This is a genomic window from Caulobacter sp. FG7 (assembly GCF_057808875.1).
The window spans coordinates 109900-161070 of sequence record NZ_JBMDIW010000012.1; the positions used below are offsets into that span (position 1 = coordinate 109900).

38 protein-coding genes, 1 tRNA gene, 1 pseudogene and 2 riboswitches (1 of these 42 only partly in view) are annotated in these 51171 nt (G+C 69.7%); of the genes and pseudogenes, 18 read left to right on the forward strand and 22 right to left on the reverse strand.

Translation table 11 applies throughout. The features are described 5' to 3' along the window. Positions 1–458, reverse strand: partial view of a putative bifunctional diguanylate cyclase/phosphodiesterase gene (locus tag ACODR1_RS11990; protein WP_488880653.1) — the 5' portion only. The gene continues 1621 nt to the left of window position 1, outside the view; the window shows 458 of its 2079 coding nt (coding positions 1–458); the start codon lies at positions 456–458; the stop codon falls past the left edge of the window. Positions 459–729: 271 nt separating this feature from the next. On the opposite strand from ACODR1_RS11990, the gene fdxA reads away from it, so the two are divergent. Together fdxA and ACODR1_RS12000 are read left to right on the forward strand one after the other, a co-directional pair. Then, a complete protein-coding gene (gene fdxA, locus ACODR1_RS11995; RefSeq protein WP_058349269.1) occupies positions 730–1071 on the forward strand; it encodes a ferredoxin FdxA in 342 nt (113 codons plus the stop codon). Positions 1072–1387: 316 nt separating this feature from the next. After that, entirely contained in the window at positions 1388–1894 is a 507-nt protein-coding gene (locus ACODR1_RS12000; protein ID WP_058349270.1) for a CarD family transcriptional regulator, read from the forward strand. A 121-nt stretch (positions 1895–2015) separates the two neighbouring features. Here ACODR1_RS12000 and ACODR1_RS12005 read toward each other — a convergent pair whose 3' ends face one another. Then, on the reverse strand, positions 2016–3086 hold the full coding sequence (locus tag ACODR1_RS12005; protein WP_488880654.1) for an AraC-like ligand-binding domain-containing protein: 1071 nt from the start codon (positions 3084–3086) through the stop codon (positions 2016–2018). A gap of 153 nt (positions 3087–3239) precedes the next feature. Between ACODR1_RS12005 and ACODR1_RS12010 the strand changes: the two genes are divergently transcribed. After that, entirely contained in the window at positions 3240–3656 is a 417-nt protein-coding gene (locus ACODR1_RS12010; RefSeq protein ID WP_488880655.1) for a DUF1801 domain-containing protein, read from the forward strand. Between the two features lie 4 nt (positions 3657–3660). Here ACODR1_RS12010 and ACODR1_RS12015 read toward each other — a convergent pair whose 3' ends face one another. The 6 genes from ACODR1_RS12015 to ACODR1_RS12040 form a co-directional block, all read right to left on the reverse strand. Beyond that, positions 3661–4983 carry a PepSY-associated TM helix domain-containing protein gene (locus ACODR1_RS12015; protein WP_488880656.1) on the reverse strand — a complete coding sequence of 441 codons (1323 nt, stop codon included), beginning with the start codon at positions 4981–4983 and terminating at the stop codon, positions 3661–3663. Positions 4984–5068: 85 nt separating this feature from the next. Continuing rightward, positions 5069–7189 (reverse strand): TonB-dependent siderophore receptor, encoded by a 2121-nt coding sequence (locus tag ACODR1_RS12020; protein WP_488880657.1) that lies wholly within the window; start codon positions 7187–7189, stop codon positions 5069–5071. Positions 7190–7615: 426 nt separating this feature from the next. Continuing rightward, entirely contained in the window at positions 7616–7978 is a 363-nt protein-coding gene (locus tag ACODR1_RS12025) for a DoxX family protein (protein ID WP_488880658.1), read from the reverse strand. 104 nt (positions 7979–8082) lie between these two features. Further along, positions 8083–9006: an alpha/beta hydrolase gene (locus ACODR1_RS12030; protein WP_488880659.1), complete on the reverse strand. Its 924-nt coding sequence runs from the start codon at positions 9004–9006 to the stop codon at positions 8083–8085. A 67-nt stretch (positions 9007–9073) separates the two neighbouring features. Continuing rightward, on the reverse strand, positions 9074–9433 hold the full coding sequence (locus tag ACODR1_RS12035) for a response regulator (RefSeq protein ID WP_116487773.1): 360 nt from the start codon (positions 9431–9433) through the stop codon (positions 9074–9076). Then, positions 9430–10572, reverse strand: a complete 1143-nt coding sequence (locus ACODR1_RS12040; RefSeq protein ID WP_488880660.1) for a sensor histidine kinase — start codon at positions 10570–10572, stop codon at positions 9430–9432. Before ACODR1_RS12040 ends, ACODR1_RS12035 begins: the two co-directional genes overlap by 4 nt. Positions 10573–10855: 283 nt before the next feature. Here ACODR1_RS12040 and ACODR1_RS12045 point away from each other — a divergent pair. Further along, positions 10856–10932 (forward strand) — tRNA-Arg (locus tag ACODR1_RS12045). A 77-nt stretch (positions 10933–11009) separates the two neighbouring features. Here the strand turns inward: ACODR1_RS12045 and ACODR1_RS12050 are convergent. The 3 genes from ACODR1_RS12050 to ACODR1_RS12060 form a co-directional block, all read right to left on the reverse strand. Next, positions 11010–12959: a S9 family peptidase gene (locus ACODR1_RS12050; RefSeq protein ID WP_488880661.1), complete on the reverse strand. Its 1950-nt coding sequence runs from the start codon at positions 12957–12959 to the stop codon at positions 11010–11012. Between the two features lie 161 nt (positions 12960–13120). Then, the gene (locus tag ACODR1_RS12055; protein ID WP_488880662.1) at positions 13121–15826 is read right to left on the reverse strand and encodes a TonB-dependent receptor domain-containing protein; all 2706 of its coding nucleotides are present in this window, start codon (positions 15824–15826) and stop codon (positions 13121–13123) included. Positions 15827–15963: 137 nt separating this feature from the next. Beyond that, positions 15964–16056, reverse strand: a riboswitch (glycine riboswitch). Between the two features lie 3 nt (positions 16057–16059). Then, a riboswitch (glycine riboswitch) is annotated at positions 16060–16148 on the reverse strand. A 266-nt stretch (positions 16149–16414) separates the two neighbouring features. Then, positions 16415–17461 carry an ABC transporter substrate-binding protein gene (locus ACODR1_RS12060; protein ID WP_488880663.1) on the reverse strand — a complete coding sequence of 349 codons (1047 nt, stop codon included), beginning with the start codon at positions 17459–17461 and terminating at the stop codon, positions 16415–16417. Between the two features lie 87 nt (positions 17462–17548). Between ACODR1_RS12060 and ACODR1_RS12065 the strand changes: the two genes are divergently transcribed. Beyond that, positions 17549–18211 (forward strand): response regulator transcription factor, encoded by a 663-nt coding sequence (locus ACODR1_RS12065; protein ID WP_488880664.1) that lies wholly within the window; start codon positions 17549–17551, stop codon positions 18209–18211. Further along, on the forward strand, positions 18208–19572 hold the full coding sequence (locus ACODR1_RS12070) for a sensor histidine kinase (RefSeq protein WP_488880665.1): 1365 nt from the start codon (positions 18208–18210) through the stop codon (positions 19570–19572). The genes ACODR1_RS12065 and ACODR1_RS12070 overlap by 4 nt, the downstream gene beginning before the upstream one ends. On the opposite strand, the gene ACODR1_RS12075 is transcribed toward ACODR1_RS12070, so the two are convergent. Genes ACODR1_RS12075 through bcsA form a run of 5 tightly spaced genes read right to left on the reverse strand, consistent with a single transcriptional unit; the run spans position 19569 to position 29745 of the window. After that, entirely contained in the window at positions 19569–19895 is a 327-nt protein-coding gene (locus ACODR1_RS12075) for a hypothetical protein (RefSeq protein WP_488880666.1), read from the reverse strand. The two genes, ACODR1_RS12070 and ACODR1_RS12075, sit on opposite strands and share 4 nt — an antisense overlap. A gap of 32 nt (positions 19896–19927) precedes the next feature. After that, positions 19928–20926 carry a family 8 glycosyl hydrolase gene (locus ACODR1_RS12080; RefSeq protein ID WP_488880667.1) on the reverse strand — a complete coding sequence of 333 codons (999 nt, stop codon included), beginning with the start codon at positions 20924–20926 and terminating at the stop codon, positions 19928–19930. Between the two features lie 10 nt (positions 20927–20936). Further along, a complete protein-coding gene (gene bcsD / locus ACODR1_RS12085) occupies positions 20937–21410 on the reverse strand; it encodes a cellulose biosynthesis protein BcsD (protein ID WP_488880668.1) in 474 nt (157 codons plus the stop codon). Then, positions 21407–25360 carry a cellulose synthase subunit BcsC-related outer membrane protein gene (locus ACODR1_RS12090; protein ID WP_488880669.1) on the reverse strand — a complete coding sequence of 1318 codons (3954 nt, stop codon included), beginning with the start codon at positions 25358–25360 and terminating at the stop codon, positions 21407–21409. Before ACODR1_RS12090 ends, bcsD begins: the two co-directional genes overlap by 4 nt. A gap of 14 nt (positions 25361–25374) precedes the next feature. Next, positions 25375–29745 (reverse strand): UDP-forming cellulose synthase catalytic subunit, encoded by a 4371-nt coding sequence (gene bcsA, locus ACODR1_RS12095; protein WP_488880670.1) that lies wholly within the window; start codon positions 29743–29745, stop codon positions 25375–25377. 497 nt (positions 29746–30242) lie between these two features. Between bcsA and kdgD the strand changes: the two genes are divergently transcribed. The 3 genes from kdgD to ACODR1_RS12110 all read left to right on the forward strand — a co-directional run bounded on the left by kdgD (position 30243) and on the right by ACODR1_RS12110 (position 33835). Then, the gene (gene kdgD / locus ACODR1_RS12100; RefSeq protein ID WP_116487741.1) at positions 30243–31160 is read left to right on the forward strand and encodes a 5-dehydro-4-deoxyglucarate dehydratase; all 918 of its coding nucleotides are present in this window, start codon (positions 30243–30245) and stop codon (positions 31158–31160) included. 143 nt (positions 31161–31303) lie between these two features. Continuing rightward, positions 31304–32212: a LysR substrate-binding domain-containing protein gene (locus tag ACODR1_RS12105; RefSeq protein WP_488880671.1), complete on the forward strand. Its 909-nt coding sequence runs from the start codon at positions 31304–31306 to the stop codon at positions 32210–32212. A 57-nt stretch (positions 32213–32269) separates the two neighbouring features. Continuing rightward, entirely contained in the window at positions 32270–33835 is a 1566-nt protein-coding gene (locus tag ACODR1_RS12110) for a carboxylesterase/lipase family protein (RefSeq protein WP_488880672.1), read from the forward strand. A 213-nt stretch (positions 33836–34048) separates the two neighbouring features. Here the strand turns inward: ACODR1_RS12110 and ACODR1_RS12115 are convergent, their stop codons facing one another. From ACODR1_RS12115 to ACODR1_RS12125, 3 genes are all read right to left on the reverse strand, one after another. Then, a complete protein-coding gene (locus ACODR1_RS12115) occupies positions 34049–35563 on the reverse strand; it encodes a right-handed parallel beta-helix repeat-containing protein (protein ID WP_488880673.1) in 1515 nt (504 codons plus the stop codon). Between the two features lie 121 nt (positions 35564–35684). After that, the gene (locus ACODR1_RS12120) at positions 35685–37529 is read right to left on the reverse strand and encodes a DUF8034 domain-containing protein (protein WP_488880674.1); all 1845 of its coding nucleotides are present in this window, start codon (positions 37527–37529) and stop codon (positions 35685–35687) included. Beyond that, positions 37529–38845: an MFS transporter gene (locus ACODR1_RS12125; protein ID WP_101718382.1), complete on the reverse strand. Its 1317-nt coding sequence runs from the start codon at positions 38843–38845 to the stop codon at positions 37529–37531. The genes ACODR1_RS12120 and ACODR1_RS12125 overlap by 1 nt, the downstream gene beginning before the upstream one ends. A gap of 340 nt (positions 38846–39185) precedes the next feature. Here ACODR1_RS12125 and ACODR1_RS12130 point away from each other — a divergent pair, with 340 nt between their 5' ends. Both ACODR1_RS12130 and ACODR1_RS12135 read left to right on the forward strand, forming a co-directional pair. Beyond that, the gene (locus ACODR1_RS12130) at positions 39186–41972 is read left to right on the forward strand and encodes a TonB-dependent receptor (RefSeq protein ID WP_488880675.1); all 2787 of its coding nucleotides are present in this window, start codon (positions 39186–39188) and stop codon (positions 41970–41972) included. A gap of 75 nt (positions 41973–42047) precedes the next feature. Continuing rightward, positions 42048–42163 (forward strand): annotated as a pseudogene (locus ACODR1_RS12135) (hypothetical protein); the annotation flags it as partial. A gap of 7 nt (positions 42164–42170) precedes the next feature. On the opposite strand, the gene ACODR1_RS12140 reads toward ACODR1_RS12135, so the two are convergent. The 3 genes from ACODR1_RS12140 to ACODR1_RS12150 all read right to left on the reverse strand — a co-directional run bounded on the left by ACODR1_RS12140 (position 42171) and on the right by ACODR1_RS12150 (position 44173). Next, complete coding sequence (locus ACODR1_RS12140) at positions 42171–42728, reverse strand: hypothetical protein (protein ID WP_488880676.1); 558 nt, start codon at positions 42726–42728, stop codon at positions 42171–42173. A gap of 178 nt (positions 42729–42906) precedes the next feature. Further along, the gene (locus ACODR1_RS12145; protein WP_488880677.1) at positions 42907–43815 is read right to left on the reverse strand and encodes a M56 family metallopeptidase; all 909 of its coding nucleotides are present in this window, start codon (positions 43813–43815) and stop codon (positions 42907–42909) included. Then, on the reverse strand, positions 43805–44173 hold the full coding sequence (locus ACODR1_RS12150; RefSeq protein WP_058349304.1) for a BlaI/MecI/CopY family transcriptional regulator: 369 nt from the start codon (positions 44171–44173) through the stop codon (positions 43805–43807). Before ACODR1_RS12150 ends, ACODR1_RS12145 begins: the two co-directional genes overlap by 11 nt. Before the next feature lie 99 nt (positions 44174–44272). On the opposite strand from ACODR1_RS12150, the gene ACODR1_RS12155 reads away from it, so the two are divergent. The 7 genes from ACODR1_RS12155 (at position 44273) to msrQ (ending at position 51056) form a co-directional block, all read left to right on the forward strand. After that, positions 44273–47149, forward strand: a complete 2877-nt coding sequence (locus ACODR1_RS12155) for a bifunctional [glutamine synthetase] adenylyltransferase/[glutamine synthetase]-adenylyl-L-tyrosine phosphorylase (RefSeq protein ID WP_488880678.1) — start codon at positions 44273–44275, stop codon at positions 47147–47149. 250 nt (positions 47150–47399) lie between these two features. Continuing rightward, positions 47400–47792: an EF-hand domain-containing protein gene (locus tag ACODR1_RS12160; RefSeq protein WP_488880679.1), complete on the forward strand. Its 393-nt coding sequence runs from the start codon at positions 47400–47402 to the stop codon at positions 47790–47792. Positions 47793–47826: 34 nt separating this feature from the next. Continuing rightward, positions 47827–48387 carry an RNA polymerase sigma factor gene (locus ACODR1_RS12165; protein ID WP_488880680.1) on the forward strand — a complete coding sequence of 187 codons (561 nt, stop codon included), beginning with the start codon at positions 47827–47829 and terminating at the stop codon, positions 48385–48387. Positions 48388–48409: 22 nt separating this feature from the next. Next, on the forward strand, positions 48410–48853 hold the full coding sequence (locus ACODR1_RS12170; protein ID WP_488880681.1) for a hypothetical protein: 444 nt from the start codon (positions 48410–48412) through the stop codon (positions 48851–48853). Continuing rightward, positions 48850–49368 (forward strand): periplasmic heavy metal sensor, encoded by a 519-nt coding sequence (locus ACODR1_RS12175; RefSeq protein ID WP_488880682.1) that lies wholly within the window; start codon positions 48850–48852, stop codon positions 49366–49368. The genes ACODR1_RS12170 and ACODR1_RS12175 overlap by 4 nt, the downstream gene beginning before the upstream one ends. A 21-nt stretch (positions 49369–49389) precedes the next feature. Then, a complete protein-coding gene (msrP, locus tag ACODR1_RS12180) occupies positions 49390–50340 on the forward strand; it encodes a protein-methionine-sulfoxide reductase catalytic subunit MsrP (RefSeq protein WP_488880685.1) in 951 nt (316 codons plus the stop codon). Then, positions 50340–51056, forward strand: a complete 717-nt coding sequence (gene msrQ, locus ACODR1_RS12185) for a protein-methionine-sulfoxide reductase heme-binding subunit MsrQ (RefSeq protein ID WP_488880683.1) — start codon at positions 50340–50342, stop codon at positions 51054–51056. The genes msrP and msrQ overlap by 1 nt, the downstream gene beginning before the upstream one ends. The last annotated feature ends 115 nt before the right edge of the window (positions 51057–51171 follow it).

The following is a 51171-nucleotide window of genomic DNA, read 5'->3' on the forward strand; positions in this document are numbered from 1 at the left end:
AGCGCCAGCTTCAGGCGCTGCTCGTTGCGCTCGGCCCGCAGGGCCGTCTGGGCGTAACCGGTGACGTCGCGGGCGGTGACGATGACGGCGAAGATCACGCCCTCGTCGCTGCGACAGGCGGCGAACTCGCTGCGCCAGATGCGCTGGCCGTCGTGGCCGGCCTGGGCGCGATAGCGCGAGAACGGCTCGCCCGTCGCCAGGCAGCGCTCCAGGCTCTCGATGTCCTCCAGGTTCATCAGGCAGCGGGCGAACGGCTCGCCGGGATGCAGGTTCGGGGTCAGGTCCTCGTCGCGCCACTCGGGGCTGACGGCGACCAGCCGGCCGCTGCGGTCGATCAGCGCCGCGGCGAACGGGGCGTGCGTAACGAAGGCCTCGAACGAGGCCATTCGAAGCCGCAGTTGCGCGTGGATGTCATCGGCCGCCATGGACGGCGCGGGCTTCAGGGCCATGGAGAGCATTCTGCTGTCGGCTTCCCGACGTTGTTCTTGGACGCGTCCTCAACCGCACACTGAAACGCTCTTCCATAAGAAAAGGTATCTTTCGACGAACGCCGTTGTGCATCGTCGGAAAGCCGACGCTGCGCCGATCGGCGACGATTTTGCCTGTCGTCCTGCGGGCGCCATGAGAAATCCTGCGGGTCTTGGGCGCCGCGCCGCATTGACATTCGGCGCCGTCGCTCCGAAAACGCGGCCGCGTTACGTCCGTCCCAAGAAAGCCGCCCGAGTTCCGATGACCTACATCGTCACCGACGCCTGCATCCGCTGCAAGTTCATGGACTGCGTCGAGGTGTGCCCGGTGGATTGCTTCTACGAGGGCGAGAACACCCTCGTGATCAATCCGGACGAATGCATCGACTGCGGCGTCTGCGAGCCGGAATGCCCGGTCGACGCCATCAAGCCGGACACCGAGGACGACGCCGACGGCAAGTGGCTGCGGATCAACTCCGAATACGCCAAGGTCTGGCCGAACATCACCGTGAAGGGCGAGCCGCCGGCCGACCGCGCCGACTTCGAGCGCGAGACCGGCAAGTTCGAGAAGTATTTCAGCGAAAAGCCCGGCAAGGGCTCCTGATCCCCGCAAAATCCGGCGTTTAGCGGCTCGATTCGAGCCGCAATACCCCAGCTTGGGGTCGCAAGCCTTTCATGAGGCTGATTTTTATGCTATTGTCGCCCTCGACGTGACGGGTGCGGCCTCGCACCTGCATGTCTCGTGGAAGACGACAGCCGTTCCAACGGCTCGCCCGATCGAAGGCGAAGGGTGACTTAAGAGACACTCCAAATCCTGATCCGACTTGGCCCCGCCTCTCCGACGGTCGGGTTGCTATCGCCTTTTGGAATGTTTGGAAACGGCGTTTTGGGCGCAAGCCCAATTTTATGAGGACGAACGAATGAGCAAGAGCGGTCTGGAATTCTCGGTCGGCGATCACGTCGTCTATCCCGCCCACGGCGTGGGGACGATCCAGGGCATCGAGACCCAGGAAGTGGCCGGGATGTCGCTCGAGGTTTACGTCATCACCTTCGACCACGAAAAGATGACCCTGCGCGTTCCGACCAAGAAGGCCAAGGTCGCCGGCCTGCGTCCGCTGGCCGAAGGCGACGTCGTCAGCCAGGCCCTCACCACCCTGAAGGGCCGCGCCCGCGTGAAGCGCACCATGTGGTCGCGTCGCGCCCAGGAATACGAAGCCAAGATCAACTCGGGCGATCTCGTCTCGATCGCCGAAGTGGTCCGCGACCTGCACCGCGCCGAGAACCAGCCGGAACAGTCCTATTCGGAGCGCCAGCTCTATGAATCGGCCCTGGACCGCATGGCCCGCGAAGTCGCCGCCATCGAGCGCATCGACCGCGAAGCCGCCATCGGCATCCTGACCAAGTCGCTGGTCAAGACCGCCGCCTAAGGCCTCCTACGCTACGACGTTTTCGAAGACGCCCCCGGTTCCGCCGGGGGCGTTTTTCGTTGGAGAGCGCCCCTCCCCTCCGCGATCGGTCATTGGAAATACATCGCCGCCGGCGGGCCTTTCATCCGTTCGACGCCACGCCGCCCTGGAACGCCCTGATGTTCGCCGGCATCTCCGATGGAATATCGAAAGCCGCCGGGCCGCCGGTCGTCGCCTGCCCGGCCAGGGCATGGGATCGGCAGCCGGAGGGCGTCATGCCGAACGCGGCGCGAAAGGCGCGTCCTGCGGCCGTGTGGTTCTCGAGACCCCAGCGACGCAGGATCGCGGCGATCGGCTCGCGCACCAGGGATGGATCCGACAGGTCGCGGAACACGCCGGTCAGACGACGTCCGAGAATGTACCTGCCGACGCCGCCATGGGGCTCGAACATCCGGTAGAGGGTCGGGCGCGTCACATAGAACTGGTGGGTAAGCACGGCCTGGCCAAGGTCAGGGTCGCCGATATCCCGGTCTATGCGCCGGCAGATGGCGCGGAACTGGCTCCTGCGCAGTTCCGCGCGAGTCGCGGCCCGACTCTGGGTGTTGGCCCGCACGACGCCGGCCAGCAGGGCCGCGGTCGAGCGGCTCCAAGCCAGCCCCTGCTCCACCGTCAGTTCGGGCGCGCGCAGCCACATCTCTTCCAGATGCTCGCGAACGGCGACGCCGGCCTCGCTGTCGCGGCGCAGCACCAGCCCGTGAACGTCGCCGACATCCGCCAGCAGCGGCGAAAGCAGATCGCGCGAGACGATGGCGGACAGGTTGTCGATCCCGTCCGTACGCAGGGAGGCGGGGCGGGACAGGTCCAGCATGCAGATGTCGCCTGGCCGAACCTCCTGGGCCGCGCCATCCAGGGTCAGGACGAAGCCGTGCCGTCGATAATACTGGACGTGGAACTGGTCGACGCCCGTCCGCGCGATGAGTTGGGGGCCGCGGACCATGATCGACGCCGGTCCCTGCGACATGCCCAGCTTGATCGGGCCGTAGTCGTAGAGGGCGAAGTCCATGGCATAGCCGGCCCGCCCGTCCGGCGACGACGCGTCCAGTTCGAACATCAGCGCCAGCAGTTCGCGGCAAGCGGCGAAACTGTCGGCGTAGTCGGCGCCGATATTGGCGGCCAGGTACGGCAGACGATCAGGCTGGACGTCGTGCGGCATGCTCCGCCCCCCCGTGGCCAAGCTGTGGGTCCGAACCTTCTAGCGCAATCCGCCCCCGGGAACTTTCGACCAGGCGTCTCAAACCGCATCGGCCGGGACCTTGGCAAGGCGCGCCATCCCGCCCACTCTCGCCCGATCGCCCGGAGCCCCGCCATGGCCGCAGAGCCCAAGACCCGCCCTACCGACGCCAGCGTCGACGAGTTCCTGGCCGCCTCGCCGAGCGTCCGCCAGGCCGACGCCGCGGTCGTCCGCGACCTGCTGGCCGAAATCGCCGGCGCGCCCGCGGTGATGTGGGGCCCCTCGATCGTCGGCTTCGGATCCTATTCGACCGGCGGCCCCAAGCCGATGGACTGGCCCCTGCTCGGCTTCTCGCCGCGCAAGACCGAGCTGGTGCTCTACTTCGCCTCCGACTTCCCCGAGCGCGAAGAGCTGCTGGCCCGGCTGGGCAAGCACCGCTCGGCCGTGTCCTGCGTCTACGTCAAGCGCCTGGCCGACATCGACCTGGCCGTCCTGCGCCAGCTCGCGCAGGCCTCGGCCGCCTGGACCCGCAGCGGCCACACCAGCTGCTGAGCCCCTAGGCCGGCTTTCTCCGCAGCACGCGGGCCCGGCGCTTCTTCAGCCAGATGACCACGCCGGTGACGCTGAGCGCGGCGACCACCAGGCCCGTCAGCGAGATCAGGATGCGGCCCGGGATCCCCAGGATCCGGCCCGAGTGCAGCGGGAACTGGGCCTGGACGAAGATGTCGGCCGCCGTGCCCTTCCACGGCAGGCGCTCGCCCAGGTAACGGCCGTCGGCGCCGTCGTAATAGAGATAGGGCGGACCCACGCCGCCGGCCCCGTGGTCGTCGCCCACCTTGTGGAAGGCCACGCCGTAGATGCCGTAGTGGGCCGAATAGAAGGCCCCGCCCACCGGGGCGGTGAAGCCGCGCGCCTGCGCGTCCGCCTTGGCCTTGGCGATGATCGTCTCATAGGTCTGCCTGGGCAGGATCGGGTTGTCGTGGCTGGTCGGCGTGCGGGTGTCGAACGGCGTCGGCGAGACCTTCGAGATCTTCGACATCACCGGATAGAACACCTCGCTGTAGAGGTTCAGCGAGAAGGCCGTGAAGGCCACCACGAACAGTACGCCCCACAGCCACAGGCCAAACGCCCGGTGGATGTCGAAATTGATCCGGTAGGCGCTGGCCTTGGTCTTGATCTGCCAGGCCGGCTTCCAGCGGCTCCAGAAGCTCTTGGCCGGCTTGCGACCGTTGGCGCTGCCGGCCGGCAGGGTCAGATAGAAGCCGACGAAGCAGTCCAGCGTCCACAAGACCGCGATCACGCCCAGCAGCCAGATGCCCCAGCGGTCGACGCCCCAGAACTCGGGAATGTGCAGGGTGTAGTGCAGCACGTAGAGGAACGAGACGAAGGTCTCGGTCTTGATCGGCCAGACCGCGCCCCACTCGCGCCGCCCCTGCTCGACGCCCGTCGCCGGGTCGACGAACACCTGGTTGTAGCCCAGCTCGTAGTGCTTGCCGGTCTTGGGGTCCTGGCGGGCGTCGACGCCGATGGCCAGGGTCTCGCCCGGCTCGGCGACCAGCGGGAAGTACGAGACGATCACCCGCGGGTCGCGCGCCTCGACCGCCTTGACGATGTCCAGGGTCGGCAGGGCCGGGCCGTCGGTCTTGGCGTGCATCAGGTGCGGGTTGAGCACGTCGTCCAGCTCGTGGTCCCACGAGATCACCGCGCCGGTGACGCCCGAGATGAACAGGAAGCCGGCCATGATCAGACCCACCCAGCGGTGGATGAAGGTCAGGGTCGGCCGCACGGCCGCGCGAACGGCCTTGGCCGCGCCGGCGGCCCGGCGCACCGGCTGCGTGGCAGGCGGCGCATAGGGCGTGTCGAGATTGCGCGCGTCCATGTCGGCCGCCTCCAGTCGATCAGAACCGAACGAAGCCGGCGCGACGGGCGCGCCGGCTCCTCAAGGGTGTTTCTAGGAATGATTCTTAGAAGCGATAGTCAAGGCGCACCGAGGCGTTACGCGGCGCGGCGTAGTAGGCCTGTCCCCACATGACGCTGTTCAGGTAGGACTCGTCGAACAGGTTGCGGACATTGAGCGTGACCTTGATGTTGTCGGTCAGGTCGGCGCTGCCCATCAGATCGACCACGGCATAGGCCTTCTGGGTGACCACGAAGGTGTCCAGGCCCGAGATCTCGTCCTGCCAGCGCAGCGAGGCGCCGACCTTGGCGTTGCGCCATTCGGGGAAGCTGTAGGTGGTCGAGACCTTGAGGCTCTTGCGCGGCAGGAAGGTACGGGCGTCCTCGCCGTCCTTGTCCTCGAGCGACAGCTGGGTCCAGCCGGCGCTGAGCTGCCAGCGGTCGGTGACCATGCCGCTGACCTCCAACTCGTAGCCCTTCGAGGTGGTGTCGACGCCGGTGTAGTAGGTGGCGCCCGGCTGGCCGACGGTGCTGTCGATCGGGAAGGCGCCGGCGGCGGTCGCCAGGTTCTGCTGCTCGACCTTGAACACCGCGGCGCTGGCGTAGAGCTTGCCGCCGAACCACTCGCTCTTCAGGCCCGCCTCGAAGCTCTCGCCCTGCACCGGATCGAGCTTGCGATTGCTCGCGTCGACCTCGGCCTGCGGATTGAAGATGTCGGTGTAGCTGCCGTACAGCGACACGTGCGGCGTCAGGTCGAAGACCAGGCCGGCATAGGGGCTGGTCTTGGAGACCGTGCGGCCCTGGTCGACGCCGTACGATGTGCCCGACGTCTTCTGCTCGACGGCGTTGAAGCCCACTACGCCCTTCAGGCGATCGGTGAAGTTCAGGTGCGCGGCGCCGAACACGCGGGTCAGGCGATCCTTGATCTGGGCGGCCGAGTAGAGGTCGGTATAGGTGGTCGGCTCGGCGACGCTGCCCCAGTCATAGACCGACGGATAGGCCGGATAGGTCGTGCCCGACGAGGCGAAGTCCTCACGCGTCTGCTCGGCGTAGCTGGCGCCGAACACCAGCTGGTGGCTGCGGCCGAACAGCGAGACCGGGCCGTTGAAGGTCAGGTCCGCGAGATCCTGCTTGGACTCCGACGGGTAGTGGCCGACGAAGCCGCCGATGCCCAGGCCCGTGGTCTTGTCCGGATAGCCCGAGGCGTAGAGCAGCTTGGCGTTCTGCTCGACGTCCTTGTGGGTGTAGGTGGCCTTGGCGACCCAGTCGTTGTCGAACAGGTAGCTCGCCTCGACGAAGGCGGTCTTGTCGTTGACGTCCCAGTAGGACCAGTCGGCCGAGGTGCTGGCCGAGCGCTTCCAGGGGATGCGCGAGCCGTCCGAGAAGCTCAGCGGCAGGGCGCCCCACAGCACGCCGTCGGCAAGGTTGTCCTGCTGCGAATAGCCGCCGGTGACGTTCAGCTTCGGCGTCACGTCCCACGACAGCACGCCGTAATAGACGTTCCGGTTGACCTTGTAGTGGTCGAGATAGGAGTCGCGGTCCTGGTTGGCGTAGATCAGCCGGCCCGACAGCGTGCCCGACGCGTTCAGCGAGCCGGAGACGTCGGCCTCCAGGCGCTTGTCGTTCCACGACCCGTACGAAGCCGCCGCCGAGGCCTGGAAGCCGGCGATCGGACGCTTGCGGATGTAGTTGACCGTGGCAGAGGGGTTGCCGACGCCGGTGGTCAGGCCGTTGACGCCGCGCACCACGTCGACACGGTCGAACAGGATGGTGTCGATCTCGCCGTACTGGATGCCCCAGTTCAGCGGCAGGCCCACGCCGTCGACCTGGAAGTTGGTCACATCGAAGCCGCGGGCGTTGAAGTAGGTGCGGTCGGTCTCGACCCGCTCGACGTTGATCCCCACCACGCGGTCCAGCAGGTCGGTGACGCTGGTCAGGCCGAAGTCGCGGATCTGCTGCTGGCCGACGATGGTCATCGACTGCGGCGTCTCGCGCAGGCTGAGATCCAGGCCCGTCGCGCCGGTGGAGCGAGCGCGGGCCCCGGTCACCACCACGCCGTCCACGTTGCTGTCCGCCGTCGCTTCGGCCGTGGCGTCTGCCGGGGGGGCCTCGTCGGCATGGGCGGCGGCGGCCAGCACGGCCGGGCTCAGCGCGGCGGCCAGGAGAAGGGCGCGGAAGGTGCAGGGCATTGGGCTCTCGCAACAACGATAATGACTCGCAAGAGCGATTAGGCGCCGCCATCACCGCCTGTCAAACGCAGCCGGAACGGCGTAGCGAATTGAGCCGCGGTTGCGTCCTTTCGGCCACGCCACGCGAAAGTAGAGCTTGGTTATCGCTACCAATTGGGGCTGGTGAAACGTGTCGACCGCATGCCAGACCTTGCTGGAACAGTACGTTTGAGATCGAAGCCGACATCATTTCCAACGCTCCGACACACGCCGCCCCCCAACGGCAAAGGCCATCTGGCGCTCGGGCGACGAGGGGAAAAGCTGGGTCCGCATCAACGACGGCTCCCACGAGTACGGCCGCCGGTTCCGCTGCCTGGTCCACATGCGGGTGTACGGACACGCCTATGTGGGCACGGACGGGCATGGCGTCGTCTACGGCGAGCCGGGCTAGGCGCGCGCGCCCCGCAGCGCGCCCCAGCCGACCAGCGCCGACAGCGCCAGCACGGTAAGCGGCGGCGGCAGGTGGCCCCAGTCGCGATGCAGCACCACGGTCAGCACCGCCGCTCCCATCACCGACGCCGCCAGCCCCGCGCCGACCGGCTGCGCGCGCCGCCAGGCCAGCATCCCGGCCGCCGCCAGCTCCAGCGCGCCGGTCACGAAATGGAACCAGTCCGGATAGCCCCAGCGCCGGTAGCTCTCTGCGATGTCGGGCGGCGCCAGCAGGTTGCCGACCGCCCCGAACACGAAGAATGCGGCCAGCAGCCAGGCCAGGACGAGAACCCAGCGCGGGCGTTGCAGGGAAAGGGGCATGACGTCGGCTCCGAATGCGCGGCTCCCCCGTGGGAGCGCTTGGACCGACCAGGCCTCTAGAACCTCAACCCTGGTTGAGGTCAACGCGAGCGCCCGCGTGATGGCTACTTAAGGACGCCGTCGAGAAAGGCGTCGACCGCCTGCGTGTATGACCCCGGCAGGCCCAGCGTGCGGTTGATGTCGGCGTGGCTCAGCGCCTGGGGCAGGACCGGCGTCGTCACCCCCGCCCGCGCGGTCAGGGCGGCGAAGGCCTCGGCCTCGTCGCACGGACGATCCGGCCGCCGGGACGAACAGACCAGCAGCATCGGCACGGCGGCGCGGGACCACTGGTCCATCGGCGAAACCCTGGCCCAGAAGGCCGGATCAGCGCCGAAGGCCTCGTCGTAGAAGGCCGGGTGACGCCGCTGCATGACGGTCGAGACCTTCATCGCCGCCGAGTCCAGCACCACCGTGCCCGCCCACGGCCGGCCGACCATGTCGGGCTTCGACGACAGCAGGGCCGCCAGGTGCGCCCCCGCCGAGTGCCCCATCAGCACGATCTTCCGGGGATCGCCGCCCCACTCGCCCGCGCGCGCCTGGACCAGCCGCATGGCCGCCGCCACGTCCTGCGCCTGGCTCTCGGCCATGGCCTCGGGCAGCAGGCGGTAGTTGACGCTGACGAACACGTAGCCCTCGGGCAGCCAGTGCTTCAGCTTGTTCTCGATTGAGCCTGTATTGGCCTTGTCGCCGATCTTCCAGGCCCCGCCATGGACCATGACGATCATCGGCGCGTCGCGCGCGCCCGGCGGGATGTAGACGTCGATCGCCTGCCTGGCCGAAGGGCCGTAGGCGGCCTCCACCTTGCGCGCGCCCGGCGCCATCGCCAGAAGGTCCAGCGGCCGCGCCTCCTCGCCTTGCCTCCCCTGCAGGCGCTGGGCCATCCGCTCGCGCAGGCGTTCACGCACGGGCCCGGCCTCGCCCGCCGAAGCGACGACGAGGCCGCCGATCAGGGCGACGGCGGCAAGACAGGTCTGGATGGGGCGAGGCACGGGCGGGCTCCGGCGAAAGGGTCGCAGAAGCAAACGGCGCTCGAGCGGTTTTCCGGCGCGCGGCCTGTCAGGCCGCCTGGCCGAACCCGTGCACGGCGTCGCGCAGGTGGCCGAAATTGATCGGCTTGGACAGCACGGTGACGTCCTCGAAGCCTTTGCGCGGCAGGGCCCCGTAGCCGGTGGCGAAGACGAACGGCACACCCTTGGCCCGCAGGGCCTCGGCGACCGGAAACACCATCTCGCCGCCGATGTTGATGTCGAGCACCGCCCCGTCCAGCGGCGGCTTGCCGTCGTCCAGATAGGCCAGGGCCTCGCCCACCGCGCCGAACGAGCCGGAGACCTCGCAGCCGAGATCGGTCAGCAGGTCCTCGACCATCATGGCCACCAGGGCCTCGTCCTCGACGATCATGATCCGACGCCCGCTCATGCCGCCGCCAGCCTTTGCGAGAGGGGCGCGCGGAAGGTGAAGGTCAGGCCCTCGGGCGCGAAGTCCAGCACCGCCGCGCCGCCCAGGTCGCGCGACAGGCCGCGGCGGATCAGCCGCGAGCCGAAGCCTTCGTCCTTGGGTTCCGGGGCCGCCACCGGCGGACCGCCGCGCTCGCGCCATTCCAGGGCGAAGGTGGGATGCAGCCCGCCCTGGTCCTCGATGCGCCAGGAAACCGACACCGCGCCGGTCGGGACCGACAGGGCCCCGTACTTGGCGGCGTTGACGATCAGTTCGTGCAGGGTCATATGCACGGCCACGGCCGCCTCGGGCGTGATCTCGATCGGCGGTCCCTCGACCACGAAACGGCCGTCCTCCAGCCCGCCGAACGGGCGCATGGCCGCCGCCAGGATCTCGCGCAGGTGGGCCTTGCCCCAGGCCTGCCTGGTCAGGAGCTCGTGGGCCTGCGACAGGGCCAGCAGGCGCGACTCGAACGACTCGTTGAAGGCCTGCGGCGAGGCGGCCGTGCGCAGGGTCTGGCTGGCGATCGACTGCACCGAGGCCAGGGTGTTCTTCACCCGGTGGTCCAGCTCGCGCATCAGGAAGGTGCGCCGCTCCAGCTCCTTGTTCAGCGAGGCGTGCAGCCGGCCGCTCTCCAGGGCCGCGGCGGTGGCGCGGGCCATCACCTGAAGCTTGGCCACGATCTCCGGCGGCGGCGTATGCTCCTTGGCCCAGTAGGCGCCCAGGGCCGCGATCGGGTCGCGGGTGCGCACCGGCGTCATCACCAGGCTCTTGACGAAGGTCGGCCGGTAGGCGTCGTGCGGGATGCGGTCGTCCTGGTAGATGTCGGGGATCACCACCGTCTGGCGGTTCAGCATCGACCAGCCCGAGATGCAGGCGGTCAGCGGGAAGCGCTTGCCCTTCCACAGCGGGCCGATCGCGTCCTCGTCCAGGTACCAGCAGCAGTCATTGTCGCGCAGCACGAAGGCCACGCCGTCGGCGCCCGAAATTCGGCGCGCGGAAGAGCGGACCACCGCGGCCACCTCGTCGATGGTCCGGGTCGCCGAGAGCTCCTCGATCGTTTCGACCAGAGTCAGGAGGGCGGAATCGTCTTCGCCGTCCGACAGGTCGTGCTCGGCCATATCCAACATACGAAAGGACGCTCGCGGATCCACTGGAACGCGAGCCTAGCACGCGCGGGGGGGACAACAACAAGAGGCGTGACGACGCACGCATCTACTCACGGTTGCCGGGAAGGTTAACAGAGTCTTCCGGGCGACGCACAGTCGAACCAGATCAAGGCTTTGAAGCGGCGCCGTGCGACATTTCCACCCCGCACCCTTGCGACAATCCGCCGCGCCGCCGCCACGCTCAGGCTTCGCACCCGGCGCAACATGCGCTATGCACCCTCTCCGCCACGCAAGCGGCTCGGTAGCTCAGCAGGATAGAGCAGCGCTTTCCTAAAGCGAAGGTCGGGGGTTCGAGTCCCTCCCGGGCCGCCATGCGCCCTCCCCCAAACGAAACAGGACGCGGAACCCTCGTTCCGCGCCCTGCTCATTTCCAGCCTGGCCGCCCAGCGCTACTCGCCCAGCAACGTCTTTCGCCAGAACATGATGCTGCTCCAGAAGTAGTAGTCGGCGTTTTCCTTCTTGCGGAAGACGTGGCCGTCGTTCTTGGCCAGCAGGTGCCAGGCCTCGCCGCCCTTGGCACGGACGGCGGCGATCATCTGGTCGGCTTCGGAGGCCGGCACGCGCGGATCCGTGCCGCCGGTGGCGACCAGCAGCGGGATGGTGATCTTGTCGACGCTGGTCAGCGGCGAGATCTTCATCAACTGGGCGCGCTGCTTGGGATCGCGCTCGTCGCCGTATTCCACGCGGCGCAGGTCGCGCCGGTAGGACTGGGTGTTCTCGAGGAACGTGACGAAGTTGGAGATCGCGACGTAGCAGTTGGCGCCCTTCAGGCGCGGGCTGTAGTGCGTGGCCGAGGCGTAGCACATGTAGCCGCCGTAGGAGACGCCGTTGACCGCGAAGCGGTCCGCATCGAGGGCCGGCTCCTTGGAGAGGGCGTCGAGGAAGGCCCCGATGTCCTTGACCGAGTCCTCGCGCTTGAACGGGCCGTTGTCGAGATTGACGAAACGCTTGCCGTAGCCCGACGAGCCGCGGACGTTGGGGAAGAACAGCGCCACCCCCAGTTCGTTGACCAGGTAGTTGTTCCCCCCGAGGAAGTCGGGACGGGTCTGGCCTTCGGGACCGCCGTGGATGTCGACGATCAGCGGGCGCTTGCCGGGGAACTTGGCCGGGTCGGGCTGGTAGAGGAAGCCTGAGACCGTCTCGCCGTCGAAGCTCTTGATCTCCACGAGGCGCGGCTCGACGTTCCTGGCGGGATCCAGGCCGCCGGTCTCGCTGTGGGTCCACTGGGTGACCTTCAGCGTCCTGGCGTCGATCGAGAAGGCGTCGCCGGCGACCTTGGCCGACGACATCGACAGGCCGATCTCGCCCCACGGCGAGATCTCGATGGCCGGACCGATGCTGTAGGGGATGACGCCCCCCGGCAGACCTTCGACGGTGCGCACCGCGCCGCTGGCCAGATCGAGCACCCGCACGCGCGACACGCCGGCCTCGTTGACGGCGTAGACCGCGAAGCTTCCGTCGGGCGACAGGGCGAAATCGGAAACGTCCCAGCGCGCTTCCTTGCTCACCGGCACGAAGGCCTTGGTCCTCGCATCGAGGCGGCCCAGGCGCAGGAAGTCGCTGTCCTTGTCCGAAGTCAGCCACACCGAGCCGTCGTGGGCGTAGTGGGGATCCACGAACGAGGCCTTGGCCTTCGCGTCGGTCAGGGCGGTCATCGCGCCGCTGGCCAGATCCAGCTCGTAGACCATGGCCTCGTTGATCGACATGCGATTGAGCACCAGGGCCTTTTTGCCGTCGGCCGAGAAGTCGGCGATGTTCCAGCCGCCGCCGGTGACCTTGGCGACTAGGCGGTCGGTCTTGGGATCGCGCGGATCGACCACATAGAGGTCCATGTCCGCGCCGTTGCGGCGCGACGAGGCGTAGCCGACCTGCCTGCCGTCGGGCGACCAGGCGCCGAACCAGTTGCGGCTCTTGCCGTCGGTCACCAGGCGCGGGCGGCCGTCGACCAGCAGGTAGAGCTGGTAGAACTCGTCGCCGCCGACGTCCTTCTGCAGCACCAGGGCGTCGCCGGCCGGCGACAGGGCGGCGGCCAGGATCGGCTCGGCCTCGAAGCTCAGCTGGCGGCGGTCGGCGTCGGGCCGCGCCACCGTATGCACCTGGTCGGTGCCGCCGAACCGGGTCTTGACCAGCATCGAGCGGTCGGCGGCGTTCCAGCCCAGGAAATTGGCGTGGCGGGCCTGCAGGTAGGGCGTGGTCGCCGAGACCAGCTCCTGCGGGATCGGGGGCAGGCCGTCGGCGACGATGGCGGCCGGCACGGCGGCCACGGGGGCGTTTTGGGCCATGGCGAGGCCGCCGCTCGCCGCCAGCAGGGCGAGCGTCAGGGTGAGGCGCGAGATCATGGGGAAATCACCAATCTGGGGGTGAGGCGCCGCCGGCCCGGAGGGAGGGACCGGCGGCGCGGGTATCGGCCGGGCCCGAAGCCTTTGGGGGAAGGCTCCGGACCTTGCTGGGTCTGGCGCGGCCGGCGGGGGCGACGGCGCGCGCCAGATCCCTAGCGTCCCTAGAAGCGCATCCGCGCGCCCAGGGTCACGTAGCGACCGATGACGTCGTAGTAGGGCGAGTAGAGCGAGCCGATCGGCGGCGCCTTGTCGAACAGGTTCGTGGCGTTGGCGTAGAGCTCGACGTTGTAGCCGCCCACCTCAGGCAGCTTGGCGCGCACGCCCAGGTCGACATAGGTGTAGGCCTTGATGTGGCCGTTCACGAGATCGACGGTGTTGTTGTAGTTGCCGGGCGAGATGTAGCGAGCCCGCAGGTTGGCCCCGAACACCGGACCCGAATAGTCCAGGCTGCTGACGACGCGGAACTCCGGCACGCCCAGGCCGAACGAGTAGCCCTGCGAGCGGACGTAATCGATCTCGCTGACGCCGTCGTTGGTGGTCAGGTTGTTGACCCAGGTGCCGACGGTGCGCAGGCGCAGGCGGCCGTCCAGGCTCGAGTGCACGCGCGAAGCGTCCATCGAGTAGGACATCTCCACGTCGACGCCGTCGGTCTTGTAGTTCGACAGGTTGACGTAGGTGGAGACGATCCTGGTGATCGTGTTGGCGCCGTCGCGGGTGATCCGCGAGCACATGTCCTGGTTGCCGGCGGCGCAGCGGGTGACGATGTCCTGGGCGCCGATCGTGGTGATCACGTCGTCGATGTCGATGTTGTAGTAGTCGACCGAGACGTTGAAGCCCGGGATCTGCGGCGGCGAATAGACGAAGCCGGCCGTGAAGGTCTTGGCCGTCTCCGGCTGCAGCGCCTGGTTGCCGCCGCCGTTGGTCAGCACGTAGACGCTGGAGTTGGTCACCGGGTCGACGATGGTGTTGTAGCCGGTGGTGCTGGTGGTGAAGAGCTCGGTCAGGTTGGCCGAGCGGATGTCGCGCGACTGGGTGATCCGGCCCCGGAAGCCCGGGAAGAACTCGTTGGTGGCGCCCAGCTTCCACGACCAGATCGAGCCGGTGGTGTCGTAGTCGCTGATACGGGCCGCGGCGTTGACTTCCAGCTTGTTGAGCACCGGCACGTCGCGGACGACGGGCACCAGCACTTCGGCGAAGGCTTCCTTGACCGTGAAGCTGCCCGACATCGCCGAGAAGCTGAACGAGGTGAAGGCCTTGGCCGTGTCGAGCGCGCCGACCGAGCGGTCGACCGACTCCTTGCGGGCCTCGCCGCCGACGGCGATCGAGACGGGACCGGCCGGCAGCTCGAAGGGCTCGCCGCGCAGGCTGAAGCCGCCGACGTCGAGCTTGGAAGTCTCGCGCATGCTGGGCGTGCCGGTGACATAGGCAATGGCTTCGGCCGACGGCGCGCCTTCGCCGAACAGGTTGATCGGCACGCAGTTGCTGGTCGGGTTGGTCAGGGCGACGCGGCAGACGGCCTGGCCGGTGGTCGGGCTGATGACCGAGTCCACGGCGTTGGCGTAGTTCTGGGTCAGCAGGAACCCGGGGGTGTCGATGTTGTTCTCGTTCTCGCCGTGGCTGTAGTAGGCGCTCCAGCGCCAGCCGTCGCCGAACGAACCATCCAGCGCGATCGTGCCCTGGGTGGCCACGCGCTCGAAGTCGATGGTCGAGTACGACAGGTCGCTGTTGAAGCGGCCCATGGTGAATTGGGTCTCGCCGGCGTTGGCCAGGGCGGTGCGCACGGCGGTCGGCAGGAAGGCGTTGTCGGCCTTGATCGTCAGGTTGCCGCGGTTGTGGTCGCCGAACCAGACATAGTCGTTCCACATCCGCGAGTGGCGCAGTTCGGCCGTCAGCTTGACGCTGTCGGTCAGGTCGTAGGTGACGCTGGCCATGGTGGCGTAGCGGCGCTGGGGCGTGACCAGCGGCGACAGGTCGTCGTTCGAGGGGCCTTCGCCGCCGATCGAGTTGGTGCCGCTGACCGTGCCGTAGTCGAAGTCGCGCAGGCTGCCGTCGGGATTGAAGGCCTTGCCCTTCAGCACGCCCGACATGATCAGGCCGCCATAGGCCGCGTTCGAGAAGCCGACGTCGGGCGCCAGCTTGTAGCGGCCGTCGCCGTTGGGAACGGTGGCCCAGCGGCCGATGTTCGGACGGCTGTTCTTGGGAACGACGCCCTCGTTGTTGAGGAACTCGCCGCCGATCACGAAGTGGCCGCGGCCGTCGGCGAAGCCCGTACCCCAGGCGCCTTCGACGCGCACCTGCTCGGCGTCGTCAAAGGACGAGATGCCGCCCTCGACGCCCAGCTTTCCGCCAGTGAAGTTGCGGTCGATCATGATGTTGGCCACGCCCGCCACGGCGCCCGAGCCCCATGCGGCCGAGGCGCCGCCGGTGACGACGTCGACGCCCTTGACCAGCACGCTGGGCACGACGTTCAGGTCGTTCTCGCCCGAGAAACGGCGCCCGTCGATCAGCACCAGGGTGCGGCTGATGCCCAGGCCCCGCAGGTCGAGGGGGGCGTTGCCGGCGCCGGTGTTGGTGCCGGTGGTCTGGGCCGAGGTGGTGGCGCGGAACTGCGGCAGGTCGTTCAGGGCCGCGGCGATGTTCGGACGGGCGCCGACGGCCAGGTCGGCGTCGGTGACGCGGACCGTGGGGGTCGGGGCCTGGAAGCCGGCGCGGTCGATGCGCGAGGCGGTGACGACGATCTCGCCGACGCTGTCGTCGGCCTTGTCGCCCGAGGTCTGGGCCAAGGCGACGCCGTGCAGGACGAGCGCCGCGGGCAGGATGCTGGCGCCGATCAGCAGGGCGCGGCGGGAGTGACGTGAAAATGCCAAGTGAGATCCCCTCTCAAACATGCAGTCGACAGTCGCCCCCGCCCCGAGCCGTCCATGATCTGGACGGTCCAGGAGCCGCGATCCGCCAGCGACGCACCACGCGCCGCTCGCCAGATCGCAAGGCGTTCCTCTGCCCCCGCTGTCCTGTTGGCCTGAGAGATTCGGAACGCACCGCGCCCTTGCTCCTTCGGCGAGACGCCCCTCCTGAGAGGCGCGCCTGCTTTCCAGCGTCCTTGTGCTCCGCGGTCCTTTTGCCTGAGCGTTTCCGGGGCGGTTGCGCCTTCGGCGTCGGGTAGAACCTGATCTCTTCCGCAAGAGCAGGATCAGTTAGGCCGGGCGTTCCGATGTCGGCAAAGCCGCCGGAAGCGGCACGTTTTCGTCGCGACCGGACAGGTGCGCGGGCACGTTCTTCCTGACGATCAACCCTAGGGGTTCAGCCTTCGCCCGTCGGTTTCAGCCGATCGGGGGGCCGTGACAGGTCGGTGACAGCTTCGCGGCGCGGACGGCCGGAGTAAAAATGGGCTGGCGCTCGGCCTAGCGGGCCGATTTGCACAAATAAAGATCACCGATTGCCCAGACCAAGGGCACCTAGTCGGGTTCACCCCGGGCGCGACGCCAGCGGGCCAGCATGTCCTCGCGCCGTCCCTGGTCGAAATTGGCCAGCAGGGCCGGTCCGACCCGGATCGGTCGCCCTCCCGGCGGCGGAGCCGCGCCCAGCCCCTCGCGGATCGGGGTGAGCCGCGCCTGGGCCAGGCGCCGCTGGCCCTCCTCCGACATCAGGTAGTCGAGGAACAATCGCGCGGCCTTGGGATGCGGCGCGGCGCGCGTGATGAACGCCACCCGCGCGATCGACAGGTAGTAGTCGCTGGGCACGACATAGCCGATGTCCGGCCCCTGCCCTCGCGCCCACCAGTCGGCGTAGGAGCGGTTCATGTCGTAGGCCAAGAGGTGCTGACCGGCCGTGACGCTGGCCAGGATCGGCGCGCCGGGCACATAGAGGCCGGGATCCGAAGCGGCCAGGGCGTCGTACAGCGCCCAGGCGTCCGGATAGACCACCGTGTCGCTGGACATGTAGAGGAAGCCCACCCCGCTCTTCTCCGGGTCGTACATGGCGATCCTGCCGCGCCAGCGGTCCGGGTCGTCGCGCAGGGCCGCCAGCAGCGCGGCGTGGCTGCGCGGCACGTCCTGTTCTTTCAGGAGACGCTTGTTGTAGGCAAAGACGATCGGCTCGGCGGTGACGCCGAAGCCCTGGTCACGCCACACCGCCCAGGCCGGCAGATGGCGGGCCTCGGGGCTGCGGTAGGTCTGGGCGTAGCCGTCGTTGATCAGCTTGACCTGGATGTCCATCGACGAGCTCCAGGCCACGTCGGCGACGGGCGCGCCGCTGTCGGTCTCGGCCATCACCCGCGCCTGCAGCGGGCGGGCGGCGACCTCGACCATGGTCAGCTTGATCCTGGGAAAGCGCTTGCGGAAACCCTCCGCCACCGGGCCGTAGACGCCGGTGTTCACATAGACGACCACCTCGCCTTCGCGATGCGCGCCCATGACGTCCCAGCGGCTGGTCGCCTGGCCCTCGACGCGCGGCGCGCAACCCGCCGCCAGCGTGGCCAGGCCCGCCGCGCCGATCAGGCCCAACGCCCGGCGTCTCTTGACCTCGACTGTCAATCGGCGTCGGATGGCCGGCGCTCCCCTCGTTTCGCGTCGTGACCCGCTACATCCCCGATGAAGATACTCGTTGTCGAGGATGATCCGCCTCTGCGCCGCTCGCTGACCGCCACCCTCGAGAGCGAGGGCCACCAGGCGGTCTGCGCCGAGACCGGCGAGGCGGCCCTGGCCCTGGCCCTGCCCGGCGACTTCGACGCCATGATCCTCGACATCGGCCTGCCCGACATCGACGGCTTCGAGATCCTGTCGCGCCTGCGTCGCGAGGGCTTTTCCACGCCGATCGTCGTGCTGACCGCCCGCGACGCCGTGCAGGACCGCATCGCCGGCCTGGACATGGGCGCCGACGACTATGTGCTCAAACCCTTCGACCCGTTCGAGCTGGTGGCCCGGGTGCGCGCCGTGGTCCGCCGCAAGAGCGGCTACGCCGCCCGCATCGTCACCCTTGGCTCGCTGACCTGCGACTGGGAGGCCGGCGCGGCCTGGGTCGGCCAGCGGCGGCTGGACCTGCGCCCCCGCGAATGGGCCGCGCTCAAGGCCCTGGCCATGCGCCCTGGACGGGTGGTCGACCGCGGCCAGCTGGCGGCCGAGGTGTTTCCCGACGAGCAGCCCGCCTCGCCCAACGCGCTGGAGGTGCATGTGGGTCGGCTGCGCCGCAAGCTTCAGCCCGACGGCCCGCAGCTGCAGACCCTGCGCGGCGCCGGCTACCGGCTGGATCCGTGAGGCGGCGGCGCCCGCCCAGCCTCGTCGCCCGCCTGCTGATCGCCCAGGTGGCGCCGCTGGCCCTGCTGGGCGCGGCGCTGGCCCTGGCCGGCGCCCTGGCCGCCCACCAGGTGGTGGAAAAGACCTCCGACCGGCTGCTGGCCGGCTCGGTGGCCTCGATCGTCGCCCAGATCGGCGCCGAGGACGGCCGCGCCAAGGTCGCCCTGCCGCCCTGGTCGCTGGGCCTGCTCGACAGTCCCGAGCGCGACGCGGTGTTCTACGCCGTGCGGCAGGGCCCCAGGCTGGTGACCGGCTATGACGACCTGCCCCATCCGCCGGCCCCGCCGCCCAACGAGACCGACTTCGCCTATGCGCAGATGCGCGGCTACCCGGTGCGCATCGCCCAAGCGACGGTGATGGTGCCGGGCGTCGCCGACCCCGTCGTGGTCGCCGTCGCCCAGAGCCTGGACTCCCGCCGCGCCAGCGTGCGCGAGCTGCAGTTCAACTTCATCATCCTGCCGCTGCTGCTGGTTCTGGTCGCCGCCGCCCTGGTCATTCCGGCCGTGACCTGGGGCCTGGCTCCCTTACGCAGCCTGACCGCCGACCTGACCCGCCGCGCCCAGTCCTCGCGGCCCGACTTCGCGCCCGTGCGCGACCTGGACGCCCCGGCCGAGCTGTCGCCGGTTGTGGCGGCCTTCAACCGCCTGATGCCCAGCCTGGAGCGCTTCACCAAGGCGCTGGAGCGGTTCTCGGCCGACGCCTCGCACCAGCTGCGCACGCCGCTGTCGGTAATCATCGCCAATCTGGCCCTGGTCGAGCGCACGATCGAGACCGAGCCGCAGAAGTCGCTGCTGAAGGATTCGATGGCCGCCGCCGGCAACCTGCGCCAGGTGCTGAGCCAGCTCCTGGCCCTGGCCCGCTCGGAGGCCGCCGCGGTCGAGGGGACCAGCGACCTGCGGCTGCTGGTCGAGACCATCGCCGCCGAGGTGGCGCGGGACTATCCGGACGTGGTCTTCCGCCGCCGCCTGCCCGAAACCGCCACCGCGGCCGGCAACGCGGTGCTGGTGGGCGAGCTGCTGCGCAACCTGGTGTTCAACGCCTGCGCCTACGGGCGGGGAAGCGTGTCGCTGGTGGTCGCGGCCGACGGCGCGCGACTTCGGCTGACGCTCTGGGATCACGGCCCCGGCGTTCCCCTTGAGGAGATCGGCCGCATCTTCAGCCCGTTCTTCCGGGGCAAGAGCAAGACCGAAACGAACGGGGCCGGTCTTGGCCTGGCGATCGTGCGCTCGATCGCCCAGCGCCTCGACATCGGCCTGACCGCCCGCACGCGCGCGCCGCGACCGGGGCTGGTGGTGGAACTGCGGTTCGCGGCGGCCGACTAGGCCCGCTCGACCATGCGGCGGAAGATGTCGTCCAGGCGCGCGCCGGCCGGCTTTTCGGCCACGGGCGCGGCGGGCCGGACCGGCTCGGGCGCCGGCTCGCAATAGGCCTTCAGGAAGCCGGACTCGACGGTGACCGCGTCCTCGTTGGCGGCCGGGGGGCAGCCGAAGACGTTGCGCAGGGCCAGGGCCATGGCCTCGCCCTCGCTGAGGGCCGGCTGGGCTTCGACCACCGGGGCGGCGTCGTCGAAGACCTGCTCGAACACCTGGTAGGGCAGGTTCGCCTGGTTGATCATCGAGAACAGTCGGTTGACGTCGCCAGCCATGGTTCGGCTCCACCGCTTCCAGCGGTACGGGGTTAAGGTCGTTTTCGTCCCTTCTCCCGACCCGCCATTTCGGCGAGCAGGCCAAGGGCCGAAGAATAGTACGTGCGATCCGGCGACGCTCCCCGCAGCGCCTGGATCGACGGGTCGTTCAAGGCCAGGGCGGCGATGGCGACACCGCCTCCAGATAGCGGAAAGTCGGCTTCCCGCCCGTCGGACATATTGACCCATGCCGGTGGCGCTTTTTGGGCTTGAATCTTTCCACGCCAATACGCGGCCGTGTCGCGCGCCAGCGAATCTTCTCCTCCCCAAGCGAGGTAAAGGGGCACGCGGATGGCGTCGAAGCCGAATAATGGAGGTTTTTCAGGCGCTAAGGCCAAGCTGCCGTCATTACGCACCAGAAGCCAGTCGGGCGGCAGTTTCTGCGCGCCGAACCGCCCCTCCACGGCCAGTTTGACCCCATCTGCGACCAGGGTGCGCCAAGGCGCCGCAGGGCCGTCCTCGACGGCGAAGTCCTGCAGCGCCGGCAGCACGAAATAGGACGGATTGACCACCACCCCCGCCGGGCTGCGAAAGCCCTCCAGGCCCGGCAGCAGCACGGTGCGGCCACCGACCTCGACCACCAACCTTTCGGCCACCGCCTCGCGCATGGCCTTGGAGGCGGCCAGGTACTCGTCGTTCTTCCACCGCCGCCCGGCCCGCAGCAGCGCCCAGGCCGCCAGGATGTCGCCGTCCGAAGCGTTGTTCTCGTCGGCGACGGCCGGCGTCGTGCTGGGATCATAGCGCCAGGCCAGCAGCGGCGCGTTCTTGCGGACGAGGTTGCTTCGGGTCCAGGTCCAGGCCTTGTCGAAGGCCTCGCGGTCGCCGTGCCCCTCGGCCAGCAGCATGGTCCAGCCCTGGCTCTCGCTGTGGCTGACCCCGCCGTTCTCGGGATCGATGGTGCGGCCGTCGGGCTGCACGTAGGTCGCCTTGAACTGCGCCCAGCCGTCCGGCGGCCGCGCGCAGGCGCTTCCGGCGGAGGCGATCAGCACCACCGCCAGCAGCCTAGACGCGGTGCTCGAACACCAGCGGAGAAGCCAGGGGATCGCGGCAGGTGGTGACCCCGCCCGGGCTGCCCTGCGCCGCCAGCCAGGCGCCGTAGGCGCCGGCCAGAAGCTCGGCCATGAGCGGCGGCCAGGCGCGCTTGTCGTCGTCTTCGAGAACATTCGGACAGGCCCCATGGGTGATGAGGATGTGGTCTTCGGCCACGGCGAGCTGCACCCAGCCCCAGTCCATGGCGTCGAGGATCTCGTTCAGGCGCACCTCCAGCTCGTCCAGCGTCTCGAGCTTGGGCAGGGCGTGGCGGCGGGCCATCCGCTCGCCGGTGGCGCACAGGAAGCGCTTGACCGCCCCCTGGTCGCCGACGGCCGCCAGTTCGTCGGCCAGCGACGCCAGGAACGGCGCCCACTGGCCGCTGACCCTGCGCCGGCGCAGATAGCCGAGGTCCTTGGACCGGGGATCGAACTCGCTGGCGCTCATCGGCCGCCTTCTCCACCGAGGATCTGCTTCACGCCCACGCTGACCGCGGTCTCGTTGTAGACGCCGAAGGTGTTGAAGTTGACCGCGCCGCCGATGCTGGCGCCGGGCCGGAACTGGTAGTCGGCCGACAGTCCGCCCGAGATCCCGAAGCCGCTGGCGCTCTGGGCCAGGTAGCGCGGGAAGACGTCCGTGTCGGCCAGGGCCAGGGTGGTCAGCTCGCCCTGCAGGGCCGCGTCCATCGGGAAGTAGGCCGCGCCCGCCTGGTTGTAGGTCTGGTAGCCGGGGGCGATCGCGCCCTTGAACTTCCACGCGCCCTGCCTGGCCGTGACGCTGATCGGCGCGGTCAGGCTGGTGAAGGTCTTGGGGCTGAAATAGCCGCCATGGCCCAGGCTGAAGAAGTTCTGGTTGTTGTCGAAACCCTGCTGGTTGAGGTTGAAACCGACCTGCACCTCGGTCTCGCCCCGGCGATACGGCCGGATGTAGCCGCCCAGATTGACCTGGTAGCCGTCGTTGTCGGCCACGTGCTCGCCGTCATAGTGGCTGTAGCTGGCGTCGCCGTAGAGGCCCGAATAGCCGTCGTCGTACGACAGGCTGACCCCGCCGCCGGTGCGCATCACCTTGCCCCAGCGCTGGCCGGTGACCGGGTCGCGGGCGCCGGCATAGGCCACGACGCTGTCGGTGACCGGGCGTCGCTCGATCCAGGCCTTGCCCTGGCCGCTGGCGCCCAGGCGCGGCGAGAAGGTCACGCCGCCGGCCACGTCGACGTCGCCGAAACCGATCGGGGTCGTGCCTATGTCGGCCTTCAGCGGCCCGGCTTCCATGGCCAGGTTCACCGACGCGCCCGAGGCGCTCTGCGGCGAGGCGGCGCGATAGACCGGCGCGAATTCGCCGACGATGGCGCGGGCGTTGACGATCTGGTTGCCGCCATAGCGCTGCTCGGCCGAGCCCGAAGGCGTGCCGCCGTCGATGCTGACCGGCGAAATCGAGGCGGTGAACCGCGCCTCGCCCAGGTTGGCCGAGGCAGAAGCCGTCGCCGACAGTTCATGCAGCCGGCCAAGGCCCGCCTCGCCCGAGCGGGTGCGGATCTGGGCCGAACCGGAGACCTGGGCGGCGGTGCGGGCGGTGATCTCGGCGATCTGGCGATCGATGTCGCCGACGACGGGATCGCGCGCGGCCGGGGCCACGAACGGATTGCCCGGCGCGGGCGCCACGCTCGTGGTCGGACGCGGCGAGGCCGCCTCGCCCGCACGGCCGTTGCGGCCGGTGAACGGGAAGGCCAGGCCCGCGAAGTTGCGCTCGCCATTGGTCGCGTACGAGGGCGCCGGCGCGGCCGGGGTGAGCACGCCCGCCAACTGGTCGCCGCCCGAGGCGACGTCGACGCCCAGCAGCGGCGCGGCGGCGGCCGAGCCCATCAGGTCGTAGCGGCTGGCCGCCACCGGCAGCACCGGCGAGGTGCGGGCCGGGACGCCGCCGTTCGTGAACGGATTGGGGCCAAGGCCCCCGCCCGGCGTCGCGTTGGAGCCGCCGGGCGCCAGCACCGCGTCCAGCCCCGAACCGAAGGTCGGCCGGCGCTCGCGCAGAAGCTTGGCGGTGCGCAGGGCTTCCAGCGCGCCGCGCTCGTTGCCGGCCTGGCGCTCGACCCGGGCCGAGGCGAGATAGAGGTCGGCGTCGCGCGGCGAGGCGGCGATGGCCTGGGCCAGGGTGCGGCGGGCGCCGGCCAGGTCGCCCTTGCCGGCCGAGGCGTCGGCGAGACCGATCAGGGCCTCCTTGTCGCCCGGCTTGGCCCGCAGCAGCACGCCATAGGCCTGGGCGGCCTCGCCGTACATCCGGCCGTCGAGGTAGACGCGGCCCAGTGGGGCCAGCAGGCGGGTGTTCTTGGGGGCCACGGCGAAGGCCGCCGACAACACGTCGAAGGCGCTGGCCAGGTCGCCGGACGCACGCAGGCGGTCGGCCCGTTCGGCGCCCAGGGTGGCTGTCAGGTCGGCGACGGCGCGGCTTGCCTCGGGCGAGGTTCCGGCGCGGGTGGCGGCCTGGCGGATGATGGCGGCGGCCTCGGCGTCGCGGCCGGCCTTGGCCAGCACCGCGACCATGCCGTCATAACTGGCCGGCGCCTCGGTGACGCCCTCGACCAGGGTGCGCTGGGCGATGGACAGCGCCGTCTGGCGATCGCCCAGGTCGTAGAGGGCCGAGGCCAGGCGGCCTTGCGCATCGACCGACAGGCCGGGTCGGGCCGCCAGGCCGCGAAGCTGGGCCACGCCGCCGCCCTCGCGGGCCTGGTCGATGGCCGCGTCGATCTCCAGACGGCCGCGCAGGGACGTCATCTCCGGCGTCATCCGGGCGGTCGAAGCGCGGCTGAGCAGGGCCAAGGCTTCGGTGGGGCGTCCCTGCTGGTCGGCGAAGACGGCGGCGGCGTGGACCTGCTCGGGATCGTTGCCGGCCGAGACCTGGGACATCAGCCCCTCGGCCGCCTGGGCCTCGCCCTGGCCGGCCAGGAAGCGGGCGAAGTCGAGCCGCACCCAAGGATCGCGCGGGGCCGAGGCCAGGGCGCTCTCGAAGGCGGCGTTGGCGCCCGACAGGTCGCCGTTGGCCCACAGCTGGTTGGCGCGCTCGTGGTCGATGCGGCCGCGCAGCAGGTTCTGGCCGCTGGCGTCGGGCGCCAGGGCCGGCGAGGCGGCGGCGACCGTCTCGGCCTCGGCCGTGCGGCCCTGGTCGAGCAGCACCTGCACCAGGCCCTGCTGGGCTTCGGCCTGGGTGGGGGCGACCGCGAGGATCTGGCGATAGACGCCTTCGGCCTCGGCGGCCTTGCCCTGGCGGCGCAGCGACTCGGCCAACAGGTTCGAGGCCAGCAGGCGGTCGGGATAGGTCTGGGCGGTCAGCGGCCGCAGGGTCTGCTCGGCCTTGGCCGCCTGGCCCTGGTCGAGCGCGGCCTGCGCGGTCTGCAAGCCGGAATAGAAGCGGGCGCTGGTCAGGGCCTCCTTCCAGCGGCCGGCGCTGGCGGGGCTGGCGCGGCCGGCCCGGGCCAGGAGATCGGCGGCCTCGGTGAACTGCTGGGCCTGCAGGCGTACGAGACCCAGGCCGCCCAGGGCGTCGGCGTCGCCCGCGCGGCGCGACAGGGCCGTCTGGAAGCGGCGCTCGGCCTCGGCCACGTCGCCGGCCTGCAGGGCCTGGAAGCCCTTGGCGCGATCGCCGGCCGACGGATCGACCGGGGCTGCGGCGCTGGCCTTGGGCGCGACCTTGGCGGCGGCCAGCTTGCGCGAGATCTCAGCGTCGTTGGGACGGGCGGCCAGGTAGTCGCCGAACAGGTCGGCGTTGCGCGGGCTGTCGTCCATCCAGGTCAGGGCCTGGCGCCAGGCGCTGGCGGCCTTGCCCGAGACCGGACCACCGCCGCCCGCCAGGCGGGCCAGCAGGGCCACGCCCTCGCGACGGCTGCCCTCGCGATAGGTCAGGGCCTGGCCCAGCGCCAGTTGCACGTTCTGGTCGCCGGGCTTGCGGGCGGCCAGGGCGCGCAGGCCGGTCTGGGCCTGGGCGACCCCGCCGGGCGCGCCGGCCAGGGTCTGGTAGTATTCCAGGGCCAGGGCGTCGGGCGGATTGGCCCCGCCGAAGGCCTGGCGGTAGGCCGCGGCGGCCGCGGCGTTGTCGCCCTTCTGGGCCAGGGACCGGGCGCGGGCCAGGTCGCCGCCGCCGGCCGCCGGGGCGCTGGCGCCCGGACGCGGGGGCGCGTCCAGCGCCGCCAGGCCGCGCTTGGCGGCGGCGTTGGCGGGATCTGCGGCCAGGGCGCGCTTGTAGGCGTCGGCGGCCAGGTCCTTGCGGCCCTTCTGGCTCCAGAAGTCGCCCTGGCGCACGAGGGCGGACACTGCCGCCCCACCGGGCGTGCTTCCGGTCTGGGCCTCCGCCACGCTCGCCGTCCCGCCCGCCATCAGGATGGCGGCCAGGGCGGCCTCTACGGACATGCGACGCAGGGTCTTCACTGGTGGCTGCCCCCTTCGAGGCGACGGCGCGCGACAGACTTCAGCGCGAAGATGATCGGGAACGACAGGGCCAGGCCCACGCCGAAGATGGAGGCGGCCAGCAGCAACGGACGCTGGCTCAGCCACCACATCATGTAGACCCACCAGGGCAGGTCGCCGGTATGGAACTGCTTGCCGACCTGGAAGCTGGAGAAGCCGTCCTCGGTGACCACCGCCAGGTCGCCCTGCACGCGGGCGTTCTGGGCCGGATCGTCCAGGCGGGCGAGCACGGCGGGCAGACGGGCGGGATCGCTGGCCAGCACGGCCACCACGGCCCGGTCGCGGTCATAGGGCGAGCGGAAGCTGACCAGGCCCTCGAAGCCGTCGCCGGCCACCAGCAGTTCGTCGGCCTTGCTCCGCGCCTTGGCCGCCTCGCCGTTGGCCATCAGGAATACCCGCTCGGCCAGGGCCGCGGTCTTCAGGCGCAGGCGGTCGGCGTCGAAGGCCAAGGGCGCGCCGGCGAACAGGCCGGAAAGGCGCCGCGCCGTATCGGGCCGGCCGATCAGCAGCACGTCGCGGCCCTTCAGCGAGGCGGCGTCGGCCGTGCGCGAGATCGCCACCCGCGTCACCGGCGCGCCGGTGACGTCGCCGAACCGGCCCATCAGGTTCAGATAGGCCTCGATGTCGGCCGGGGCCGGATTGGCGTCCAGCACCACGGTGGTCTTGTCGAGGTCGGCGTTGCGGGTGAACGGAAAGCCCGCGCTGGCGAAGAAGGCCAGATTGGGCAGGGCCGCGAAGTGACGGCCGCCGCTGAGGTCGATCGTGCTGTCGGGATCGATGCCGCTGTGGACGTTGGTCGGCAGCTGGCCCTGGCAGGCGCCGGTCTTGTTGCTCTTGATGTCGAAATAGAACTGCAGCTGGCTGGCGCCGAACAGCAGGTAGGGCGGCAGGTCCAGGCTGTGCTCGTTGCGGGCGAAGCGGTTGAACAGGCCGCGCACCTCGGCGGTGCGGTCCTGGGCGCTGAGCCGGTAGGAGCGCAGGTACTGGCCGTTCAGCGACACGTCCAGGCGCGACTGCTCGCGGTCGAACCACGGCCCCTTCGGATAGCGGTAGCGCACGCGCATCGGCGCGCCCTGCACCGGCCACAGGAAGAGGTCGGGGGCCACGCGGAACGGCACGGTGACCGGGGCCGGCGACAGGCCCGGCGCCTGCAGCAGCTGGGCGTCGACCAGCTCGCCCATGCGCACCGGGCGGTCCATGCGCAGCCAGCGCGGCGCGTCATAGGGCGCGCGCGGGGCGATCAGGGCGGTGTCGACCTGGGCCATGGCGCCGCTGAGGCCGCCCTGCGATATGCTGAGCGCCAGGGCCGCGCGGCGGATCTCGGAGGTGTCGCGGCCGACCACCAGCAGCAGCCGATGATCGGGCGCCTGCGGGTTGGCGACCACCGCCAGGGTGGGACCGTTGACCTGCGGCAGCACGAGGCCGCCGATCGTCTGGCCCGACTGGCCGAACACCACGCCCTCGCCCTGCGGCAGGGCGCCGATCAAGGTCGGGAAGGCAAAGCCGCGATAGCTGGCCCGCATGCCGAAGTACGAGGCCGCCGCCCCCGCCCCGCGCAGCACGGCGTCGGACGGGATCTCGGCGAACACGAACGGCAGGACGAGCTTGCCGCCGCCCTTGTCGAAGAATGGCCCGGGCAGTTGCGACAGGTCCGGCTGGCCCGCCAGGCGCGAGACGGTCAGCTCCAGGCGCGAGCGCTGGTTGGAGACGTTCATCCACAGCGACGAATGCTGCGGGTCCTCGCAGGCGCGGGTGTAGTGGCCGATGAAGCGGAGATTGAGGTTGTTGTCGCGCAGGAACAGGGCCGGGTCGATCGGGATCGACCACTCCGTTCCGGCCGCGCGGTCGGGGGTCAGCATCACCGTTCCGGCCGGCTCGCCGTTGAGGGTGACGGCCAGTTGCGACAGGTCGCCCAGCAGCGACGGCGAATAGGCGCCGTTGACCACCAGGCGCGCGGCCGTGACCACCTCGTCGCGGCGCAGGGCGAAATCGACGCCGGCCTCGCCCTGCACGCCTTGCAGGCGCACCGGCTGGCCGAAACCCAGGTCCTTCAGGGTCAGCACGCGGGTTGAGCCGGCCGGCGCGGGGGCGGCGACCTCGGCCGGCAGGGCCTGGGCCTTGGCCTGGCCGCTCCAGCCCAGGGCGCCGGCCAGCAGGGCGCCGGCCAGGATCACGGCCGCGCCGCTGTCGGGCCCGCTGGCGCGCGAGCGCGGCGTCAGGGCCGCGGGCTTGGCCGCCCGCCACCAGAACAGGATGCTGGCGCTGGCCCGCACAAGGCCGGCCAGGGCGGCCAGCGGCCGCACCGGCGCCCAGTGGGCGTTGGGCTGCCAGGCGTCGGCCCGGCCCACGACGTTGCGCACCAGGTCGCGGCGTTCGGCAAAGCCGAGCGGCAGGAACTGCACTCTCAAGACCCCCTTGTCGAACATGACGGCGCGCGCCTTGAACTGGCGGGCGCGCTCGTCCTGCAGGAATTCAACCGTGTCGATGTGGCGGTCGTTCCCCCAGAAGCCGTCGGGAACGATCGCCGAAAGGCCGCCCATCGAGACCTCGCGGGTCTCCACGTCCAGCACCTCGCCGTTGGTCAGGCGCAGGCGGGCGGGCAGCAGGGCCTCGATGCGGACATGCTGGCGCACCTGGCGGGTCTCGCGGCCGACGGCTATGGCCGTCAGCAGCACCAGCAGGCTGAACAGCGTCCAGAAGGTGTTGAGCACCAGGGTGCCGACCAGCACGATGTCGGGCTCGGCGGTCACCAGCTTCCACACGCCCCAGCACAGGCCGGCGATCAGCAGGCCCGCGACCACCACGTGCGGCCACATCAGCGACCAGTCGAAATAGCCCTTCTCCAGCCGGCCGCCCTTGTCGGTGACGTTGAACTTGCCGCGCTTGGGCGCGAACAGGGTGACGATCGTCGGGGCCACCAGGTGGAAGGCCAGCAGGGTCTCGTAGATCTCGCCCCAGAACGCCATGCGTTCCTCGCCCTGCATGCGGTTGTTGGTGACGATCGAGTGCACCAGGTGCGGCAGGGCGTAGACCAGGATCACCGGCGCCGAGGCGCTGATGATGTTGAAGCCCAGCAGCAGGAAGGCCAGCGGCGAGGTCAGGAACACGATGCGCGGCAGCGGGAATTGGAAGTGCAGCATCGCGTTCAGGTAACAAAGCCGCTGGGCCATGGTCAGACCCTTGCCCAGCAGCGGATTGTCGACCCGGAAGATCTGGGTCATGCCGCGCGCCCAGCGGATGCGCTGGCCGATGTGCAGGGCCAGGCGCTCGGTCGCCAGGCCGGCCGACAGGCGGATCTCGAGGAAGGCGGTGTTCCAGCCCTTGCGCTGCAGCTTCAGCGCGGTGTGGGCGTCCTCGGTGACGGTCTCGTGGGCGAAGCCGTGGGTCTCCTCCAGGGCCGAGCGGCGGATCACCGCGCAGGAGCCGCAGAAGAAGGCCGCGTTCCACAGGTCGTTGCCCGGCTGGACGACGCCGTAGAAAAGGTCGCCCTCGCCGGGGATGTCCTTCACCGTCTGGATGTTCCGCTGCACCGGATCGGGCGAGTAGAAGTGGTGCGGCGTCTGCAGCAGGGCCAGGCGCTGGTCCTCCTGGAACCAGCCCAGCGTCATCTGCAGGAAGGCGCGCGTGGGGATGTGGTCGCAGTCGAAGATGCAGACCAGCTCGGCGTCGGTCTGCTCCAGGGCGTGATTGAGGTTGCCGGCCTTGGCCCCGAAGTTGTCGGGGCGGGTCATGTAGATCGCGCCGGCGCGCTCGGCGAATTCCTTGAATTCGGGGCGGCGGCCGTCGTCCAGCAGGTACACCTTGAAGCGGTCGCGAGGGTAGTCCATCCCCAGCGCGGCCAGCACCGTGTCCTGCACGATCTCCAGGCTCTCGTTGTAGGTCGGGATGTAGACGTCGACCGTCGGCCAGCTGGGCGGCGCGCCCTCCAGCGGCCGCACCGGGCGCTGCAACGGCCAGGCGGTCTGCAGATAGCCCAAGAGCAGGATCAGCCAGGCGTAGATCTCGGCCAGGTAAAGGCCCGTGCCGAAGAACGCCTCGGCGGCGTTGCGGAAATGCAGGGTCTCGGTCGTGCGCCACCACAGATAGCGCGTGCTGACGATCACCGAGACCACGCACAGGGCGATGGTCAGGTGCTTGGACTGCGACAGGCGGTTTGCGACGACCACGCCGACGATGGTGGCGCCCGCGAACAGGGCCTGGTCCTTGAAGCTGAGCGGCATGACGATCGCCACGACGGCGACGGCCACGAAGGCGGCGATCAGCAGGACGACGCCCACGCGCAGCATCGCTCGCTCGACGAACGACTTCGGCGAACCCCCGTTCGTCATGCCAGCACTCGCGAGTCTTGGCCCTCGGACGACGGCCATGGCTGCACTGCTGTCATCGCCGAAGAACCTTCCACTCTATAGTCAAGCTTTCCAACGAGCGCGGACGGCCGATGCTATCTGTTACGCGTATGGACCTACAAGCGAGGCCGTATGGCTGATTGAGCAGCAGTTCCAGAGGGTGTCGCCGCGACCAAAGGCCGCATTACTTCCCGAAACGGGAAAACGATGGTTTCGACAACCTGACTGCAAAGATGAACGTCGAACGATACTTGCGGGCAACTCTATCCGCGAGTTCAAACCCACAGGCACGCCCGAAGGTGGAATTCACCGCGCAGGCGGGGTTCGGGGAACGGTTTTCAGCGTCCGGCCATCGAGCCAATTCCGGTATCGGTCGATAGCGCCTTTGGCTTAGACCCCGGCGGAGCGGCTCTCTACCGTCAGCCTCAAGAAACGGCCTCCCGGCGTTCGGGAGCAGGCCGTCGCTCGGAGAGGACTTCATGAGCCAGATGTCGCCGACGGACGTGGCCCGCCAGCTCGGCGGCGGCCTGCTGTCGTTCCCCGTCACCCATTTCGACGCCCAGCACCAGTTTCTGGAAGCGCCCTATCGCCAGCACTGCGCCTGGATGCTGGACCACGAGCTGGCCGGCCTGTTCGCCGCCGGCGGCACCGGCGAGTTCTTCTCGCTGCGTCCCGACGAGGTGGGCAAGGTGGTGCGCGCGGCGGTCGCCGAGACGGCCGGCAAGATCCCGGTCATCGCCGGCTGCGGCTACGGCACGGCCATCGCCACGGACCTGGCGCGCGACGCCGAGGCGGCCGGGGCCGACGGCCTGCTGCTGCTGCCGCCCTACCTGACCAACGCCACCCAGGAAGGCCTGCTCGCCCACATCGAGTCGGTCTGCAAGGCCACCAGCCTGGGCGTCATCGTCTACAACCGCGACAACGCCATCATCAACGAGGACACCCTCGAGAAGCTGTGCGACCGCAATCCCAACCTCGTCGGCTTCAAGGACGGGGTCGGCGACCTGGAGCTGATGATGCGGGTCTATGCCCGCATGGGCGACCGCCTGACCTATATCGGCGGCCTGCCGACGGCCGAGACCTTCGCCCTGCCCTATCTGGAAATGGGCGTGACGACCTACTCGTCGGCGATCTTCAACTTCCTGCCGCAGTGGGCCTTGGGCTTCTACAAGGCCGTGCGCGCCCGCGACCGCGAGACGGTGATGACCGGCCTGCGCGACTTCGTGCTGCCCTACATCGCCCTGCGCAACAAGGGTAAGGGCTACGCCGTCTCGATCGTGAAGGCCGGCATGAAAGCCGTCGGCCGCGACGCTGGGCCCGTGCGCCAGCCGCTGACCGACCTGACGCCGGCCGAATTCTCCGAGCTTCAGGGCCTGATCGCCCGCGTCCAGGGCTGAGGATGACGGGGTCGATGCGCCTGACCCCCGCCGCCCCCTTGATGACCGCGCTCTCGACCCTGCCCGGAAAGAAGGCCCTGGCGATAGGGCCGAACGAACGTCTAGCCTCGCGACTCCAGGGTGTTGTCGACGGGCGCTTTCCGATGTTCGAACTCAGCCAGCTTCGCTGCTTCGTCGCCACCGCCGAGGAGCTGCATTTCGGCCGCGCCGCCCAGCGGCTGAACATGACCCAGCCGCCGCTGAGCCGGCAGGTTCAACTGCTCGAGCGCATCCTCGGCGTCACCCTGCTCGACCGCACCAGCCGCTCGGTGCGCCTCACCCCCGCCGGCCGCGCCTTCCTGCTGGAGGCCCGCCGCATCCTGCGCCTGGCCGAGAGCGCGGCCCTGGCCACCCGCCGCATCGCCAGCGGCGACGCCGGCCAGATCGCCATCGGCTTCACCGCCGTCTCCGGCTACAGCTTCCTGCCGCGTCTGGTGATCCTGTCCAACGCCCGCCTGCCCAACGCCGACCTGACCCTGCGCGAGATGGTCACCCGCGAGCAGGTCGAGGCCCTGCTGACCGGCCGCATCGACATCGGCCTGGTGCGCCCGCCGATGGACCGCGCCGAGTTCGCCACCGCCCGGGTGCTGTCCGAACCGCTGGTGGCCGCCCTGCCCAACGGCGACCCGCGCCTGGTCAAGGCCAGCCTGACCCTGGCCGACTTCGACGCGGGCCCGCTGATCATGTATTCGCCCGAGGGCGCGGGCTATTTCTACAACATGCTGACCACCCTGTTCGACGCCCACGGCGTGGCCCCGAACTACGTGCAGCACGTCACCCAGATCCACTCGATGCTGGCCCTCGTGCATGCGGGCCTCGGCGCGGCGATCGTGCCGGAGTCGGCCATGAGCCTGCACTTCGACGACGTGCAGTTCCGCCCCGTCGAGACCACGCCCGACCGGCCGGTCGAGCTCTACATGGCCTGGCGCAAGGACAACGAGAGCCCGATCCTGCAGACCTTCATCGACCTTTGCCTGGCCGAGGCCTCGCCGGCGGATCCGGGCGAGCGCTGACGCGCCCTCGCCTCCCGTCGGCCGGCGCGGCCCAACGATAAAAGACGGGAGAAGACCATGACCCTCGATCGCCGCGCCGTGCTGGCCGGAGCCGTCGCGCTCGCCGCGCCTTTGAAGGTCAACGCCGCCGGACGGGCCGCCCCGGTGGCGACCACCACGGCGGGGCGGGTGCGCGGCGCCGAGATCGACGGGATCAAGGTCTTCAAGGGCATGCGCTACGGCGGCGACACCTCATCGCGCCGCTTCCAGCCGGCGGAAGCCGCCCAGCCCTGGAAGGGGATCGCCGACGCCCTGGCCTATGGCCCGGCCTCGCCGCAGCTGAAGACCGACGAGGCGACATCCGAGGACTGCCTCTTCCTCAACGTCTGGACCCCCGGTCTGGCCGATGGGCGCAAGCGGCCGGTGATGTTCTATGTGCATGGCGGCGCCCATGCGAACGGCTCGGGGTCGAGCCCGCTCTATGACGGGACCTGGCTGGCCAAAACCTACGACGTGGTGGTGGTGACGGTGAACCACCGCCTCAACGCCTTCGGCTACAGCTATCTCGCCCGCCTGGGCGGGGCGGAGCTGGCCGACAGCGGCAATGTCGGCAATCTCGACCTTATCCTGGCCCTGCAGTGGGTGCGCGACAACATCGGAGCCTTCGGCGGCGATCCGGGAAACGTCATGACCTTCGGTCAGTCGGGCGGCGGGGCCAAGTGCGTGACCCTGATGGCCATGCCGCGCGCAGCGGGCCTCTACCACAAGGTCGCGACCATGAGCGGCCAGCACGTCACCGCCATGGGACCGATCCACGCCACCCTCCGCGCCCGCGCCTTCATGGACAGGCTGGGTCTGAAACCCGGCGAGACCGACAGGCTGAAGACCCTGCCCGCCGCCCAGCTGGTCGAGGCGCTGAAGATGCGCGACCCGCTGGAGCGCAAGGGCGGCATCGTCTTCTGGTCGGTCGTGGACCACGGGGTGCTGCCGCGCCACCCGTTCTATCCCGACGCCCCGCGCGAGAGCGGGCATATTCCCATGGTCATCGGCAACACCCACGACGAGACCAAGGCCTTCCTGGGCGGTGATCCCAAGAACTTCGCCCTGACCTGGGACGAGCTGCCCGGCAAGCTGGAGAACGAGCTGGTGCTCGACATGTCGCCCGAATACCTGGTCGGCCGCTATCGGGCGCTCTATCCGCAGGCCAGCCCGTCGGACCTCTTCTTCGCCATCACCACGGCCGGGCGCTCGTGGCCCGGCCACCTGATCCAGGCCGAGCAGCGGGCCCGCATCGGCGCCCCGGCCTGGATGTACCAGCTCGACTTCGGCGCCCAGACCGATCCCCGGATGGGCGCCTACCACAGCTACGACATCGCGCTGACCTTCGGCACGCTGGCCGCTAAGGGCTCGATGACCGGTACCGGACCGGCGGCGACGAAGGTGCGCGACCAGCTGAGTGCGGCCTTCGCGGCCTTCGCCCGCACCGGCGATCCCAACTGCGCGGCGATCCCGGCCTGGGAGCCATACACCCTGCCCCGGCGGCCGACCCTGGTGGTCAACGAGACCTCGGCGATGGTGGACGATCCACGGCGGGAGGAGCGGGAGATTTTCGCCGTCGCGCCGTTCATGAAGGAAGGGACTTGAGGCGCCAAGATCCTCCCCCTGAAGGGGGAGGTGTCGGCGAAGCCGACGGAGGGGGAAGTGGATGCTTAGCTTCCACCGCCTCGAAAGCTGAAAACGTCCCCCCTCCGGGCCACCTCCCCCAGAGGGGGAGGATCTTGGTCGACGTCCCGCCAGGAAGATGCTCCCCCTCTGGGGGAGCTGTCGCGGAGCGACTGAGGGGGGTCTTCCCCGACCCTACCGGCCCAACGCCACCGCCGCCGAGAACGCCGAGGTCGCCCCGGCCGCCATGGTCGTCGTCGCGGTGATCGCCGAGCCGGGCGCGGCGCCGTCGACCTGCCCCTCGAACGCCGCCCTACCCTGGCTGTCGGCGACCGCCTGCACCGTACCCAGATAGCGCTCGCCCTCGGTTCCGCCCCTGGGGCTGGCGAACAGTTCGACGAACACCACCCCGCCCGCCGGAGCCCCGGCCTCGCCCTTCACGGCGGTCTTGCCGCCCACCGCGCGAGCCGAAATCACCCTCGGCGGCAGGAGCCCGAACTGCGGCGTCGCATGGCACTTGTCGGGCGTGTTCGGCGCCGTGCAGACCTGCGCCGCGCCGGCCTTGTCGAACACCACGCCCATGCCGCGCGAACCGACGAAGCTGGCGTGCTCCAGCCCCGGCGGGCCGATCACGATGCCGCCGCGCGCCATGGCCGGATCGCACGAGCCGCCGGCCGAGCACAGCCTGATCGGCTTGCCGTTGCCGGAGATCGCGTTGCGGCTGATGCGGTTGGCGGCGACCTTGGCCTCGGGCCGCACGGCGATGCCGATTCCGTTGCCGCGGATCTCGTTGCCGGAGATCATGTTGTCGGCGCCGCTGACGCTGATCCCGAAGGCGTTGCCCGTAAAGACGTTGGCGCCGATGTAGTTGCGCGCGCCCCAGTTCAGCTGCAGCCCGTCGGAATAGTTGGCGAAACGGTTGCCCACGACGGCGTTGTCGTTGCCCCACAGGATCTCGATGCCCTGCGAGGGCTCCAGGTTGTCGCTGCCGCCGTCGAAACTGTTGTCGGCGATCAGGTTGAAGGCCGCGCCGCGCGTCAGCTCCAGGCCGTCGCCGTTCTCGACGAAGGCGTTGCGCAGCACCTTGTTGTCGAGCGTGGTGTGCGAGGTCGAGCCGCCCTTGCCGTCGTCGCCGCTGAGCATCACGCCCGCGCCGCCGATATTCCGCACGATGCGATTGTCGGCGATCACCGCGTTGGAGGTTCGCAGGACCAGCACCCCGATGCAGAAGCCCCGGATCTCCAGTCCGCGCAGGCTGACGCCCTTGGTGTCGACCAAGGCAAAGCCCGGATTACTGGCGGTGCGGACATTGGTGCCGTACTGGCCCTGGACCATGCCGGGGCAGGACTTCAGGTCACGCGGCAGATAGCCCGAGCCGTCGACCACGTTATGGCCGCCGCTGCGGGCGAAGGCCTGACCCTCGATGGCCACAGGCCCCCTGATCGGCGGCAGGGCCGACTTCAGCACGATGGCCGGGGCGGCGATCTCGATGCGGTAGCGACCCGGCTCGGCGTTGCTGGTCTCGACCGCCCAGCGCAGCGAACCCTTGGCGCCGTCGTCGGCGTCGCGGTCGACCAGCAGCAGTTCGGTCGCCGCCGCGCCCTGGGCCGGCCCGCCCGCGGCCACCGCGGCGATAGGCTTGGGGTCCTGAGCCAGGGCCGGCGAGGCCAGCAGGGCCGCGACGATCGCGGCGGACGCTACACGAACCATCGGTCCCTCCATCTTCTCGTGCGGGTCCTCGTCCTTCGGCGAGCTCAGGATGAGGACCAATTCAACGGCCGCACAGTCGAAACCTCACCCTGAGCTTGTCGAAGGGCGAGGTTTCGCCGTCTCAGACCGCCCTGTCCCAGGGAAAGCTCAGCGTCGGCTGGTTGACGTGGCGCTTCATCTTCAAGGTCAGGCGCGCGCCCGCGCCCGGCGCCAGGCGCAGGGTGAAGGCCGAGGCGTCGACCGCCTGGGCGGCGCCCTCGCCCAGCGCGGCGCTCTGGATCTGGTGCTCGCCATAGGCGCCGCCCTGGATCGTCACCGTGCGCGGGGCCACGGGGCTGAGATTGACCAGGCTGACCACCGTCTCGTCGTCGGTCAGACGCTCGACCAGGGCCGCCACGTCCTGCGGAACGCCGGCCCGGCGGCGCTCGGGATCGAAGTAGCGCAGGCGCGCATAGTGCAGCGCGCCGCCCTGCGAGGGCGAGGACTTCGACCACGGCGGCCGGGCGATGTGGATTCCGCCCTCCATCAGCTGGATCAGGGCGGTGACGCTGGCCGGATTGATGTCGAGCGCGGCGTCGGCCAGGCGCGTGTCGGGGGTCGACGTATCCTCGCGCTGGGCCTGGGCGCGGGCGCGCACCCGCTCCAGGTCGCCGCGCAGCGCCTTGGCAGGATAGGAGGGGTCCTTGCCATCCAGCCAATCGAGCCAGGGATGGGCCGCCGCGCGTTCGCGATCGGACGCCTTCATCGACAGGTACCAGATCTCCAGCCCGTTCAGCTGGTATTCGCCGGGCGCAAAGCTGTACCAGCCCTTGGAGCCGTACATGCGCGGGGTCGAGACCTTGCCGTCCTCGACCTTCTTCTGGGCGTTGATGACGTCGTTCTGGCGCCGCCAGACGTCGAGATACTTGTCGTCGCCGGTCAGCAGGTAGGCGTTCATGAAGCCGACCACCGCGCGCGGCACGCGGTTGCGGTCCTCGCGCTGGCCGGTGTGCGGGGCCACCGGCGAGAAGCCCCAGCCATAGGTTCCGCTCCACCACCGGCCCTTGGGAACCTGGCCGTCGAGCCCGACCTTGCTGGGGATCACGTCGCCGTTGGCCCGCGCCCGCTCGATCCAGCCGTCGACGTATTTCAGGATCCAGTCGCGGTACTTGGCCTCGTGGTCCAGCATGTAGGCGTTCATCACCAGGCTGGTGGCCTGCAGGTTCAGCGGACTGTCGCCGACCACGTCGCCGTACTCGTCGTAGTGGCGCAGGGTCTCCTCGTACGAGCGCTCGCCGTGCTCCATGAAAAAGTGGGTGACGTCGAAGGGATCGCCGGCCCAGTCCAGGGGCGTGGCCTTGCGCAGCATCGGACCCCGGCTGCCGGTGATCATGCTGCGGATGATGTTGAGCTTGGCGTCATAGTTCGGCGTGGTCGGATCCTCGCCGGTGTAGAAGCCCGAGAACCTTTTCGCCCGCTCGCGAAAGCGCGGATCGTTGGGCGCCGACAGCCCCAGCAGGTTGAACACCGACAGCCCCTCGGACAGGTGCTGCCAGTCGCTCATCACCGGGAACTCGCGGAAATACATGCCCTCGCGGGCGAACGGCACGTCCTTGGTCCTAGCCGCCGTATACTGGCGCACATTGCCCTCGAAGGCCTTCTGGGCCAGCTCGAGCACGCGGTCGCCGGCGCCCAGGGCGTGCAGGGTGGGCCAGTCGTTGACGTTCTCGATGGCGTCGTCGGGACCGTCGTTGGCGCCCCAGCGCTCGAAGGCCAGGAGGTAGCCGCGATCGTCGAAATAGCGGGCGAAGAAGGCCTCGCAGGCCGCCTCGTTGGCCTTCAGCAGCTCGCGCTGCAGCAAGGCCCATTCGGGCGCGGCCATCGGCGTCGTGACGGTCAGGGCGGCGGGCGCAGCGCTCGCCGCGCGGCCCTGACCAGCGAGAACCAGGGCCGAGGCGCCGGCCAGGACATGGCGTCGAGAGAGCATCAGGCCGCCTTCAGCTGCAGGCGTTGGATCTTCCCGACGATCAGGAAGTAGGCCAGCACGGCGATCAGGCAGTGGGCGCCGACGAAGATCAACGCCCCGTCGAACGAGCCGGTGGCCTGGACGATGTAGCCGATGACGATCGGGGTCACGATGCCGGCCGTGTTGCCGAAGGTGTTGAAGACGCCGCCGGTCACCCCGGCCATCTCCTTGGGCGAGGTGTCCGACACCACCGCCCAGCCCAGCGACGCCACGCCCTTGCCGAAGAAGGCCGCGGCCATGATCACGATGACCAGCCACTCCTGCTCGACGTAGTTGCAGATGACGATGCAGGTGGCCAGGATCATGCCCAAGAGCAGCGGCGTCTTGCGGGCGATGTCGAGATTGCCGGTCTTCTTGAGCAGGTGGTCGGAGATCATCCCGCCCAGCAGGCCGCCAGCGAAGCCGCACAGGGCCGGCAGGGCGGCGGTGAAGCCGGCCTGCAGGATCGACAGCCCCCGCGCCTTGACCAGGTAGATCGGGAACCAGGTGACGAAGAAGTAGGTCAGCACGTTGATGCAATACTGGCCGATATAGACGCCCAGCAGCATGCGGCTGGTCAGCACCTGCTTGACGTTGGCCCAGGTGAAGGCCGCGCCCGCGTTAGCGGTCTTGTCCTCCATCCGCACCAGGCCGCCGCCGGCCTCGATATAGTCGAACTCGGCCTTGCTGATCTTGGGGTGCTCGACCGGGCTGTGGATCAGCTTGACGAAGAAGAAGGCCGCGACGATGCCGATCGCGCCCATGACGAAGAACACCGACCGCCAGCCGAAGTCGTGGGCCAGCCAGCCCATCAGCGGCGCAAAAGCGACCAGCGAGAAGTATTGGGCCGAGTTGAAGATCGCCGAGGCCGTGCCCCGCTCAGAGCCCGGGAACCAGGCGGCCACGATGCGGGCGTTGGCCGGGAACGACGGCGCCTCGGCCAGACCCACCAGAAAGCGCATGAAGAACAGGGCGACGGCCGCCGCCAGCCCCGTGAACACGCCCGAGAAGCCCTGCAGCAGGGTGAAGCTGGACCACAGCACCAGGGCGGCGGTGTAGATCTTCTTGGAGCCGAAGCGGTCGAGCAGCGCCCCGCCGGGGATCTGGCCCAGCACATAGGCCCAGGCGAAGGCCGACATGATGTAGCCCATGGCCACCGGATCCAGGCCCAGTTCCTTCGACGCCGACTGGCCGGCGATCGAGAAGGTGGCGCGGTCGGCATAGTTGATCGTCGTGATGATGAAGAGCGTCGCGATGATCAGCCAGCGCACGCGGGTACGCCTGGTGGTGTCGGTCATTGACGCTCTCCCTGGGGCGCCGCTCTGTCGTCGGCGCTTTGGGAGGACGCTAAGCGGCGTCGGGGCCCAGGTCTAAGTCAAATCGCCTATGGACCGATCCACGGGCGACATGGATCGAACCGCGGTACGCATCGAAACCCAAGGCTGTCAAAGGATCGCCCGCGCGCGAGACGGCAGGCGCCGCTGCGGAAACCTGTGGATCGGTGCACATCACGCATAGGTCCATACCCGATTGGGATTGGCCCTCTGATCGAACCCGTCCCTATGGTTCAGGCAACGAAGAAGCAGGCTCAGCCGGCTTCCAAAAGCGGCCCGCGCAGACGGGCATCGGGAGGGACAGATGACGTCCAACAGGAATCCGCGCCTGCGCGCCGTGCTCGGCGCCAGCGCTTCGGCCTTCACCATTCTCGCCGCCGGCGCCGCCATGGCCCAGGAGGCCCAGCCGCCGGCGGCCGAACCCGCTTCCGACGAGGTCGAGGCCATCGTCGTCACCGGCTTCCGCGCCAGCCTGCAGAGCGCCATCAACCTCAAGCGCAACGAAAGCGGCGTGGTCGACGCCATCAAGGCCGAGGACATCGCCCAGTTCCCCGACCTGAACCTGGCCGAGTCGCTGCAGCGCATCCCGGGTGTGTCGATCTCGCGTATCAACGGCGAGGGCCGGCAGATCACCGTGCGCGGCCTGGGCTCGGAATACACCCGCGTCCGCATCAACGGCATGGAGGCGATCTCCACTACCGGCGGCACGGCCAACAGCGGCGGCACCAACCGCGGCCGTGGCTTCGACTTCAACGTCTTCGCCTCGGATCTCTTCAACAGCATCGCCGTGCGCAAGACCGCCTCGGCCGACGTCGAGGAAGGCTCGCTGGGCGCCACGGTCGACCTGACCACCGCCAAGGCCTTCGACAGCGGCAAGCCCCAGCTCGTGCTGTCGGCCGGCGCCAGCTACAACGACCTGTCGGAAAAGACGACGCCGCGCGTCTCGGTGCTGGCCAGCAACGTGTTCTTCGACGGCAAGGTCGGCGCCCTGCTGTCGGTGGCCTACGAGGAGCGCCACCTGAAGGAAGAGGGCGCCAACATCACCCGCTGGGCCACCGGCGCCAGCAACGGCGGCTTCAACAGCGCCTCGACCCTGCCGGGCTACACCATCGCCCAGATCAACAGCAGCAGCCTCTTCGCCCCGCGCATCCCGGGCTATGTCAGCTACGACATCGAGTCCAAGCGCCTGGGGATCGCCGGCTCGCTGCAATACAAGCCCAATTCCGACACCCAGGTCACGCTGGACGCCCTCTACGCCTATCTGGCCGGCACGCGGAAGGAAGCCCAGCTGCAGGCCATCGGCCTGTCGCGCGCCAACACCGGCAAGCCGCAGACCATCATCCGCGACGGCGTCGTCGAGAACGGCAATCTGGTCGCGGCCCGGATGGACAATGTCGATCTGCGCACCCAGGCGGCCTATGACGAGCTGAACACCGAGTTCAAGCAGTTCACCCTGTCGGGCACGCACGACTTCAGCGCCAATGTGCGGGTCGGGATGCTGGCCGGCTATTCGGACTCGACCTTCACCCAGCCGGTCTCGACCATCGTCACCTTCGACCGGGCCAACAGCGCCAACTACCAGTACGACTTCCGCAAGGGCCGCGCGCCGCAGATCCTGCTGGGCTTCGACCCGACCGATCCGGCCAACTGGGCCTCGACCAACGGCACCTCCGAGGTGCGCATCCGCCCGCAGTTCGTCGAGAACCAGTTCTCGACCGCCAAGGTCTATGGCGAGTGGGACCTGAACGACAACCTGCGTCTCAAGGCGGGCCTGGACTGGCGCAAGTTCGAGTACGACAGCTACGGCCAGTACCGGACCAGCGAGACCGTGGTCCAGACCCTGACCCCGGCCCAGCTGGCCTCGGTGTCGAAGGTGTTCACCGGCTTTGGCAGCGGCATGAGCCTGCCGGAGGGCAACTTCACCTCCTGGCTGATCCCCGACATCGACAAGTACGCGGCGCTGCTGGGCATCTACAGCAACAGCGGCATCTACGCCCTGACCGACACCAACAACTCCAGCGCCCGCGGCCAGTACGGCGCGGTCGAGGAGCAGGACTACGGCGCCTACGTCCAGGCCGAGTTCAAGTTCGACGCGTTTGGCCTGCCGTTCCGCGGCGACGCCGGGGTGCGCCGGGTGCACACCAAGCAGGAGTCGGCCGGCTACGCCGCCGTGGCCGGCGCGATCCAGCGGGTCGACGTCGCCCGCGACTACAACCTGACCCTGCCGTCGTTCAACCTGGCCGCCGACCTATCCGACACCGTCGTGGCCCGCGTCAGCGCCGCCCAGACCATCGCCCGTCCGGGCATCGGCTCGCTGTCGCCCGGCGGCGACGTGGCCGTGCAAGGCGCCAATCGCACCTACAGCTCGGGCAACCCGTACCTGACGCCGACGAAGTCGGACAATCTCGACTTCTCGCTGGAATGGTACCGCGAGAAGGGCGCGATGATCGCCCTGGGCGTCTTCTACAAGCGCATCGACACCTTCGTGGCCACCCTGCGCCGCGAGGCCGTCTACAACACCCTGGGCCTGCCGGACTCGTTGCTGACCGGCACCGGCGCGACCACCGACCAGGTGTTCCAGGTGACCCAGCCGGTCAACAGCGACGGCGGCGACCTGAAGGGCTTCGAGATCAACGTCCAGCAGCCCTTCACCTTCCTGCCGGGCTTCTGGAGCAACTTCGGCGTGGTGGCCAACTACACCTATGTCGACTCCAAGATCGAGTACCTGACCTCGACGACGCCGGGCGCCCCGACGGTGAACGCCACCCTGGTGGGCCTGTCGAAGAACGCCGCCAACCTGACCCTCTACTACGAGACCCCCAAGTGGAGCGTGCGCGGCTCGCTGGCCTATCGTGACGGCTACCTGACCCAGGTGCCCGGCAGCGACGGCAACACCGTCCAGGGCACCAACGAGACCCTGAACGTCGACATGCAAGCCAGCTGGAACATCCGCGACAACCTGAAACTGTCGATCGAGGGCGTGAACCTGACCGACGAGTTCAACGACCAGTACGTCGGCGATAGCAACCGACTGAACGTCTACACCCACAGCGGCCGCCAGTTCCTGGTCGGCCTCCGCTACAACTTCTAGGCGCGATCCTACCTCCCCCCGGCGCCTAGGCAGCCCGCGTCGCTCTCCTTCCAGGGCGGCGCGGGTTTTCTTTTTTTGGGGGGCTTACCTCCGTGCGTGACCCTCGTCCTTCGACAGGCTCAGGATGAGGGCCAAGGCGGGCGTTAGCGCTAATGCGACCTCACCCTGAGCTTGTCGAAGGGCGAGGTCGCCGCCCCCTTACCTCGGCATCGTCGTCGCCTGGCGGCGCACCACCCGGCAGCGGGTCTGGCCGAACTTCGTGGCGCAGAAGCCGGTCTCGTCCGAGCCTTCGCGGATCACCGCCCAGCGGTCGCGGTCGCATTGATGCCAGGTCTCACGGAAGCGGCCCCTGTCGTCGTAAGGAAACACCGGCGTGTCGCCATCGATGTAGAACCGGGTCATGCCGGTGAAGCCCCCGAAACTGGTCTTGCCGTTGACCACGCCGCAGACCCGGCCGGTGCGCATCATCCACACGCCCCCGAACTCCAGCTCACGCGACTGCTTGAGGCGGGCGACCAGCGCGGGATGCACCACGGCCCAGCGCTGTGCGGCCTGGCGGCGGGCCGGCTCCAGCGCCGCGCCTTTCGCCGGCGGCAGCGGCCCCATGGCCCGCTCGAACCGGATGAAGTCGAAGATCCCATAGGCCAGGGCCGCCAGCAGCGAGGCGACCATCACCAGGCCGAGGATGCGCCAGGCGACAGCGACGCCGCGCTTGCGGCCGACATGGGCGTCGGGAACCGGCAGGACGAACGACATGGTGATCTTCCCCTCTGATCGAAGAAAAGATTACACGTGTAGTTTTTAAGTTCAAGCGGATACGCCCTGCATCCTTCGAGGCCCGCTGCGCGGGCGCCTCAGGATGAGGATCTCAGTGCAATAGCGTCCTCATCCTGAGGTGCGAGCCGAAAGGCGAGCCTCGAAGGACGCACCGAGCTTACCGCGCCTCAACGCCCCGCTTCAGCGGCGGCGGGGTGACGCCGTCGACGAACAGGCGGGCGCTGGCGCCGGGGATGCGGGTCGAGGGCGGGGCCGGGCCGCGCGGGGCCAGGGTCCAGACGCCCATGACGATCATCACGGTCAGCGCGCCCAGGGTGACGGCGGCGGTCAGGCCTTCGTTCGAGACCGGACCCGGGCCGGCGATGACCCGCACCCGCGACACCAGCGGATGGCGGCCGAAGGCGCAGGCCAGCGGCGAGGCGGCGGTGAAGGCGTGGGCCTTCATCAGGGTCTCGGCATAGCGCTTGCGGGCCTTGGGATGCAGGGCGACGACATCGCCGTCGCAGGCGATCTCCTGGTCCAGGCGGGCGACGAACGCCCCCAGATGGACGACGGGGTTCAGCCAGCCCAGGGCCTGGCAGGCGGTGATGATCAGGTTGCCGCGCGGGTCGCCGCGCCGCATGTGGGCGCGCTCGTGGGCCAGGACGAGTTCACGCTCGGCGGCGTCGAAGCGCTGGGCGAAGTCGCGCGGGATGACCAGGCGCGGGCAGAACACGCCCATGACCGCCGGGCCTTCCAGGCCGGCGCGGGCGCGCTTGCGGAAGGCCCGCTCGGCCAGGGCGATGAAGCCGGCCAGGCCGACGACGCCGGCCAGCCAGACGATCAGGAAACCCACGGCCAGCAGGCGCTCGGGCGGCTGCTGGGCGGCGCCGGCGCCCAGGGCGTCCGACAGGCTGGGAAAGACGCTGGCCAGGGCGGCGGCCGGGGCCAGGCGCCACAGCTTGTAGGCCGCTTCCGAGCCGACCAGGCGGCGCACCGGAACGCGCAGGGCCAGCACGACTAGAACGCCGACCGCGGCGGCCAGCTGCGCCCGCAGCAGGGTTATGGCCAGCAGTTCAATCAGCATCGTCCAGCTCCGCGATCAGCTGCTTCAGCTGCTTGACCTCGTCGGGCGACAGCGAGCGGTGCTTGGCGAAATGGGCGACCAGCGGCGTCAGGCGGCCTTCGAACAGACGGTCCAGCAGGCCCTGGCTCTCGGTTTGCAGGTACTCGGCGCGGCTGACGATCGGCACGTAGCGGACGCGGCCGTCGATGCGGCGCGACTCGATGGCCTTGCGCTTGAGCAGGCGGTTGATCAGCGTCTTGACCGTGGCCTCGCCCCACCCCTGCGGGCCGGCGACGGCCTCCAGGATCTCTTCGACGGTCAGGGGGCTCTGGCTCCAGAGCGCTTCCATGACGTGGCTTTCGGCGTGGGTGATGCTCATGGCTGTCCGCTGGCTCTACAGACCTGGATGATTACGCCCGTAAATGAAGCCGTCAAGCGATGCTTGGCGGACGCCGCCGGTCGGTTAAGAGTGCGCGCCATGACTCTTCTGCTCGCCCCTCGCCTCGCGCCCTGCGGTCCGGTCGTCGATCCTAAGGCCGCCGAGCGCGCCCACGAGATGATCGCCAAGCGGGCGGGCGAGCGGATGAACATCGTCGACGCCGCCTGGCCGGCCCTGGCCCCGGTGTTCGCCGCCAGCCCCTATCTGGCGAGCCTGGCCCGCCGCGACGGGGTGCGCCTGCCGGGCATCCTGGACAGCGATCCGGACGCGCGCCTGGCCGAAATCCTGGCGGCCGCCCAGGCCGTCGCCGCCGAGCCCGACTTCGAGACCGCCCGCAAGACGCTCCGAGACCTGAAGGCCGACCTGCACCTCTTGACCGCCCTCTGCGACCTGGGCGGCGTCTGGGATCTCGACGCGGTCACCGGCGCCCTGACCCGCTTCGCCGACGCCAGCCTGCACGCGGCCCTGGCCCAGGCCGCCCGGGTGGAGGTCGCGCGCGGCGCCCTCACCCATGTCGGAGACGGCCAGGATGGCCCGATCCCCGGCCTGTTCTGCATCGCCATGGGCAAGCACGGCGCCTATGAGCTGAACTATTCCAGCGACATCGACTTCTCGATCTTCTACGCGCCCGAGACCCTGCCAGTGACGGAGGGAACCGAGCCGCAGGGCGTGGCCGTGCGCCTGACCCAGCATCTGGGCCGGATGCTGGCCGAGCGCACCGCCGACGGCTACGTCTTCCGCATCGACCTGCGCCTGCGGCCCGACCCGTCGTCGACCCCGCCGGCCATGCCGATCGACGCGGCCCTCGACTACTACGAGAGCGTCGGCCAGAACTGGGAGCGGGCCGCCCACATCAAGGCCCGCATCGCGGCCGGCGACATCGCCCGCGGCGAAGCCTTCCTGGCCGAACTGCAACCCTTCATCTGGCGGCGCAATCTCGACTTCGCCGCCATCGCCGACATCCACTCGATCAAGCGCCAGATCCACGCCTACAAGGTGGACGAGCGGCTGGAGGCCAAGGGCGCCGACCTCAAGCTTGGCCGGGGCGGCATCCGCGAGATCGAGTTCTTCGTCCAGACCCAGCAGCTGATCCTGGGCGGCCGCCATCCGGACCTGCGCAACCCCCGCACGCTGGACGCCCTGGCCGCCCTGCGCGACGCCGGCCACGTGACGCCGGAGGACTGCGAATACCTGACCGCCGCCTATCACGACCTGCGCGCCCTCGAGCACCGGGCCCAGATGATCGCCGACGACCAGACCCACAAGCTGCCGGAGTCCGACACCGACCGGAAGAAGGTCGCCGCCCTGTGGAACCAGGGCAACCTGCGCAGCTTCGACGCCGCCGTCGGCAAGATGCTCAAGGGCGTCAACCAGCGCTACGGCGCCTTGTTCAAGGGCGAGGAGGAGTTGTCCTCACGGTTCGGCAGCCTGGTCTTTACCGGCGTCGAGGACGATCCGGAAACCCTGGCCACCCTCAAGCGCATGGGCTTTTCGAACCCAGAGCGGGTGGCCGCCACCATTCGCGGCTGGCACCACGGCCACATCGCCGCCACCCGCACCGAGCGCGGCCGCGAGCTCTTCACGCGCCTGGCCCCGCGCCTCTTGGACGCGGCCAATGCGACGGGCGCGCCGGACGCGGCCTTCAACCGCTTCGCCGACTTCTTCGCCTCGCTGAGTTCGGGCGTGCAGATCCAGTCGCTGTTCCTGGCCCAGCCTCGCCTGTTTGAGTTGGTGGTGCAGGTCATGGCCTTCGCCCCGCGCCTGGCCGCCACCCTGGCCCGCCGGCCAACGGCGCTGGACGCCCTGCTCGACCCGGCCTTCTTCGGTCCGATGGAGATGCCCTCGGAGGTTCCCTGGGATCCCAGCGAGTTCGAGCCGTCGATGGACGCGGCCCGGCGCCTGTTCCGTGACCAGGCCTTCCGCATCGGGGTGCGGGTGATGAGCGGCACGGCCGACGCCCGCGACGTGGGCGCCGCCTTCGCCGACCTCGGCGACCTGATCGTCGGCGGCCTGGCGCCGGCCGCCCTGGCCGAGGTCGAGCGGCTGGGCGGCGCCTTCCCAGGCCAGGTGGCCGTGGTCGCCCTGGGCAAGGCCGGCTCGCGCGAGATGACCGCCAAGTCCGACCTCGACCTGATGACGCTATATGCGGCCGACGAGCCCGCTGCGATATCCGAGGTAAAGGGCTGGAGCGCCGACGTCTTCTACGCCCGCTTCACCCAGCGCCTCGCCTCGGCCCTGTCGGCGCCCACCGCCGAAGGCACGCTCTACGAGGTCGATCTCAAGCTGCGCCCCTCGGGCAGCAAGGGGCCGGTGGCGGTCAGCTTCACCGCCTTCGAGGACTATTACGAGCGCGAGTGCGAGACCTGGGAACTCTTGGCCCTGACTCGCGCCCGGGTGATCTGGGCCAGTTCGCCGGCGTTCAAGGCCCGGGCCGAGGGCGCGATCGAAGCCGCCCTGCGCCGCCCCCGCGACGTGGCCAGGACCGCCGCCGACGTGCTGGAGATGCGCGACCTGATGGAGCGCGAGCGGCCCGGCAAGGGCCCCTGGGACCTGAAGCTGGACCCCGGCGGCCTCGTCGACATCGAGTTCATCGCCCAGTTCCTGCAGCTGGCCCACGGTCCGAACGGCGGCCCGCTGGCCCAGAACACCGGCGAGGCGCTGTCGGCGCTGATCGGGGCGGGCCTGGCCGACAAGGCGTCCCTGACCTCGGCGCTGTCGGCCTGGCGCCTGGAGCAGGATCTTTCGCAGCTGATCAAGGTGGCGCTGGAGAACGGCGACGACCCGGAAAGCGAGCCCAAGGCCTTCCGCGCCCTGCTGGCCCGCGCTGGCCACGTCACCCAGTTCCGCTCGCTGAAGGCCAAGCTGGTCAAGGCCAAGGCCGAGGCGCGCAAGGCGTTCGAGGATGTGGTGCACTGACCCCCCTCAGTCGGCTTCGCCGACAGCTCCCCCAGAGAGGGAGCATCCAAAATCCTCCCCCTCTGGGGGAGGTGGCCCGAAGGGCCGGAGGGGGGCCGTTCTCAGCTTTCGAGGCGTCGACGGTCCGCCCACTTCCCCCTCCGTCGGCTTCGCCGACACCTCCCCCTTCAGGGGGAGGATCTCTCACCCAGCGACGGAAACCTCGCCGGCCGCCGTTGAAGCTCCCGAGGGATCCTACCCGGAGCATTCGATGAAGACGTTCACCACCCTGGTCGCCGCGACCGCGATCGCCGCCTGCGCCGTCCCGGCCCTGGCCCAGACCAAGCCGGCCGGCGAGCCCCTGGCCGCCTTCCAGAGCCAGCGCGCGGGCCAGATGCTAGCCAAGCTGGACGCCAACAAGGACGGCAAGCTGTCCAGGACCGAGTTCGAGGCCATGCGCCAGAAGAAGGCCGACGGCGCAAAAGCCGGGCGCGGCGAGCGCCTGTGGGGTCGCCTCGACGCCGACAAGGACGGCTTCCTGTCGCGCGCCGAGCTCGAGGCCATGGCCGCCAAGCGCTTCAAGCGGATGGACGCCGACGGCGACGGCGTGCTCACCTCGGCCGAACGACAGGCCGCGGCCGGCAAGGCCAAGGCTGCGATGTAACGGCCGGCATGGGCTTGGCGTGACGAGGTGAGGCTTGGCGAGCGAGGGGGAAGACCCCGACCTGGCGTTGCTGGAAGGCGTGGGACGGGGCGAGCAGGCCGCCGTGCGACGGCTGCTGGACGCCCGCCTGCCGCGCATTCTCGCCTTGGCGAGACGCCTTCTCGCCGATCCGGACGAGGCCCAGGACGTCGCCCAGGAGACCTTCCTGCGGGCCTGGAAGCAGGCGCCCTCGTGGCGTCCCGGCCAGGCCCGCTTCGACACCTGGCTGCACCGCGTGGCGCTGAACCTGTGTCGCGACCGGCTGCGGCGACGGCGGGAGACGAGCATGGCGCAGCCCCCCGAGGTGATCGACGCAGGCCCGACCGGCGAGGGCGCGCTGCTGGGCGTCCAGATCGGCGGCCGCATCGAGGCGGCCCTGGCCGCCCTGCCCGAGCGCCAGCGCGAAGCGATCGTGCTGTGCCATCACCAGGGCCTGGGCAACAAGGAAGCCGCCGCCCTGCTGGGGGTGTCGGTCGAGACGCTGGAAGGCCTGCTGGGCCGCGGACGGCGCGCCCTGCGCGCGTCCCTGGCCGACCTGATGGAGGCGGTCAGATGAGCTTGAAGGAGGGCGCGCGACCATGACCCCCGACCGCTTCGCCGAACTGGCGGCCGCCCACGGCGGCGACATCGGCCGCTGGCCGCAGGCGCTGCGCGAGGCCGCTCGCGCGGCCCTGGCCGCCGATCCGCACCGCCTGGGCGCGGTGCTGGCCGCCGAGACCGACCTCGACCGCCTGCTCGATCTGGCCCCCGCCCAGAGCGTCGACGCCGCCCTGCTGGGCCGGCTGCTGGAGGCCGCGCCGAAGCCGCGTCGTTCCGCGAGCGCCTGGTGGGCGGGACTGGCCGCGGGCCTGGGCCTGGCCGTCGCCACCGTGGCCGGTGTCGCCGTCGGCGTCGCCTCGGGCGCGGGCGAGCGCCTGGACCGCCGCGCCGACGCCATCCTGGCCGCCGCCTACGACCAGCCAGAGCCCGACACGGCGGCCGAGGCCCTGCCCGAGCTCCTGGATGAGGCGACCGACCTATGAGCGCTAACCGCACTCTGATCATCGCCCTGGTCGCGTCCGGCGCGCTGAACCTCTTCCTGGTCGGCGGCATCGCCGGCGCGGCCTGGATGCGCCAGGAGGCTCGCCGCGAAGCCCCGATCGCCGCCGCCCTGGCCCAGCGCCCGCCGCTGTGGACCGCCGGCCGCGATCTGCCGCCCGAGCACCGCAGGGCCCTGCGCCGCAGCCTGCGCGAGGCTGCGCTAGAGAACCGCGCCGACGCCCAGGCCGCTCGCGCCGAGCGCCGCGCCGTGGTCGACGCCATGCTGGACGGTCGCTTCGACCGGGCGCAGGCCGACCGCCGCATGGCCGCCGCCCGGACGCTGGAAAGCGGCGTGCGCGCCAAGGTCGACGGCCGCCTGACGGCCTTCGCCGAGAGCCTGCCGCCGGAGGAGCGCAAGGTGCTGGCCGAGGGCCTGAGGCGGGTCTACGCCCCGCGCCAGAAGCCGCGCGAGGATCGCCCCGACCGGCCGCGCAGAAAAAACGACGGCGGGACATAACCAAACCGCGTCCGGCTCCGTATCTTCGACACTGAAACCGGAGACACGCCCGTGCTGATCCGCCACCGCCCCGACCTGACCGACAACGACGTCACCGACCCGGGGCTCTACCTGCGTCGGCGCGAGTTCATCACCGGCGTCGCGGGCCTGGGTCTCGCGGGGCTGGGCGGAGCGGCCGGCGCCACGCCTCTGGCGTTCTCCAAGGGCTTCTCGACCACCGAGAAGCCGACGCCGAAGGACGACATCACCAGCTACAACAACTTCTACGAATTCGGCGTCGACAAGGGCGATCCCGCCGAAAACGCCGGGCGCTTGAAGACCCGCCCCTGGACGGTGCGCGTCGACGGCGCCTGCGAGGCGCCCAGGACGTTCGACATCGACGCCCTGATCAAGGGAAACAAGCTGGAGGAGCGCATCTACCGCCTGCGCTGCGTCGAGGGCTGGTCGATGGTGATCCCCTGGGTCGGCTTTCCGCTGAAGGACCTGATCGCGGCGGTCAAACCGACCTCCAAGGCCAAGTTCGTCGCCTTCGAGACCCTGATGCGGCCCTCGGAAATGACCGGCCAGAAGTGGGACGTGCTGCAGTGGCCCTATCGCGAGGGCCTGCGCATCGACGAGGCCGTCCACCCTCTGACCCTGGTCGCCGTGGGCCTCTACGGCGAGACCCTGCCCAACCAGAACGGCGCGCCGCTGCGACTGGTCGTGCCGTGGAAGTACGGCTTCAAGAGCATCAAGTCGATCACCCGGATCAGCCTTGTCGACCGCCAGCCGCCGACGGCCTGGAACCTGTCGGCCCCGCGCGAGTACGGCTTCTATTCCAACGTCAATCCGGCCGTGGACCATCCTCGCTGGTCGCAGGCCACCGAGCGCCGCATCGGCGAGTTCCGGCGGCGCGACACCCTGGCCTTCAACGGCTATGGCGAGTGGGTGGCGGACATGTACCGGGGCATGGACCTGAAGAAGTTCTACTGATGAACAGGCCCCCTCAGTCGCTCCGCGACAGCTCCCCCAGAGGGGGAGCATCTTCCGCGCCGACCCGATCCTCCCCCTCTGGGGGAGGTGGCCCGAAGGGCCGGAGGGGGCCAGCGCAGCGCCCCTCCAAGACCCGCGACAACCTCGTCTACGCCGCCGTCTGGCTGGCCTGCGCCGCGCCGCTGGCCTGGCTGGCCTTCCGCGCCTTCGCCGGCGACCTCGGCGTCAATCCGATCGAGACCCTGGTGCGCCAGTTGGGCGTCTGGGGCCTGCGACTGCTGCTGGTGGGCCTGGCCATCACCCCCGCCGCCGTGATCCTGAAGAAGCCGCGCCTGGTGCGTTTCCGGCGGACCATCGGCCTGTTCGCCTTCGCCTACGTGTCGCTGCACCTCCTCAGCTACATCGGCGTCGACCTCTATTTCGACTTCGGCCAGCTATGGAAGGACATCCTCAAGCGGCCGTTCATCACCCTGGGGATGGCGGCGTTCGTGATGCTGGTCCCGCTGGCGGTGACCTCGACCAACGGCTGGGTCGTCCGCATGGGTCGGGCGGCCTGGAGCCGGCTGCACTGGCTGATCTATGTCATCGTGCCGCTGGGCGTGGCCCACTACTACCTGCTGGTGAAGGCCGACCACCGGCCGCCGCTGGTGTACGGCGCGATCCTGGCGGTGCTGCTGGGCTGGCGGGTGTGGCGAGCGACAAGATCCTCCCCCTGAAGGGGGAGGTGTCGCGGAGCGACGGAGGGGGAAGTCGGTGACGACTTCCAACCAACTCGACAGCTGAAAACGTCCCCCCTCCGGCCCTCCGGGCCACCTCCCCCAGAGGGGGAGG

Excerpts from the sequence above, each read along its gene's own strand:
- msrQ (WP_488880683.1), top strand. The coding sequence starts at position 50,340 with ATGAACAGGCCCCCTCAGTCGCTCCGCGACAGCTCCCCCAGAGGGGGA.
- ACODR1_RS12010 (WP_488880655.1), top strand. The coding sequence starts at position 3,240 with ATGGCCGCAGAGCCCAAGACCCGCCCTACCGACGCCAGCGTCGACGAG.
- ACODR1_RS12075 (WP_488880666.1), bottom strand. The coding sequence starts at position 19,895 with ATGGCTGGCGACGTCAACCGACTGTTCTCGATGATCAACCAGGCGAAC.
- fdxA (WP_058349269.1), top strand. The coding sequence starts at position 730 with ATGACCTACATCGTCACCGACGCCTGCATCCGCTGCAAGTTCATGGAC.
- bcsD (WP_488880668.1), bottom strand. The coding sequence starts at position 21,410 with ATGAGCGCCAGCGAGTTCGATCCCCGGTCCAAGGACCTCGGCTATCTG.
- ACODR1_RS12025 (WP_488880658.1), bottom strand. The coding sequence starts at position 7,978 with ATGCCCCTTTCCCTGCAACGCCCGCGCTGGGTTCTCGTCCTGGCCTGG.
- ACODR1_RS12140 (WP_488880676.1), bottom strand. The coding sequence starts at position 42,728 with ATGTCGTTCGTCCTGCCGGTTCCCGACGCCCATGTCGGCCGCAAGCGC.
- bcsA (WP_488880670.1), bottom strand. The coding sequence starts at position 29,745 with ATGACGAACGGGGGTTCGCCGAAGTCGTTCGTCGAGCGAGCGATGCTG.
- ACODR1_RS12020 (WP_488880657.1), bottom strand. The coding sequence starts at position 7,189 with ATGCCCTGCACCTTCCGCGCCCTTCTCCTGGCCGCCGCGCTGAGCCCG.
- ACODR1_RS12090 (WP_488880669.1), bottom strand. The coding sequence starts at position 25,360 with ATGTCCGTAGAGGCCGCCCTGGCCGCCATCCTGATGGCGGGCGGGACG.
- ACODR1_RS12125 (WP_101718382.1), bottom strand. The coding sequence starts at position 38,845 with ATGACCGACACCACCAGGCGTACCCGCGTGCGCTGGCTGATCATCGCG.
- ACODR1_RS12115 (WP_488880673.1), bottom strand. The coding sequence starts at position 35,563 with ATGGTTCGTGTAGCGTCCGCCGCGATCGTCGCGGCCCTGCTGGCCTCG.
- ACODR1_RS12175 (WP_488880682.1), top strand. The coding sequence starts at position 48,850 with ATGAGCGCTAACCGCACTCTGATCATCGCCCTGGTCGCGTCCGGCGCG.
- ACODR1_RS12040 (WP_488880660.1), bottom strand. The coding sequence starts at position 10,572 with ATGGCCGAGCACGACCTGTCGGACGGCGAAGACGATTCCGCCCTCCTG.
- ACODR1_RS12130 (WP_488880675.1), top strand. The coding sequence starts at position 39,186 with ATGACGTCCAACAGGAATCCGCGCCTGCGCGCCGTGCTCGGCGCCAGC.
- ACODR1_RS12105 (WP_488880671.1), top strand. The coding sequence starts at position 31,304 with ATGTTCGAACTCAGCCAGCTTCGCTGCTTCGTCGCCACCGCCGAGGAG.
- ACODR1_RS12150 (WP_058349304.1), bottom strand. The coding sequence starts at position 44,173 with ATGAGCATCACCCACGCCGAAAGCCACGTCATGGAAGCGCTCTGGAGC.
- ACODR1_RS12005 (WP_488880654.1), bottom strand. The coding sequence starts at position 3,086 with ATGCCGCACGACGTCCAGCCTGATCGTCTGCCGTACCTGGCCGCCAAT.
- ACODR1_RS12160 (WP_488880679.1), top strand. The coding sequence starts at position 47,400 with ATGAAGACGTTCACCACCCTGGTCGCCGCGACCGCGATCGCCGCCTGC.
- ACODR1_RS12120 (WP_488880674.1), bottom strand. The coding sequence starts at position 37,529 with ATGCTCTCTCGACGCCATGTCCTGGCCGGCGCCTCGGCCCTGGTTCTC.
- kdgD (WP_116487741.1), top strand. The coding sequence starts at position 30,243 with ATGAGCCAGATGTCGCCGACGGACGTGGCCCGCCAGCTCGGCGGCGGC.
- ACODR1_RS12035 (WP_116487773.1), bottom strand. The coding sequence starts at position 9,433 with ATGAGCGGGCGTCGGATCATGATCGTCGAGGACGAGGCCCTGGTGGCC.
- ACODR1_RS12145 (WP_488880677.1), bottom strand. The coding sequence starts at position 43,815 with ATGCTGATTGAACTGCTGGCCATAACCCTGCTGCGGGCGCAGCTGGCC.
- ACODR1_RS12170 (WP_488880681.1), top strand. The coding sequence starts at position 48,410 with ATGACCCCCGACCGCTTCGCCGAACTGGCGGCCGCCCACGGCGGCGAC.
- ACODR1_RS12000 (WP_058349270.1), top strand. The coding sequence starts at position 1,388 with ATGAGCAAGAGCGGTCTGGAATTCTCGGTCGGCGATCACGTCGTCTAT.
- ACODR1_RS12110 (WP_488880672.1), top strand. The coding sequence starts at position 32,270 with ATGACCCTCGATCGCCGCGCCGTGCTGGCCGGAGCCGTCGCGCTCGCC.
- ACODR1_RS12065 (WP_488880664.1), top strand. The coding sequence starts at position 17,549 with ATGAAGATACTCGTTGTCGAGGATGATCCGCCTCTGCGCCGCTCGCTG.
- ACODR1_RS12155 (WP_488880678.1), top strand. The coding sequence starts at position 44,273 with ATGACTCTTCTGCTCGCCCCTCGCCTCGCGCCCTGCGGTCCGGTCGTC.
- ACODR1_RS12015 (WP_488880656.1), bottom strand. The coding sequence starts at position 4,983 with ATGGACGCGCGCAATCTCGACACGCCCTATGCGCCGCCTGCCACGCAG.
- ACODR1_RS12050 (WP_488880661.1), bottom strand. The coding sequence starts at position 12,959 with ATGATCTCGCGCCTCACCCTGACGCTCGCCCTGCTGGCGGCGAGCGGC.